This window comes from Bradyrhizobium sp. 26S5 (assembly GCF_036923295.1).
GTDB classification, from domain to species: Bacteria; Pseudomonadota; Alphaproteobacteria; order Rhizobiales; family Xanthobacteraceae; genus Bradyrhizobium; species Bradyrhizobium septentrionale.
In genome coordinates, this window is the sequence record NZ_CP145948.1 from 9,142,252 (window position 1) to 9,199,922 (window position 57,671).

The window sequence follows — 57,671 nt, forward strand, 5'->3', positions numbered from 1 at the left end:
TTCGGGGCGTTTGATCGCGTTGCGCGTGGCACGGAAGACCGCGAGCGTGTAGGCCTCGATATCCAGGGAAGTATTGGGCATGCCAAGCCATGTCCGGCGCGGATCAGGCGTTCCGCCCGCTCCGTAGGTGACGCCGGCGTGGCATGCCGCGCAACCGAGATTGGCCACGCGGATTTTTGTCCCAGCGAGCGGAGCCAGATCGCCGTAGGAAAATCCAAGCGGCAATTCACTGGAGCTTTTCGAAACGCCGAGGGGGCGATTGGCGACCTCGGCGCCAGGAAGAAAGCCAAAGCCAGCCAGTGTCGCATCCAGTGTCGATCGAGCCAACGGCACGCTTCTATCGCGCGCCTGGGCGTCGAGCACCAGAGCGGCAGCGACGAGCCGCCAGGGCAACGCATGGGTTTGCAGCGCGTCCAGGCTTATTCCACCGAAGCCTGCGCCCTCAAATGCCGCAGCGCCTCTTGCCTCCGCGGTAGCGTCGGCCGAAACCGAAGGGCGGGAAAGCGATTCGGTCGTCGTACGCGCCGTCGCCCAAAGCAATGAAGCACCTGCCAGCGCGACGGCGATAGCTGCAAGCACAAATGAGCGCCGTCTCATGGCCGCATGGCTCCCGTCATGAGGTGCCGAGATTAACGAACGCGTCCGGCTGCTCCCATTGCGGATAATGGCCGCAGCGATCACTCAGCTCAAGCTTGGCCCAGTGGCATCATGACCCGTTCGCGATGAAGCGTGGAAAGAACGATCCTGCTTGTCCAAGCAGGTCTGTAGAAAGCGCCCATTTTGGAGGACATCCAGCCGGCTGGCGGAGAGAGTGTCAGTCAACCCCCGTTGAAAGATAAGCATTTTCGACTTTCTGGGCCAAAAATTCACCGTTTGAACTACGGCCGAAAATGGGTTTTCGCCTCCGGCAAAAGCTTACGCCTAGCTATCCACGCAGTCACCATGTTCACAACGAGGTCGGCGAGGGTGGCTCCTGAAGGGCGGCAACATCGGCACCTGGTGCAACAAAGCTTAGATCGTGTTCTTTTGTCCGCCCTTTCAGGGGCACGGTTCCGCTTCGTGAGTTGCGGCCTCATGCGATCTGTCTGCGCAAGCCGAGAAAGTATCTCCGCCGCGCGCTCTTCGATTTTTGCCGGGTTCGCTTGTGCTCAGCCAACGCTCTCCGCCGCGTCGATACCCAGCCGCGCGAGCACACGCGCGTACATTTCCGCCGGCCGCGTGACATCGAACCACTCAGCTTGCATACCGGCGGCGAGTGCACCAGCGATATTGCGCGGCTGGTCATCGACCATCAGGCAGCGTTCAATTGGCGCACCGAGCGCATCCGCCGCAGCCTGATATGCGCGCCGGTCAGGCTTCAGGATGCCGGTATACGTAGCATCTACGATTGAGTGCATAAGCTTCAAGATAAATAGTTTGGCGCCGAAGCCGGGACCGTTGAACAGGTCAAGCTCGTTCGACAATACGCCGACTTTCCGCCCGGCGTCACGGACGGCGCGCACCGTGGCGAGCGCCTCTGGCCGCGTCGTGGCGTCGATCGGATCGTTCGGCGCAGGGGCCATCATCATGCGCGGGCTGGTCCACTCCTCGCCGACCAGGCGACCGACTTCAGCGGCGCGCCGGTGCCAATATTCCCGCTCGCTAATCCGGTCGGCGAGCATGTCGCGCCATAGCTCGTCATTGTCGGGATCAAACGGACCGCGCCAGCGCAAGGTGCCGGGTGCGAGGCCGAGCTTGCGCTCGATTTGAGGCTGACGTTCGAAGGTGGTTCGGCAGATGACGCCACCGTAGTCCAGTACAAGCGCGATCGGTACTTCAGGCGAAGTCATTGACACAATCCTGGGCGAGCACGGTTACTGAGCAAGCTCGAATGCTGCTGGCGCGGGTTTCTGCTCGTCTGGGCGCGCCTCCTCATCGAGCAGCTGCTGGATCAGCCGCCGCGCCAGCACCAATGCCTGGTCATGCGCGATGTTCATCGGCTGGAAGGGCCGGCCGCTCTGCAGCGCCTTCTGCTGCACTTCGATGATGTCCTTGTCCTCCTTGAAGGCGCGGCTCACGCCGTCGAACACGACGTCGATCGCTTCCGAGGTTTCCGTCTTGAAGTTCGCCGCATGCGTGAACCAGTAATGGGTGCTGGTCGACGTTTCCGGTGTCTGGACCGAGCAGTGCCGGTACTGCATGGCCTCGGGTACCAGCCGCCCCTCATGTGCGCCGGTGCCGGCGGGCGCAGAGCCGGTGTACAAGCGCACAAACGACGGCGCGAACCATTCGTAGATTTGCCAACGATCGGCCGGCCCCTGGAACGTGGCGATGCTGCTTCGGTTTGCCTGGATCTGGTCGTTGTAATAACGGCGCGTGATCTTGAGGCCGCCTTCGATCGGCTCGACCTGCGCACGCGTCGACGCCGTGCTGGGCGTTCCGATCGTCGTGCTGTGGACATAGGTCAGGTGCGAGAAGTCGAGCAAATTGTCGACGATGAGCGTATACGGGGCTTGATAGTGCAAGTAGGAGCGCTTCTTGCGCCATGCCTGATCGGTGTGCCACTCAAAGCGGATGATTCTGCCGGGGTCGGCCTTCGCCGGTTCGCCCATCCAAATCCAGATCAATTCGTCACGCTCGATCACTTGAAAGCTGCGCACGCAAGCGCGCTGCGGAATCATTTCCTGTCCCGGGATTTCGGTACATTGGCCCTCCGCGTTGAAGAGCATACCGTGATAAGGGCAGCGCAGGCTGTCACCCTCTCGTCGACCTGCGTGCAACGGCGCGCCACGGTGACAACAGCGATTCTCAAGCGCAACGATCCGGCCATCCGCTGCGCGATAGAAAACGATCGACTCGCCGAGCAACGTTCGCTCAAGGACATTGTCGGCTGAAATCTCGTCTGCCCAACCGGCAACATACCAGCAATTGCGGACGAAGCGGTCGACGTGAGTCTCGATCTGCATCATGGAAGAATCCTCCTTATTAGATGAATTGCTTGCCACCGTCGACGACAAGCGTTTGCCCGGTGACGAACGCGGCCAGGGGCGAAGCGAGGTACAGTGCTGCGCCGACCACGTCGCCGGGCATGGCCGCACGCCGGATCGCGCCACGCTGCGCGCCGTAGTTCGCCGCATCCGGGATCAAGCCAAGACTGGCATCCGTGAGCGTAATTCCCGGCGCGATCGCGTTGACGGTGATGCCGTGGGGGCCGAGCTCGGTGGCGAGTACGCGCGTCAAGGCGATCACGCCGCCCTTACTGGCGACGTAATGTGCCCACAGTTGCGTGCCGCTAAAGACCGTGGCCGACGCGAGGTTGACGATATGCCCGCCTGACTTGAGCATCCATGGCCGCACCGCGCGAGCCATTAGAAAAGGCCCCTTCAGGTTCACCGTCATCACGCGATCCCATTCCGTCGGGTCGAGTTCGTGGAAGCCGGCACGGGTTAACCCGGCGTAAATCGCCGCGTTGTTGACGAGCACGTCGATACGCTCGCGGCCGGACACCGCATGCGCGGCCTCCTGGGCAAATCGCTTGGTGCTTTCCTCCTGCGTCACGTCGAGCGGCAAGCCGACGATGCGCTGCCCGCGATAGCGGTTCGCTAGGCCGTCAGCGACACCCTCCATCGCATCCGCGGCGATATCCCCGAGCACAAGGTCCGCGCCCGCCGCTGCAAATGCTTCCGCGAACGCCAGCCCAAGCCCACCCGCAGCGCCGGTGATCAGGATCGTACGGCCGTGAAAATCAAGCGCTGGGACGGCGGCATTCATCACGGTTCTCTACTCAGTTCGCCAGCACTTCGACCGTGCCGGCGGTGCCATCGACTCGCAGTCTTTGGCCGGTTTTGATCACCGCGCTCGCCGAGCCGGTCGCAGTAACGGCGGGAAGTCCATATTCGCGGCACACGATGGCCGCATGCGACATCATCCCGCCGATGTCGGTTACGGTGGCGCTGATCTTGCTGAAAACCGGGGCCCAACTGGGCGCCGTGACTGGTGCGACGAGAATCTCGCCGTCCTGGATCTGATCGAGTTCGTCAGGCGAGCGAATAACGCGCGCCAGACCTTCAACGACCCCAGGCGACGCCCCCATTCCCTCGAGCCGCGAGCTATTGGTCGGACCTTTCAACCAGACGGAAATGCGGTCGGTGGTGATGCCCCACAGCATGATTGTGAAAGGCTCGGTCACGACCTCAGGCGGCTGGTTGAGAGCCGGTTCGGGCCGATGTTGGGCCAGGGCATCCATGGTCTTTCTCCGCTGCGCAATCCGCTGCGGCCAAAAATGGGGCCCAGTCGGGGCGCCTCCCACCGCCCAGGCGGAGCAGTAGTCCCACAGCGCGTCCCTGACTTCGTTGCGGCTTAGAAAGAACATCCCTTCCGGGTCCGACCAAAAGCCGGCCGTGATGAAGAGCCGGTTCAGTTCCCGCATCTTTCGCCAGAATACGCCAAGCGACCAATGCTCTATGTAGAAGTTGTGATTTTCGACGTAAGGGAAAACCGTGCGTGCAAGTCCGAGCTTTTGTTCGAAAACCGGCCGCACCTCATTGTTCAAAAGCTCCGCATATTCCTTCGTAATACGCTCGCGCTCGGCGGCCACTTGCGCCGTCGGTCGCTCGATCGTGACGCCTTTCCTGAGTTGAACGATGTAGTTCCGTAAGTACCCGAGCGGAATATCAAGGTGCTCGATCCAATATTTGTCGGATGAGTAGAAGCCGTTCCCCGAGGTGAAGTTGAACCACGGATTCTGCGCAGCAGTCCAGGCTTCAAACCACTGTTTGCCCTTGGGGAGTGCGGCGACCGCACCAAGAGCCTGTTCAACAGAGCCGCTCATCAGCGCAGTGTCAACGCCGGTTTCGATAGCCAAATGGGCAAGCTTCTTCAGTTCGTCGTCGGGCCGAAACAGATCGACGTCGATGCCCTGAACCATCCGGGCGATGGCTTGATCCGGAATACTGGGGAATTGCTCTTTGCAGAAACCAAAGAAATCGAGATAAGCCGCGTAACCCAGATTGAGAAACTCGAAATGATACTGCCAGGCCTTGTAACAAAGCTGCAACGCGGATTCGTAATTTTCCATCAAGTAGTACGTGTTGTCGAGGCCACGCCCTTCAAACACCCATTCTTTCGGGACCATGTCCGGCAATTGTTCGTATCGGAGCGCTTCCAACGCATCGATGACCCCGCGCACCTTGACGTGCCAGTTATCCAGCAGCTTGTTCCAGTTCTGAAAATAGAAGCCAGCGCGTTCCAGAAAATGCGGTACGCGTTCGGGAATCTTCTCGGGCGCGACCGCGATCGGGCTCAAATAGAGATAACCATTGTGTATCCGGTAGTCGACGCCATTGGCCGGAGGCACAAGGAGGTGACGCGTGTTGTATTGACCCAGGCACTTGACCGCATAGTCCGCCATGATGGTGTCGAACGGCCGGAATGGTGTCGGCCAGTGCTGGGCGTCGCAGAACCAAAACTGCTTTTCGTCGCCGTCCTTCCGTTCCTCCTGAAACAACGCGTAATACGGATAGAGATCACGCCAACCCTCGGCGCCTTTTGGCGCCTTGAGCTCGTAAGGACTTGGGAATTTTGCCTGCGCGTTCATGTTGTCTCCCCCGTTTTTTATGATCATTGTCGCCGCGATGCCAAAGGCGCCATCAAGGTGCTCAGCACGCCCTCAATTCCGGGCGCGTAGCTTTTGGACAGAACCGGGCTACATGCTTTTCGGCTCCACACCGTCTCCGGTCGGCACTGAAGCAGGACGACGCCCTCATCTTCGGTCCTTTGCGGATCGATTGCCCATTCGACATCCTGCGGCGCACCGAAGGACCGATCGAGCGCTTTGACGATACGTGCGACGGCACGGATTTGCGCTTCGGTGAGGCTCGCCACGTTCCGCCGGGCTTCCTCCACCTCACGTAAGACGGTCGTTTGATTGGCGATATCGGCCACGAGTTCAGTGGGCTTGCTGGCAACGACCCGCTTGACGGGCTCCAGCAAGACCTTGTCCACGACGAAGTAATCCGGCGTCGTTAAGCCGGAGACCAGTGGCTCGCCCAATCCCCAGACGGATTCGATGACAATCTTGGACCGGTCGCCATTCGAGGGATCGAGACTCATGGCGACGCCGGCAGCGCGGGCGTCGACCATTTGCTGAACCCCAACGGCCATGGCCTGATCGAGATGGAGGAGATTATGTTTACCGCGATACGCCATCGCGCGCGCAGTGAACAAGCTCGCCCAACAGTCCCGAATCCGATCGACGACGGCGTTTGCACCAACCGTCCATAAATACGTGTCGCCCTGGCCCGCGAAACTGGCGTCAGGCATGTCTTCGGAGGTGCCGGAAGAGCGCACAGCCACCGGCAAATCGCCGCCGCCCCGGGCGCAGAGCTTGTCATAGCCAAATCGAATTGCGTCGGCGATGCGGCCGGGAATTGCTTCCGACCTGATCAGTTCCCGGATTTCGCTCGCGATCTTGGCTTGCGCTCCGACATCGTTCGAGGGGACCGCTTCGACACGCGTTTGAATCTCGTACCCGAGCTTACGCGCGGCCAGCGTTTCAAGGTAAGCCCGAGTTGTCACTGCAAAACCAGGCGGTACTGTCGCGCCAGCTACTATAAGTGAAGCAAGCCCGGCGCACTTTCCACCGATGAGCGAAACGTCGCGGTTTGACGCCTGCTCGAATGCGATCACGTATTGGTCGCTGTCTTGGACACCCATCTTGATGCGCTTCCAGCCGTTTTTGTCTCGTTAGAGCGACTCTTACACCTTTCAGAACGTTTGTTTGGTTGACTCTACCTCTGTTTCACCAGGTGAAATCGTGTTATCAGGGGTAAAGGGTTCCGGTCCAAACACGGGCTTTGCGGCGGGTAGCGCGCGGCGGCAACCAGCGCGGTCCCCACCAGGAGATTCGGCTTTTACTGGGGCAAACATCTCGGCCTACCGCAGGAGCACAAAAACAATACGCGCCTTGGATCGAGGGTTAGACGTCCTGCGGATTATTCAAGAGTCGAAGGCTGTAAGCCTGAATGATCTGCATCTGGCTACGAGGCTGCCAAAGGCGACATTGCTGCGAATTCTCAAAACTCTGGTCGGGAGTGAACTGATTTGGCAGCGGATCGCTGATGGCGCTTATGTCCCGAGCTATACATTTTCAAAGCGAGCAAGAGTATTTGACGAGGAAACCCATCTTGCAGAAGTCGCGGCACCGATTTTGGCGGACCTCTGCAAGCGTGTTCGCTGGCCATCAGCTTTGCTGAGTCCGCGGCTCGATCATATGGTGACTATTGAATCCAACCGACCTATGTCCGATTTTGATTATATTATCTCTCCAAACCCGGTTGGCTCGTTCAACGTGAACATGCTGCGCTCAGCCTCGGGGCGATGCTACCTCGCGTTTTGTTCGCCAAAGGAAAGAGCGGCAATTCTTGCGCGTTTGCGGAAAAGTGGCCGTCCGGGTGATGCGCTCGCGCACAACACGGCCAAGCTTGACAAGGTGCTCGCCGACGTACGTGCTCGCGGATACGGCGCTCGCGATCGGGATTTTGGCGGTCACTATGACCTTCCAAGAAGTCAGGCAAACGACGGCCGGAATTCCATCGCTGTTCCAGTCTATGCCGGCGACGAAGTCGTTGGATGCATCAATCTCACGTGGATCGCCAGGGTCGCCACTGTGCCCGTCATTATCGAACGCTTTCTCCCACAGTTGAATGAAGCCGCTGGGTCTATCAGCAAGCGAATGACAGCGTGATTCTATTCGCTTGAAAACACTCCCGGCCCTGAGCCCTCGCTGAACTCTGTTCAGAGTGATCAGCGAACCTGAAACGCGACGTCTGCTTATGGGGCTCGCAGAAACATGGGGATTGACTGCTGTTCGTAGATTGTCCGATTTGCTCGACCCAATATCCAATCCTGGAAAATTACAATCGACCCAATTGCGCGCGCTCTGCGTCGGTCATCTCTGGACACTGCTGAGATCCTGGGCTCGACACCTCGCCACGTGAGCAGGATTGGGCTCGATCTAGAGACCAACTCGTTCAAGTCTTTCCGTATTCTGCGTGGGTCTGTTCGACGAGCCCGGCAATGGTCCCGGCTTGACGAACGCATTCACAACGTTGCTCAGAAGCTGCGAGACATTGTTCTCGAATCCGTTTATCGGAAGGGCACTCCCGAATGCGATGGATCCGGTTGCAAACACCGCACCGTTGTTCGGCGCCTCGAAATACACCATATCGGCCCGCAGGATGTAGTTGTGCGTCCCGCTGAAACCCTGATGCGCGTGCGCCCCCTCCTCGTCGTGGGCGATGTAGTTGTCGGGGTGACCGCCTGAGGATGCGATGATTTTGGTGTTGGGCGGTGTGCCGAATCCCAGTTTGTAGCAGTCGATCTCGATGCCCGCCGCCCCGCCGTTGCCCAGGCCGAAATCGCCGATGATCTCGCCCTCAATCCCCTCGGTGATCCAGGCCAGCGTGGGATCATAGCTATCCGGCATCCGCCGGTAGGGCTGGCTATGAGCGAAGCCCTCGCCGGCAAACGTGTTGCCGACCAGCTTCTGCCCCCAGCGCTGGAAGCCCGTCCAGATTCCGCCCATCTGCCCCGTCGTGGCGAGGTAATATTCGCCCGGCCGTGCCGCCCAGGCTATCCAGTGTCCTCCGGTCTTGCGACACTCCATGATCCACGGTTCGTCATCGCGAAACGCCACATTGCAGCAGAAGCTGTTCGCACCCATGCAGATGAATCGTCCGCCACCGGCGATATAGTCCTCGTGCGCATCGAGCATACGCTCGGAATGATATTCCGGATGCGTGGAATTGAGGATGCATGCATAGGGGGCCATTGCGGCGACACCCTCCAGATGAACATCTTCATCGGTCAAAACGTCGTAGTCGTATCCCTTGTGCTCAAGCCACGCCAGGATCGAGAGATCAGCAGGAAAATTCCAGGGCAGGTCGAACGCGGAGATTCGGTATTTCGGTCGCATGTTGACCATCGGGCGATGGTAGCTCGAGTAGCAGATGCCGGCGCCATCTGCATGCGAGTCGTAGCAGCCGCCGCCGAATTCCGGATTTTCGTAGATTTCGATGTCGACCTCGGAGATCGTCGGCGGCTGACCGGCCATCGGCTGCACGATGTGGCCGTCGGTCGCGAAGCGCTCGTTGGCATAGGCGATATAGGTTGCCGTGGAGAACAGCAGAGCGATGCGACCGGTCGGCACGCGCGGCCGGACGAAGAAGACGATGTATTCCTCGGCCAGGCCCTTGCCATCGCCGCCGCGTACCCTCATCGCGTAGGCGCCGCTGCGTAGCGTTTCGGGCAGCTCGAGCGTCTTTGTGACTTTCCAGTTGCTGTCGATCATCGCGTCGGCATGGAATTCGATGCCGCCGTATTCATGCGGGGCGAGACGGAAGCAGTCGTTGCGGCCGTTCCAGTTGTAGCCGGTCTGTGCGCGCACCGGCCTGTTGTAGCCGTTCGCATCGAGGCGGTGTGGTCCGATGTCGACCACGACGTCGCCGATGCCGTGATCGGTGTAACCCTTTGTGGTGTCCCAATATGCCACCATGCCGTATGATGGAGGCTGCCCGCTCGAGCGGATCGCGTCGAGCTCCTCGCGACCCAACGGGCGATCGAAAACACCGCAGCGATCGATTTTCCCGCAGTAGAGCTGCGACACGAAATGGCCGCGGAGCGCGTGCCAGTCGCGCGAGCCGGCTACGAGGAACGGCGTACCGGCCAGGTTGTTCTGCCGGAACCGAAACACCTCCGACACATGCGAGCGATATTCGACCGGCGCGACCTTGCTGAGCAGGCTGTTGTAACGGTTCACGATCCCCTCCTGGTAGAGGGTGGCACGACCGCTTCGGGCATCGAATGTGGCCGCAACGAAATACCAGGCCTGTTTCTGCAGCGGCAGCTCCGCCTGCAGATAGTCGACCTCGTTCCCGCTCCCGACCCAGAACTCCAGCCTGCCGCTCGGATTGATCCCGAGGCCGTAGCCGTGATTCTTGTCATTGTCCCAGCGACCGAGCAGACATTGACGGTGCCCGACATCCGGCCACGTCGGCCAGATGAATGCACAAAGCGTGATGCTGCCATCCAGCGCGAGCTTGCGGTCGGGGTCCGCGACCTCGAGGAAGGATCCGACCTGCGTGAACTGCTTTTCGACCCGCCAGGTGCCGTTGGCGACGCAGTCGATTTCCTCCTCGATGAATCCGGGACCATGCGGATGCTCGTCGCCATGGATCAAGCGCACGAGATGGGCTTCAGCGGTGGACGCGCCGTCGGCACTGACATGAAACTGTATGGTGTCGCCGGGCTTCACCGAGATCTTGTCTGCATAGCCGAATATCTTGATCTGCGCCATGATGCGGAGTTTCCAATCGAGAAGCTGAACGAGGCTCGTGCCCCACCCAGCGTGTTGCAGCTATCTCTAGGTTTCGAGAAGGTCGCGAATGCAGTGCAGGAACAGACCATGCCAAGCGTCGTTCGCTGACGCGTAGATGGCCTCGTCAACCACGCGCGGGGAAGTCCCCCGATGCCCCGACAGCCTGACCACCTGATACTTGCGGAACGGCTCTACGGCCTTGACCGCATATCTTTCGTCTAGCGGCCGTTGACGGAAATAGATCAACAGACGCTCGAGCCGTTCGCTGTGCTGGCCCAGCGGCGACCGGCGGTGTTCTTCGATCACCTCGGGCGTCACGAGCGTCCGCAGAAACTCGCGGCGGAAGCCGTCGAACCGGTCCCGGACGATGATGTCGCGGTCCTGGGACCTTTCGTAATCGAGAGGCAGCATCCTCAGCTCTCCGGAATCTGCAAATGTCCGACGTGAACCGTGCCGGCTGGACGTACCGGCGCGGCATTCCGTGACGGATGTTTCAAGCCCACTGCTTTTCCTCGTTGACCCAAGCGAACCCGGGCAACCTGCCCGTCCCGACGAACGCCTCGACGACGTTGGCCAGCACACGGGATGAGCTGTTCCTGAAATTGTTGACCGGCAGCGATTGCACGAACGCGACCGAGCCGCATGCGAACACGGCTCCCCCATGGGGCGCCGTGAAGTAGGTCATGTCCGCATGAACGCGCCAGTCATACGACCCATAGAGGCCGAGGTAGGAATAGAGAACGAGTTGCTGGTTCACGACATAGCTATCGGTGTGCCCCCCCGACGATGCAATGATCCTGGTGTGCGGCGGTGTGCCCAGGGCACGATCGTAATAGTCGAGGGCCAGCCCCGCGGCGCCGTTGTTGGCAAGGCCGAAGTCGCCGATAATCTCGCCATCGATGTCTTTGGTGATCCAGGACACGGTGCGGTGATAGCTGTCCGGCATCCGCCGGTATGGCTCGCTTCGTCCTCCGCCCGAGCTGCTCAAGCCGATCCCGACCAGCTTCTGCGTTGCCCGCCCGAGCACCTTCCAGGGGCCGCCGCGCATCCCGTCTGTGGCCATGTAGTGCTCGCCGTAGCGCGATATCCACGGCTTGTATCCGTCATCGCGGCGCCGGCACTCTACGATCCATGGTTCGCCGTCGCGAACGCCTGCCGTAGCGTTGAATCCGTTGCCGCCCGCATAGATGTAGCGGCCACCGTCGGCGATATAGTCCTCGGTCGCGTCCAGCATGCGCTCGGTGTAGTATTCAGGTCGCGCGCCGCTGATAACGCAGGCATACGGCGACAATGCCGCCTGTCCGTCGCGGTGCAGATCCTCGTCGGTCAGGACCTCGTAGTCGAAGCCGCTGTGGTCGAGCCATGCGATGATCGAGAGATCGGCAGCCAATCCCGACGCCAGGTCCAGGCTCGGCATCCTGTATCTCGGCCGCATGTTCATGATCGGACGGTGATAAGAGCTGTAGCACACGCCACTGCCGTCGGCGTGCATGTCGTAGGTCGACAGCCCGAAATCGGCTCGCGTGTACATCTCGACATCGATGTCGGACAACACGGCCGGTTGGCCCGTCAAGGCCTCGCGCTCCGGATGATCGAAGCTCAAGCGCTCATTCGCAAGGGCAAGGTAGGTCAACGTCGGAAACAGGAAGGCAATGCGCGCCTGCGGTTTTTCCGGCCGCACGAAGAACACGACGTGCTCCTCGCTCAAGCTCTTTCCCCTGCCAGAGCGCAGCCGCATGGCATAGCAGCCGCTTTTGAGACCACGTGGCAGGGTGACGACCCTGGTTGCCTTCCAATTGCAGTCGGTCAGCGCGTCGGCATGAAACTCGATGCCTCCGAACTCGTGCGGAGCCAAGCGGAAGCAATCGGTGAAGCCGTCCCAGTTCCAACCGGTCTGGCCGCGAACCGGGCGGTTGTATCCTCCGGCATTCAGCTTGTGCCGCCCGACGTCGACCACGAGATCGCCGATGCCGCGGTCGGTGTATCCCGCGGTCGTGTCCCAGTACGCGACCAGGCTTTCCATCGCGGGGACGAGGCCGCTTCTGATCGTGTCGAGCTCGCCGGGCTGCAGCGCCTGATCAAACGCGCCGCACCGGTCGATCTTGCCCCAATAAAACTCCGATACACATGCACGCTGCTGCGCGTCGCGCCCGCGCGAACCTGCCATCAGGAACGGCGTTGTGCCGAGGTTGCCGGGTCCGGTCCGGAATATCGCGGACGCATGAGAATCGTAATCGACCAGTGCGACCTTGCCCAACAGGCCGTTGTACCTGTTGCCGACACCGACCTGATACAAAGTCGCACGCCGGGTTTTGGCATCGAAAGTCGCGGCCACGAAATACCACATCTGAACCTGTAGCGGCGTGTCGGCAGCCAGGCAGTCGACGGCATCTTCGCCGCGTCCGATCCAAAACCTCAGACAGCCCTTCTCGTCGAGCCCGATCCCATAGCCCTGCTTCCGATCACCGTCCCACCGGCCGATGACGCTTTGGCGTTTCCCGGACGCCGGCCAGGTCGGGTGAATGAAGGCGAACAGGGTGAAACTGCCTTCGAACGCTAACCGGCCTGCGGGATCATCGACCCCGAGGAACGATCCCACCTGGGTGAACTGTCGTTCGACTCGCCATGTGCCGTTGGCGGCGCATGCCACCTCCTCCTCGACGAAGCCAGGTCCGGCCGGATTTTCATCGCCGTGGATCAAGCGCACCAGTTGCGCCTCAGCCGTGTCCGTCCCCTCGGAGCTGACATGAAACTGGATGGCCTCGCCCGGCTTGACCGAGATCCTGTCCGTGTAGCCAAATAGCCTGACCGGTGTCACCACCAACTCCCTCTTTTGCGATCGTCCCGATGTCCGCCGCGCGGGTCGGACAAAGCTTCATTCGTAAGTTCGATCAGGACTCCAGCAGGTCCTGAACGCGTCGCATGAAGACGCCGTGGCAGGCCTCATCCGGTGTCGAGTAAATCCTGTCCTCGACCACGCGCGGCGCGACGCCCCGATGTCCGGACAGCGCCACGATGCGGTAACCCTCGAAGCGTTCCACGGCCATGATGGCGTACTTCTCCACCTGAGGACGCGTGCGGAAATAGATCAGCAGCCGTTCGAGCGCCTCGCTGTGCTGTCCATTGAGGGACTGGCGATGCTCCTCGATGACTTCCGGCGACACCAGCGTCTTAAGATGATTGCGGGTCATCTTGTCGTAGCGACGTTGATAGATGACGCTCTTGTCGTCGGTCTCCGTCGCCTCCTCAGGCAGCATCTCGCCGCCCTTCTCCGCCCGCGTCGACCTCCGCTCACTCTTCTTCTTGTCGCGCCAGGCACGGAACTGCGCCTTGATCCCAAATAGCCCGTTGCGCAGGTAGAGAACGACCAGCAGCATGATGAGGCCGATGATCATGAAGCGCGCGGGCCCCCATGTGTTCAGCACCTGGTCAAAGAACACGACGATGAGGGTACCGACCACCGCGCCTTCCGCACGTCCGACGCCGCCGATCACCAGCATGGCGAGGCCGAGCAGGACGGTGTCGAAGTTGAAGATCGAGAACGCCACGCCGCCGAAGTTCGAGGTGTAGAATCCGCCGATGAAGCCCAGCGCAGTCGACGAGATGAGGAACACCCAGACACGCGCCTGACGAAAGTTCACCCCGGTCGCCTCAGCGAAGGCTTCGCGCTTCTCGGGCGCCATGCGAAGGATTCGTCCAAGCCTGCGGCCGTTGACGAACCGGTAGAGCAGCAATGCGAGCAGCATCAGGCCGAAGCAGGCGTAATACGCCAGGAGCAGCTGACCCAACTGCGACCAATCTTCCGGCACGTAGGTCGTTGCGCCATACAGGCCGCCGTTGGCGGACCCGAATTCCTTCGAGGTGATGAAGTAGACCCGGCAGAGCTCGTTGAGCCCGAGAGTGAGAAGCGCGTAGTAGAAGCCATCCAGCCGCGTGGCCGGCAGCGCGATGATCCCGCCGAAGACCAGACCCACCAGCGCGCCGATCGGCGGCAACAGCCACCAGGGCAGCGCGAGCTTGACCGCAAGCAGCGCCGCAACGAACGCGGCCGTCCCGACCACTGCATAGGTAGCGAGCGAGAAGACGCCCGCCGTGCCCATGATGAGCATCCAGCACAGGCTGATGGCGGAATAGATGCCGAACGTGGCTCCGGCCGTCAGCAGCGTGTTCTGCAGGTCACCGGGCGTGAACAGGGGAGCGATCGCCAGCGCGAGTAGCCCCAGCACCCACCAGATCGGCCGCTTGTCGACAATCGTCTTCTCCGCGCGCAACGTCTTGGGATTGTATTCCCCGCGCAGGCGCAGCACCCGGCGGCGCGTCGGCCAGTAGCGAAGACGATTCCACATCGTCCTGCCGTGGCCTGGCCACTTGTGATAGTAGCGTAGGCGGCCGACCGGGTTCAGCTTCGTCTTCGATTGACGAGTCCCTTCCCAAACCTCCTGATGGCTTCGAAACGGAATGGTTGGAAGTTCTTCGACGTCGCGTTTGCCACCCCAGACGAAGAGCGGGTTGCGCCATTTGGTGCCGCTATCAAGAGACATTGCTCAGGCCTCCCTCGCCTTGTCGAGCAGCCCGGCAATGCCGCGCGGACGGACCAAGAGAATGGCGATAATCACGACGAACTGGGTGATGAGAACGTAGCGACCGCCGATCGACATGCCTGTCAGCGCCTCGTTCAAGCCGAGCACGATCGCGGCGATGACAGCGCCGCGCACGCTGCCGAGTCCGCCGCAAAGCGCAATGCTGACGCCCTTGATCATCGGCATCAGTCCGCCGAACGGCGAGATGTAATAGGTTTGGGAGAGCAGGACGGCCGCGAGACCCGCCAATCCGCCCGTGATGCCCATGACGTAAAAGGAGGTGCGCCGCACACCGATGCCGACGATGGAGGCCGCATGAGGATTCATCATCATGGCGCGGATTTCGAGGCCACGGCGGCTCGACTGCATCCACCTGAGAACGACCGCCAGTATCACGATGGACGTCACCACGTTGCCGACCTTGTCGGCCGTGAAGACCGCGCCGCCCGGCAAGGATAGCGACCAGTTGCCGAAGATATCCGGCAGATTCTTCGAACGCGGACCGAACCACCAGAGCAGGAATTGCGTGCCGATCAAATTGATCGCGAGCGTCGCAATCAAACCGCGGATGGTGAAATTCGGTTTGTCGTGGATCGGTATGAATCCGATCGCACAGATGATTACACCGCCGAGCGCGCCGGCGAGGATACCCGCGGCCAGCACTGCAGGTCCCCATGCGGAGACGTTCTGGGCGAACAGCCAGGCGCCATACCCTGCGAATGCGAAAATGAATCCGTAAGACAGGTTGAGCAGGCCAAGACTCGACCACGTGATCGAAATTCCGATCGCGAGCGTGCCGTAAATGCACGCAAGGACGATGGTGTTGCTGACGATAAACCAGATATCCACGTTTTACGCCTTTCGATAAACGTTCAACGCGAGGGCCGCCGAGGCCTCACCCTTGAGCTTGCCGACATGCATGCCGATGACGCGATCGACCCGTCCCTCAAGCAATGCGACGTTCTGCTCCGCGATGATCATGGCGGCATCTCCGAGCTTGACGGCCATCAGCGCGTTGATCACGCTCTTGCCGATCTTGGGCGCCAGCCCGAGCGATGGCTCGTCGACGAGGAAGAGCGACGCATCGGTCATCAGGCCGCGGCCGATCGACACCATGCGCCGCTCGCCCCCCGACAGGCGCCCCACGGGTACATCCATCAGCTTCCGCAATGGTGAAAAGATCTCCAGGATGCGGAGCTTGCGTGCGGCGCGATCGCGCCATGCCGCCGCGGTGTAGGCCCCGGAATCGAGATGCTCCTCGACGGTCAGGCCATGGAAGATCTCGTCGCCCTGGGGAATCAGCGCCAAACCCGCGCGTACGATTTCATGGGTGTAGCGCCCCGGTCCCTGGCTTCGCGTGCGACCCACCTCCCTGCCGTTGAGTTTGATCGAGCCGCGCTGCCAGCCGGTGAGCCCGGCGATTGCATAGAACAGCGTCGACTTGCCGTGACCGTTCAGGCCGACGATCCCGATCCGCTCCCCGGACTGCACGACGAGATCTAGATCGTGGATGACGCGGACCGGACCGTAGCCGGCGGACAATCCTTGGACGTTCAAGACCTCGCGCGGGGGCTGACGCGCCGGACCGCCCGGCAAATGATTGCTCACGGAGATGTTCATGCGTCGGCCTCTTCGCTGAAGTCCTCGAAATAGGCCGCGTGAACCTTAGGATCCGCCATGACGTCGTCCATCAAGCCCTCGGAGATGACCTCTCCGGCATCCATCACCAGAATGCGGTCGGCGATCATGCCGAGGAGCTCGATGCGGTGCTCAACAATCAGGATCGCGACATCCATCTCCTTGGCGAGCATGCGCAGGAGCTTGTCGATCTCGTCGACCTCCGAATTGATCAGGCCCGCCGCCGGCTCGTCCAGCAGCAGCAACGACGGCCGGCGCATCAGCAGGCAGGCCAGCAACAATTTGCGCCGGTTGAAGGTATCGAGCTGCGTCGCCGGTGTGTCCTCACTGATCTTCAGACCGACAAGGTCGGCGCCATATTCCGCGTCGAACTTGGTGAGGAAAGGTCGATAGGCCTGACGCGCCGCCTTGAATGTCTCACCGACCGTCAACTCGTCGGGGACGACCGGCGTCTGAAAGGTGCGGCCAATTCCCAGACGCGAACGGGAATGCAACGGCAAGCCCGTGACATTCTCCCCTTTGAACCACACCATGCCGCTCTTCGGAGGCATCCGTCCGGAGAGGATTTCAAACAAGCTGGTCTTGCCCGCGCCGTTGGGGCCGATGATGCCAAGCACTTCCCCGGCCTGGACGTGCAGGTTGATATCGCGGAGAATCTCACGCCCGCCGAGATCGAGCGAAATTCCGCTGCAGGAGAACAGGGTGGCTGTTCCGTCCTGTTCAACCCCGCTGCTCGGAGACAGTGGTCTGAGCATCAGCTCCACCACGGCGCAGCGATCAGTTTCGTTTCCGAGACCGGACCGGGATAGGTGATCTTGTGCTCGCCTCCTTGGATCTGCACGTAGAGCTGCGCGACACCGGCCTCGAGCTTTTGCGCCTGCAGCTCGTCTCCTCCATTGTCGGGGAAATGCCGCGCCTCTTGGTAGGGATTACCCATGTCGACGTGACCGCAAACGCCACGCTGGGGATTGGCGCGGATCCAGTCGCAGACCTCGCTGAACTTCCGGGGATCGCCAACAGCCTCCCAGGCCTTCTTGAGGTAGTAGGTCTGATCGTACGCAATGCCGGTGTAGGCGAGCCCCGCGATGCCGGGGAAACGTTTTTTGTACTTTTGCCTGTAGGCGAGACCTCTCTCGTCGCCATAAATGCCCATGGTCGTGCCCCAGACGAAGCCGTTCGCAGCCGATCCGGCAAGCTCGAGGAATTCCGGCTGGGACGGGCCGTACTGGAGATAGACGAGCGAGTCGCGCACCGGGCTTGCAACGAACTGCTTGCAAAACGCGGCGTACTCAGCGGCAACCCAATGGTCCACCATGATCGCGGCGGCATCGACTTCCTTCATCTCGCGAATGACCGGCGCCCAGTCCTGCACGGGATACTGGATATCCGTAATGCGGGCGACTTCGAACTTGCCGCGCCGCTTGATCGCCTCCTGCGCGGCACGCGAAATGGTCTGGCAGTAACCAATCTGCTCCTGAATGATATGAACCTTGCGGTTCTTCGGCTTCCAGATGCCCCGCTGCTCCTCGTCCTCCAGCCAGGAAGCATAGCTCCATCCGTAGTTCACCTCCGACGGGCAAAACTGGAAGATGTGGTTGTACTTATCCGGATGCGCCTTGACGGCAGAGGTACCGGCGCGTTGAGCGTTGCCGTTGATGTACGGACATTTGTACTTCACGGTCGCGTCCATCGCCGGCAGCGGGACAAGCGTGAAAGCAAAGGAGATGGCGTCGACCTTGGCGTCCACGCAGGCTGCAAGCGCCTGCTTGGAGGATTCTGGCGACAGAACATTCATGTCCGTCGTGAACAGCTTCAGCGGCCTGCCAAGGATGCCGCCCGCGGCATTGATCTCCTCCATCGCGAGTGTCGTGCCGTTCAGAAAGTCCTGATGATCCGCAACCCCCGCGGCCGCCGTCTGGCAGTAGGGAATGCCGAGAATGATCGGCTGTGCTGCAAACGCCGACCGTCCAACAAATGGCGCCGCGACAGCCGCGCCGATGCCCGCGGTCACTGAACGTCTGGTGAGTCTCAAAACCATCTGAGCGACCTCCTGCAATCGCGCGCACAAGTTCTCGGCATCGCGACCGAGACCGGGCGGGATTTCGTGTTGGGTGACGACGGCGCATCCACGCGACGTCGGGTGATTGCGGCCCTCGACCTGCACCGCAGGATCGAAGCTTCGGTTTCCCGCCGATTTTCAGCAATACGTCAGCTGACCGATTTTAGCGGACGCGTTGGAGCAACCGGGGAAGTCTCCCGAGCACCGCGGGCACGAACAGCGACCGGGGTGACAATTAGCTCAGCAAGCCCAGCCCGGATTTTCATCAACCGACGACACTGCCGGCACGCCCACGTCAGAAACGCTGACTTTGAACCGCATGAATTGTGACGTTCCTTTGACTCACCACGCGCGCAGCCCTAAGGTACTCGTGTAGCTTTCAGGCGGTGCTGATTTCGATCCGGGACCATCGGGGTCAGCAGAGCGAAGGGCCACAGTAATGACGTGGCACCTTGCGTTGGTTGGAACGGTTGTTGCCCTGAGATTGCGTAAAGCACCTCGATCCGGCCGAACCAGAAAACCGACCGTCAGCGACCAAGAAGAAGATTCGATCACGAACCGTCGACAAGATCTTTCACGAGCTGGAGGCTCACCGTGAAATCGGCAGCGATCGACCATACAATGTCAGCCACGGTCCGGCTCGATACACCGGCGGCGGTCCTGAATGATCAGATCATTGATCAGGCGACGCAGGTCACCCGTCTGTTACGCGAGTTCGTGAGGAGCGAGGCGATCGCCCTGGTCGCAATAGATCCGATATCCCGAATTCACCGCTCTCTGGCCGTCGAAGGGTATACGGACAGAACGATGTCCTACGTGCTCGACGGATTCCCTAACGCCTGCCCGGCTTACGCCATCGCGCGCGAGAAGGACACGCACTCGCTGCGCTGGCGAGACTACAAGCGTGACTGGAATCTCCATTTGCCGGATACATTCACCGCTCAGGAATACCTGATGCCGGATGGATTCAGGGAAGGCTCGACAATGTGCCTGCGCGTCGCGGATGGCCGTTACATCGGGGCCATCCACATGAGCTGGTCCAAGGAGGCGCACGCCAAGGACGAGCACCGCGAGATGACGGAGCGCTTCCGCCCGATCCTGCTGAACATCTGCGATCAGCTCAGGACACCACAGCTTCTGGCCGATGAGCTGGCGCCCGGCTCCTACGCGCTCGCCGTCTCGCCGAATGGTTTTGCATTTCACCTGCCCAACCGTAGTCCGGGGCCGCATCTCGGCGAAGGCGGAGAGCTTCGCCGGCTCATGCTGGAGAAGGCGAAGTCTTCGAAACCGCAACGCTTCGTCTGGCCGGACGAGGCCGGCCGCTGCCACCAGGTCACGATCACGCCCTGCCGCGGAAACATCCTCCTGATCACTGAAGAATGCATTCGCTGGCCGTACAATCTCTCGCTCCGCGAGATTCAGATCCTGCACCTCGTGACCAGCGGCGCGTCGAATCCCAACATCGCCGAGCAGCTCTTCGTGTCGCCTCGCACAGTGTCAACACACATCGAGCACATCCTCGCAAAGATGGGCTGTGATTCGCGCACACGGCTCGCAGCACTTGCGGTATCCGAAGGACTGCTGCTGGCGGAGAACCCTTCCCGACGGTCCCGGAAGCTTGCCGGCCATTGACCGACTTCGCGATCGTGTCAACGGAATGGCTCTTCACTTGATGGCGAATCCTTAAGCAGCACCGCAAGCCCCGCGGCCACCAGGCAAATCAGGCCAACGCTCGCGAACCCGATCGCATAGCCTCCGAGGCCAAGAGCCACGACGCCGGCGGAAGCGATGGTGGCTCCTGCCACGTGCGCCGCCATCATCCAGCCCATTGCCGCACCGATGCCGTGGCTGCCGAGATTTGCGGACATCAGTATCACCAGCGCTGGAAACGTCAGCGCCGCATCGAGGCCATAGAGCGCGCCGAACCGGGCAAGCTCGACAACGCTAAGGCCTGTGAACGGCAGCCAAAGCAGGATGAGCGCGCGGGCGACAAAGTAGCCCGCCAGCAGCATTCGTGCTGGATAACGATCCGCGAGATACCCGCTCACCACACTTCCGATCGCGCCGCCAAGCAGGACGATGGCCATCACGTCGGCGCTCGACGGGAGGCCGAGACCCGCGCCCATGCAGAGGATACCGAGCTGGCTGTCGATCAAGCCGGATGTCGATGCGCCGCAGATACAGAAGATCGCAGCCAGCGCCCAGAACCGCCACCCCCTCCCCTCCGGATACGACGGCGCGTGCCGGCTGGATGCCGACTGCTGCGGCGTAACTTCGCGTCCAGATGCCGGGACAAGGAGGACGACCACGAAGGCCGTGGCCAGTACGACGATTGCAGCGGCATGGAACGCGATGCGCCAACCGAGCGCCTCGACCACGCGCGATGTAAGCAGCAGTCCTGCCGCCGATCCGAGGAACTGCATCGACGTCAGGAGGCCAAAGCGTGGGCCGCAATGCGCCGCGCTGCCACGACTGCCGACCATCGCGCCCAGGATGGATGCACTCAAGGATCCACTGCAGCCAAGTCCGAGGCCCCAGGCCAGAACGAGGTGCCCGGGGGACGTCGCGAACGTCGTCGATGCAAGCGATACCGCGAGGAGAACCAGGCTGACGACGAGCGGCGATCGAACGCCCCATCGTTCGAGACCACGCCCAGCGAGCGGCGATGCAGATGCAGACACGGCGATGCCGAGCGTGATCGGCCACGCGACGTCGGAGATTTGCCAGCCCAGGTCCTGCTGGATCGGGACGGCCAGCAGCGCGGGAAGGACGCGCGCAGCGGAGCTCACAAAGATCGCAACGGCGACGGCCGCAGAGGCCCCCGGCCTCGCCCACGCTGCCCCTCCGACGGACGGAAGCCGACCGGACGACGCTGCCGGCCGGACGGGCTGCGATGCGACAAATGTGGCGGTGAACCGTGCCCTATTCGGCGGCCTGCGCATGACAGCTTGCCGCGTTGCTGTCCGGCGCGAGGTCGATGCCGGGATTGCGATCGAAAAAGCCGCTCGGCATCAGCTTGAAGCCGGTGAAGATGCAGGGCTGAACCGGAAAGTCCTCAGGACGAACCTGATGGTGAAGACCGAAGACGTGCCAGAGCACAATGTCGGTGTTCTCGATGTTCCGGTTGTTCCTGACGAAATCGGAAACACCTCCCGTTCCATCCGAGTGGTTCATGTGTTCGCCGGCCGGATAGCGCTCTTCGGGATCGAAGGCGGTGACCCAGAGCTGGTTCTTGATAAAGGTCGACCGCCTGCCCGACGGCGACTCGGGATGGATGAACGGCGTCACCGGATGACTTGCCTCGAGCTTGTAACCCGTCGGCGTGCCGACCCAGTTCTTGCGGCCGGCATTGATGACCTTCCAGGCCCGATGCGTCGCCGGGTTAGCCTGGCGGCAACCGCCCAACTCGGTCTTCAGAACCGTTTCCTCTTCGTAGAAGCCGTTGCCATAGACATTGTCGGGTCCCCAGGGATCGGCCTGGGTGTTGAGCTCGACGACGCTGTTGTCGTCGCCATCGACGTTCATGTCCAGCCGCGCGCAGAAGATATGCTGGTGAATGTGGCCCACGACGCCGGGCGCGACTTCCTTGCCGTATTTGCCGGGCTGGCCCGGATGGCACGCGGCGGTGTTGATGATGCCGGTAGCCTTGAGCTCGAACTGGATCGAGCCGTCCGTGTGGAAGTACCAGAACAGGCCATATTCGTAGTTGGCGACCGTCGCGATGCAGGAGATGACCAGCCTGCGGGCACGCCGCGACTCGACATTGTTGGAGCGGAAGTCCCAATGCTTCCACAGCAGGCCGGCATCCTCCTCATGGATGCAGATGGCGTTTTCGATGGTGACCACGTTGCCGTCCATCGTCGCGAGATGTGCGTCGAGATAGGCGATGGCACCGAGGCAGTCGCAGCCGAGCTTCAGCGAATTGGCGAGCTTGCCGATGCCGTACTCACCGATGTCGAAGACATTCTTCCGGAAATGCCCCTTGTCTGTGGTTCCGTACGGCACGACCATTTCCACCAGCGACGCGCGGTGCGCGATCGGCCGCCCGTCGTAGCTGATGTCATGCAGGGTCAGACCTTCGCGCGAATTGAAGCCGACGAGCACAGACCAGCGATCCCACTCCAGGCGGCGGCCATCGAGCCTGAACGAGACACCGTCAGGCTGAACGATGTCGAGGGGCTTGTAGGGCGCGCGTGGATCCTTGATGAACTCCGCCTCGTAGTTCACCTCTGCCTGGGGAATCGGGATGATCTCATGGTCGTCGACGCGGATGATCTCGTAGGTCTTGATGTCGACCACGGCGTTCAGGCCGCCGATCGGGTGCGCATAGAGGTTGTCGTTCTCCCGCAGACGCAGCCAGGCGAAGACGTGCGCTAGGTAGCGGCCGTCCTCGCCGGGAATGCCGAAGTTGCCCGCCGACCACGGATCGATGCAGACAAGCGACATGTCCTCGATGCCGCGCTTCTTGCAGGCCGCAATGAATTCGGGAGCTGCGCGAACGGCGTCTTCGATGGCCGTAAACTGCTCGAGCTGGATCATCGGCTTGGCGGTTCGCACATATTTCGACGTGAGAACTTTCCCTTCCGCAAGAGAAACCGTCAGGCGCCAGATGCCATCCTCCCTGACCTTGAACAGATTGACCCGCGCCGCCCTTCTTATGGGATCTCCCGGCTTGTACAGACGTACGACTGATTTCTCAGGCTCGAGAAGCTCGATCGTCTCGAAGAGAAAGTCGGCGCCGTACTGTAGATCATTACGGACGATCCGGATCACCGCGCCGATTTCGGCGGCCGTCAAGGGATCGAGAGGATGCTTCACGGCATCCGCGTTAGGTGTGCCCGGGACGCACGTGCAGGACGACGAGACCGTAACTGTGTCCATAGGTTAGCTCCTTGCATAGACGACTGGGCGCGGACGAGCGGAGCGACGGAATGAGCCCGCACGCATGCATCCGTATTGAGCAATACCGCTGCGGCACCGGCCACACACGACGGCAACCGGGCATTCCGAAGGCAGATCACATCTCGACGAATCGCTTCTCATCGGACGAACGTCCGGCCCAGTTGGCTCGTAGACAGATGGCCGGAATTTCTTCCGCGCATCGCTATTCGACAATACGTCAGTTGACCGATTCTGCGGGTGCGGGCGCGATGCTAAGACGGCGCCCGGTTGGCCCGCGACCGGACGTTCTGAACGCCAGCCCAATGACCGGGCAACGGGAGGAGACATGCGGAACCCCTACAACATTGGCCTGGACAAGAACCCGGCCAATTTTCAACCGCTGACGCCGCTGATGCTCGTGGCTCGCACGGCCGCCGTGTATCCGCATCTCACCAGCGCTCTGTACGAAGGCCGCAGCTTCACGTGAGCCGAGACCTATGATCGGTGCAGGAGGCTGGCATGCTGGCTCGTGGCACTTGCTTCTTCAGCCGGTCCTCACCTCATTTCGAACGAGGACTTTACGGCCTTAACGGCAGACGTGACGAAGCCATGCACCTCGCGCACCCGACGGGTGTCGTGGGTGTCCGGATGGGACGTGATCCAGTAGCTGCGGACGAACCGCACGTCAGGGAGCAAACGCCGGAGATCGGGATAACGCCGGGCAGCATAGTCGTGCAGGATTCCCACGCCGTGGCCGGCGCGCACGGCCTCCATCTGCGCAACCACGCTGCCGCATTCATAGCGACGCGACATCAGTTGCCCAAGCACAGAGGCGTAGTCGAGCGCCCGGCTGTAGACGAAGTCTTCGACATGGGTCACGAACAGACGGCCGGCGAGATCCGTCTGGCGATCGATCGCGCCTTCCCGCGCGAGATAGCTCTCGGCCGCGTAGACGCTGAGCGTGTAGTCCGTCAGTTTCGAGACGATCAGTTTGCCCTGCTTCGGCCGATCGAGCGTGATCACAATATCCGCCTCGCGGCGCGACAGTGAAAACGTTCGAGGCAACGGCACCAGTTGAATGACGAGTCCCGGGTGCTTTGCCGCCAGCGCGCCAAGATGTTCGGCAAGAAAGTAGTTGCCGAGTCCATCCGGCGCACCGACCCGCACGGTGCCGGTGATGGCCTCGGGCGCGCCGCCGATGCTGGTGCCGACCTTGAGAAATTCGCTTTCGGCGCGTTCCGCCGCCGCCACCAGCGCTTCCCCTGCCGCGGTGAGCGTGCAGCCGGATGTATGCCGCTCCAGGAGCTGCGTCTTCAGACTTTGTTCCAATGCTGTAAGTTGCCTCGCCACCGTCGCGTGGTTCAGCCGCAAATGCCGCGACGCCTTCAGGATCTGGCCCGCACGCGCGACTTCCAGAAAAATTCTCACGCGTTCCCAATCCATGGAATCTAGCCCGCCCGTCTCATCTAGTGACGATTTCTGACTTTATTTTCTGCACAACGGAGCCGCGCTTTATGCCGTTGATGCGCAATTTTACCTGCCTCATACCCTTCCGATCAAGCATTCCTGGAGGCAAGCTGATGACTGCGACCATTCACAATTTCATCGATGGACGGCTGACGCCGGGCCGAGGCAACCGAACATCAGCTGTCTTCAATCCGGCGACCGGCGAGCAATCCGGGACGCTGGGACTGGCATCGGCCGACGACGTTAAGGCAGCCGTGGCGGCGGCGAGCAAAGCCTTCCCGGCGTGGGCCAACACGCCTCCCCTGCGCCGCGCGCGCATTCTCAACCGCTTCCTGCGCATTCTCGAGGAGCGTATCGACGAACTCGCCGCGGTGATCACCGCTGAGCACGGCAAGGTTCTCTCGGATGCAAAGGGTGAAATTCAGCGCGGCATGGAGGTCGTGGAGTTTGCGGTCGGCGCACCGCAACTGCTCAAGGGCGAGATCACCGAGAACGTCGGCACCCGCGTCGACAGCCATTCGCTGCGGCAGCCGCTCGGCGTTGTCGCCGGCATCACGCCATTCAACTTTCCGGCAATGGTGCCGATGTGGATGTTTCCGGTCGCGCTCGCCTGCGGCAACACCTTCATCCTCAAACCGTCCGAGCGCGATCCGTCCGCCTCGCTTATTCTCGCACAGTGGCTCAAGGAAGCCGGCCTGCCCGACGGGGTCTTTAACGTTGTCCAGGGCGACAAGGAAGCAGTCGATGCGATCTTGACCGATCCCGACGTGGTCGCCGTGAGCTTCGTCGGCTCGACGCCGATCGCGCGCTATATCTACGAAACCGCAACCAGCCACGGCAAGCGCTGCCAGGCGCTGGGCGGCGCGAAGAACCACATGATCGTGATGCCCGATGCGGACATGGACCAGGCGGTCGACGCACTGATGGGCGCCGCCTACGGCTCTGCCGGCGAGCGCTGCATGGCGATCTCGGTGGCCGTGCCGATCGGCGACGCCACCGCCGACAAGCTAATCGAGAGGCTAGCGCCCAAGGTGCGCGCCTTGAACATTGGCCCGGGCACCGACCCGGATGCCGAGATGGGCCCGCTGGTGACGAAGCAACACCTCGACAAAGTGCGCGGTTACATCGATGCCGGCGTCGACGAAGGCGCGAACTTGATCGTCGACGGACGTGACTTCCGGCGTCAGGGTTACGAGAAGGGATACTTTATCGGAGGAACACTTTTTGACCGCGTGACGACCGACATGAAGATCTACCGCGAAGAAATCTTTGGTCCCGTACTCGCCGTTGCCCGTGCCAAGTCCTATGACGACGCCGCGGACATGATCAACAAGCACGAGTTCGGCAACGGCACCGCTATCTTCACCAGGGATGGGGATGCGGCCCGGGAGTTCGCGCATCAGATCCATGTCGGCATGGTGGGCATTAACGTGCCGATCCCGGTCCCGATGGCGTTCCATTCGTTCGGCGGTTGGAAGGCGTCGCTGTTCGGCGACCACCACATGCACGGCCCCGAGGGCGTCCGGTTCTACACCCGGCTGAAGACCATCACGACGCGATGGCCCACCGGCATTCGCGCTGGCGCGGAATTTGTTATGCCCACCATGTCCTGATCACCCGCGCCGCACAACGGTGAACGGCTCCAGCTCTCTTGGGGTCGTTCACCATCAAGAAGCAAGCGACCGACGCCTTACGTCACAGTCCACCCGAAGGGCCCATTGCAATGCCTGAGATCGGCAGAAGGGATCAATTGCACAACGCAATCCGATCGATGGGTTCAAATCGCGGTCAGCATTTGGACCTGCCGTAAGGTCAGCGAAGTCTGCTGGAGAAAAGCGAAGCCCTACGGCGGTGGAGCAAAGCGCTCACAAAGCTCGGCGTTCGCCACCATTGAGGGTGCGAAATCGCAGGATATCGCAGTTTGGCGTGGAAAATCGTGCAAATGGCGGAGAGAGTGTCAGTCAATCCTTATTGAAAACAAAGCGCTTTTGGAATCCCTAAGGTCAGAACCTACCAGATGAGCTACGCCGAAAATGGCTTTCTCCAACAAGGGTCCGTTCAGACAACGGCCCGTCATCGAACGCGGCATCGCGCTTCCTGGAAAAGCGAGCCAGGAAGCGCGATGCGGAGGTTAGCGCCGAATGAAGGAGGCAACCACGGCACTCGAGCCGGCACACGCGGCAACCACCAGGAAGACCAGCGAGGTCTGGTTGTGCGTGTCCATGAAGTGACCGATCATCGGCTCACCAAGGCCCGCGAACAGGTAGGCGAAGAAGTTCATGACGCCTGTCGCCGTCCCCGCCCGCTTATGACCGACCAGATCGGGGCACAAGGCCCAGAACGAGGATTGCGGCCCATACGTGAAGAAGCCGCACAGGAACAGCACGGCCATGCCGAGATAAATCTCCGAGGTCGGAATGGTGTACATGTAGAGCGAGGTGACCGCCGCCAGAACCATATACAGGACGATGGCGAGATAGCGGCGCGAGCCGAACACCTTGTCCGAAATCCAGCCGTTGCTGAACGCGCCCACCGCCATACCGACCGGCAGCGCAATGCTGATCCAGCGCGGATCGATCGCGGATGCAGCGCCTGACTTGGCCCAGTTGCTGCCGAGGAAATGCACCGGCACCCACACCAGCAGGCCGTAGCGGGCGGCGTTCTGGAAGCCGATCGCAACACCGGCCACCAGCAGCCGCCACGTCGACAACACCGCCTTGTAGCGTGAAAGCGAGCTTTCATCGTCGCTGACTGCGTTTTCGGACGCCTGCACCTCGTCGACTTCATCATGAGGCGACGTGAATCCCAGATCTTCCGGACGTTCACGCGCGATCAGGTAGAAAGCGATGCCACCGACAAGAAGGAGCGCGACGGGAATGCGGAAGATCCAGCGCCAATCGAGTTGGAAATAGCCGACGACCACGAGCGAAGTTACGAACGACAGCACCGATGCCAGGCCGGCGGCGAACGTATAGAGGCCGTAAACCGTTCCGCGCTCGTGACGCCCCCACCAGTTCGACAGCAGCCGGCTGCCCGGCGCCCAGCCCATCGACTGGAAGTATCCGTTGATACCCCAGAACACCGACAACGTGACGATTCCCGTCGAAAGGCTGGTCGCCCAGTTCATGATAAACGAAAGGATAGCCCCGGCACTCATCACACGGCGGCCTCCGAACTTGTCGCCGAGATTGCCGTTGATCGCCTGCCCAACCGCGTAGCACCAGAGCAGTGCTGCGCTGGCCCAGCCCAGCGCCTCCTTGGTGACGCCGAACTCGGCCTGGATACCCGGGATCGCAAAGCCGAAGGTCTGCCGGCCGGTGTAGAAGAACAGGTAGCAGAACATCGCCGCAAGCAGCATCCGCCACTGCGCACGGCGGAACGAGGTCGCGATTTCCGGGTTTTGTACCCCGGCCGAGCTGACGCTCGCAGGACTGAACGTAATCGACATCGATGAACCTCCCTTTGGTGCTGATCGCCTTGGTGCATCGCGGCCGCCGCTGTTCTGATTATTCGGCGCCGCTGACTTTCGATGGGCCGCCCCCGCTAGGCAGACCAGGGAAGCGAGTAGGTCTTGACGTTGGTGAAGCTTTTCATCGCCTCCTGAACGCCTTCCTTGTAACCGAGGCCGGAATCCTTGATGCCGCCGAACGGAGACATCTCGATGCGATAGCCAGGCACTTCCCAGACGTTCACCGTGCCGACGTCGAGCTCGTTGACGAAGCGCGTGATGTAATCGAGCCGGTTGGTGCAAACGCCGGACGATAATCCGAACGCAGTCGAATTGGAGATCCTGATGACGCTCTCGATATCGTTCGGGACGCGGATGATCGGGATCACCGGACCGAACGTCTCCTGCATCACGAGTTCGCTGGTATAGGGAATGCGGTCGACGACCGTCGGCGGATAGAGCGCACCCTTGCGGTCGTTGCCATGGAGCAGTTCGGCACCGTCCTGCACCGCGGCGTTCACGCGGCGTTCGAACTCTCGGGCGGCACCTTCGTGGATGACGGTGCCGACATCGACGGCCGGGTCCATCGGATCTCCGCACTTCAGGGTGCGGGCCTTCTTGAGCACCAGCGCCGCGAAGTCGTCGGCGACGGCTTCGACGCAGAGGATGCGCTTGACGGCGGTGCAGCGCTGGCCGGAGTTCTTCGTGGCGCCCATGACGGCCAGCTCAGCGGCCTTCTCGAGATCGGCGTCTTCCATGACGATGAGCGGGTCGTTGCCGCCAAGCTCGAGCACGATCCGCTTGTAGCCGGCCGTTGCCGCAATGTGCTTGCCGACCCGTACCGAGCCTGTGAAGGTGACGAGATCGGCATCCGGGTCGGCGATCATCGCATCGCCCATCGAATGGGGATTGCCCGTGACCACTGAGAGCATCGCGGGTGGCAGTCCGGCTTCGTAGAGCACGTCGGCCAGAGCCAGCGCTGTCAGGGGCGTGAGCTCCGTCGGCTTCAGCACGACACGATTGTTGGTCGCGATCGCCGGCGCAATCTTGTGGCTCACCATGTTGAGCGGATGATTGAACGGCGTGATGGCCGAGATCGCGCCGAGCAGCGGGGTGCGCGTCGTGAATATCTTGCGCGCTTTGCCCTGCGGACTGATGTCGCAGGAGAATGTTTCGCCGTCGTCCTTGATCGTGAGCTGGCCGGCAAAGGAATAGACGTCGTAGGCCCGGCCGGCCTCATAGAGCGAGTCCTTCCAGCACAAGCCGGATTCGGCGGTGATCAGGCGGGCAAAATCCTCCTTGCGTCGCGACAGGATGTCGGCGGTCTTGAGCAGGATCTGCTGACGCTCGTAGCGCGACAGTTTCGGCTTGAACGCGCTGGCTTTCGCAAACGCCTGGCGAACATGCTCGGGCCGCGCCGCCGGAACGGTACCGACGACCTTGTTGGTGTATGGATTGAACACCTCGACCCGCTCGTCGACATCGACGAGCGAACCTGCGATGCGCATTTGTTCATGTCGTACGGCTTGCGATTGGATGTTCACGGCTTTGTCCTCCCGCCTCACTGGATGCGGTTGAGCGCGACGTCGAAGGCGTCGAAATTGCGCAACAGATGTCCGGGCGGCAGCGCGATCTTGCGGTTGGCAATCAATGGAACACGCTCCTCGGTCAGCCCGCCGTGCGACCGCAGGGGCTCTGTCAGGCCGGAAAGATCATGGCGATCGCGGCTGGTGCCGAGCACCTTGTGCCGCGACGAGATCACGACGACGTCGCCGATCCGGTCCGCGGGAAGCTCGAAGCGCGTGCAGGCTTCCTTGCGGGTCAGGGCGAGCTCGACGCCGTTGACATCGCGCAACTTCAGCAACAGGTCGTCGACCGCCGTCTCGGCGGCGTAGATCGTCGCGAACGAGCCGAGCGCGCCGTGGTGAGCGACGTAGGGATCGGTGATCGGCAGGATGACCCGCGCATTGCCCTTGCCGACCCAGAGATCCATCAGATCCTGTAGATAGATGACATCCGGCTCGCCATTGGCGAGGTGCTTGTCGTTCATCCCGTGATCGGCGGTCGCCACGATGTTGCAGCCGAGCGCATCGAGCTGTGCCAGATAGCCGTCGATCATCGCGTAGAAATCGTTCGAGACCTTCGTCCCCGGCGATGTCTTGTGCTGGATATAATCCGTCGTCGACAGGTACATCAGGTCGGGCCGGTGCGCTTCCACCAGCTTGACGCCGGCGGCGAACACGAACCGCGACAAGTCTGCAGAGTAGACCTCCGGCAGCGGCAGGCCGACGAATTCGAGGACGTTGCCGATCCCGTTGTCTTTGACCGTGGCCTTGTCGGCTTTTTCCGAGGAGAACGCGAACGCGCGGCCCGAGGCGTAATCCAGCCCGTTCGCGAGCAGCGTACGCAGCTTGTCCTTTGCGGTGATCGCGGCGACCTTGTAACCTGCGTCGTGAACGCCGGCGAGAATGGTCGGCGCACGCAGAAAACGCGGGTCGTTCATCATCACTTCGGCACCGCTGGCTGGGTCGTAGAAATAATTGCCCGCGATACCGTGCACCGCCGGCGGCCGTCCGGTGATGATCGAGAGATTGTTCGGGTTGGTGAAGCTTGGAATGACGCTGCTGGCGTGGACGTGCGCTCCCTCCTTCATGAACCGCGCAAACGTCGGCGCGACGTCCGCCTCGATCGCCTTCTCGATGTAGCCCGGCTCCGATCCATCCAGGCAGATCACGACTGTGGACCGCTCGGGTGCCTTGTAGGCGCGACCGTTCACCGAGATCATCTTTCCATTGGATGTCATTTTCATTCTCCCTTTCGCGCCGATGCCGCGCGGATGCTTTGCTCAGGCGATCTTTGCTTTCGGTATGCGCACGACCTGCGACGCCTCGATCAGTCGCTCCCTCGAACCCAGGAAATTCCGGCCGCGTTCGCCTTCGAGCGAATCCGCGATCAATGCGCGCCATTCCTGCCGATCGATCTCGTAGGCCGCCGGATTGCAGGAGATTCCGAGCAGGCCGAGGAAGTCCTCGAGGTCGTCGGCGCCCTTTGCGAGATCATCGCCGAAGACCTGCTTCAGACTGTCCTCGCAGAGCCCGCCGGCGCCACGCACGCTGCGCAGCACCATCGGCAGCGAAAACGAGCAGGCGATGCCGTGCTGTACGCCATGGTGCAGCGTGATCGGATAGGACAGCGAGTGGGCAATCGCGGTCTTGGTATTGGAAAACGCCAGGCCGGCAAACAGCGCTGCCGTCGCCATCCGGCTGCGCAGTTCCAGATTACCGAGATCGCGGACCAGGCGCGGCAGCACGTCGAGAATGCTGCGGGCGGCGGCAACGGCGTGGTTCGCCGACACCGGATTGTTGTTCACGTTCCAAAGGCTTTCCAGCGCATGCGACAGCGCGTCGAGACCGGTGCTGATGGTGAGAAGCTGCGGCTTGCCGAGCATCAGGCGCGGATCGATCACCGCGTGAGTCGGATAGAGAGAAGGACGGGCCAGCGAGTATTTCTTGCCGTTCGCCTCATCCCAAACGGTACCCCAACAGGTGACTTCGCTGCCGGTGCCCGCCGTCGTCGGCACGGCGATGATCGGAATGGCCGCGAGACGCTCGGCCCCCTGTTGCGTTTCGAGATAGGTTTTCACGCGGGCAAAGTCGCCGCCGGCGGCGGCAAACACCTTGGCCGAATCGATCACGGACCCGCCGCCGACCGCAACGATGACGTCGGGCTGCTTCTGCAGTTCGGCAAAGCGCGCGGTCTGCTTGGCGAGCAACCGGTAGTCGGGGTTCGGAGCGACGTCGCGAATGGCGAGAACCGGAACGCCCGCCGCCCCGGCCAGCCTGCGCTCGAGCTGCTGGAAAACCGGCTCGCCGTAAGTAACGAGCGCGTAGGCTCTCGTTCCGATCAGCGCCGCAAGCCTGTCGAAGCCGTCGACGCCAAATTCGATCTGGACCGGGTTCGTGTACTTCCAAGCCATCGCGCTTCCTCCGTTTGGCGCGACAGTACGGGCTGGCTAACTATTGACAAATTCATTGTTCAGATGTGTTCTATTGATTATGTCAATAGTATTTAGCCAGCTTCGGGCTTTCCACGCGGTCGCCCAACATGGTGGCTTCACCGCTGCCGCGCGCGTTCTTCACGTCGGTCAGCCGACCCTCACGATCCAAGTCAAGGAGCTTGAGGAAACGCATGGAGTCGAACTGCTGATCCGGAAGTCGCGCCGGACCGAATTGACCGAAGCCGGCGCTGCGCTGTTCGAGATCACGCGGGGCATCATGAAGTTCTGCGACGAGGCGCACGATCTACTGGGTGCCCACGGCAAGGCGACCAAGGGTCATCTACGGATTGCGACCGTCGGCCCCTTCCACGCGACCGAAATCATTGCGGCCTTCCGCCGCGCACATCCCGACGTCCAAATCTCGACGCTGCTAGCGAACTCAGAGCGCACGCAACGTCACATCGTTGATTTCGAAGCCGACGTCGCCATTCTCGCCGCGGTCCCGGACGATCCGCGCGTCAAAAAGCTGCCCTATCGAACGCATCGCGTGATCGTCTTCGTCAATCGAGATCATCCCTGGTTCAATCGAAGATCGGTGAAGCTCCGCGAACTCATGGATCAGCCGTTCGTGATGCGTGAGCGCGGCTCCACCACTCGCCGCGCCTTCGAGGAAAGCCTTATGGCGAAAGGACTGGCCATAAAACCCGTCTTTGAGATCGAAAGCCGCGAGGGTGTATGGAAGTCGGTTGAACAAGGACTTGGAATCAGTGTCGTGGCCGACTTCGAGTTTGTTCCGCATCCAAATTTGCGAGCTCTCGAAATCAGCGATCACACGGTAGAGACGAAATATAGCATTGCGCATCACGTAGATCGCGGCCATTCGCCGCTCATTAAAGCATTCCTCAAGACAGTTATCAGCATGAGGAGTCGTGACCACCACGCACATGGCGTAGAGCGATCGTAAGAGAGGCAAGGATTCGCTTGCTAGATCCGCCCGTCGGCGATCATGTTCGTTATCAAAACAAAATTTCAAGCGGACTGCCCGATCCAAATAGGACCCAGGCCAAAGGACTACGACTATAGAACTGCGCGAGCGGCATCGCAGTGGAGCACGCAAGCGTTTAAAATCGTAGGTTAGCGCACAAAATCGTACAAATGGCGGAGAGAGTGTCAGTCAACCCCCTCTGAAAAATAAGGCATAATCGTCCTTTTGGGACGCAAACCTACCAATTTAGCCACCCACTTCTGACCCATCCGACTTGGAAAACAAGTCGCGCGGCGTCGAAGGACAGCGTACGACAGAGTAAGCGGACAGGGCGCGCTCGCCGGGCCTCAACCACCCGTGCTCGCCAATGACTAACTGCTTACTAGAAATTTGCGGCGAGAGCGTTGCCTCCAACTGCAACGTTGTCAGGTTGATTTCCGAGCTACCTTTTCTAGGTCAGCGGCCGCGCTTGATGACCATCCGTTCCGTTGAGCCCACCGGCGGACTGCAACAGGATCGAATGAATAGCTCTCCTGACGAAGCCGCGCGAATGTACGCTGTGCATGTTTCTTATCTGAGGGATGATTGAGACCCGTACTCAAGGTGATGGCTCGAGTTAGGCTCTGCAGCGCCTCCTCCACGGCCTCCGGCAAACTAACGGTCGGTGTCGGCGCAGCGTTGACTCCTACAATCTGGGCTCCCCAGGTCGCTTGCCAACCCTTGCCCTCGGTGTCGTTCCAGGGAAGATAAACGATCGCTTGCGCTCCGATCGCATCGTCTAGCTTACTCATGTCCTTGTCCGAGATGTGGGCGCCGATCAGAAGCTCATCTGACCAACTTCCCCGAAAGGTTTGAGCACTCTCCAATTTCATCTGGACGCCCTGCGCGACCAAGACCGGTTGCCCCTTGACGAGCGCCTTTACGATGTTTGGTCCGAGGAATTCGGCCACAATGGTTCGATCGAAGCCTCCCTTTTGCGGGACCACCAACGTTACGCTGGTGATATTGTTCGCCTTGCAAATTTCGGTGACGCTTTGGAATGCGAGCCGGACTTGGTCCGGCGATCGCTCAACGACATATCGTGCGACGGATGCCACCTAGTTTCCCTTCATTGAGTTAGAGCTGTGACCAGATCAGAGGCAGGCGCTCTGCGAGCTGCCGCGCCAAGCCTGGTCGCGTTATGTGCACGCCGATCTCACCAAGGGGCCCATCCGGGGGCGACGTCCACGAACACCAGTTGATGCTGGTGACGACGACATCATCGTCGCCCCACAGAAGAAACTTCGCATGGAAGCCTTCGGAAATTCGAAGCAGACGAACACCGCGTTCGCGCACGTCGAACGTCATTCCAGCGGCGATCGGACCATTTACCAGTCCAGCCGTGCTTCCATAGATGACAACCGGCTCCGTGCGAGCGGTGGCCGCAGCAACTTCGGCCGGGATGATCGCATTGGCGAAGGCCGAGTTTCCGAATTTGTCGCTCGCGATCAGGAACCGGCTCGGACGGCTGCCGCTGGCTTCACGCAGTATCGCTTCATGTGCTTGTCCTGCAATCACCCTAGCGCGATGATACCCGGTACTCTCAGGCCGCCGTCGCAGCGATCGCGCCAGAATATAGAGTTCGGTCCCGATTTCAGGCTTGAACCCTGGCCTAGCCACCATCGCGCCGAAGGCCTCGGCGACTTCCGCGAGGAGCCGCGGGTCTCTGAATTCACACGACAGCTCAAACCGATCGAACGACGTGTATAGCCAATTGCAGGATCCGACGACCGCGACATATCCCTCGTCGCCATCGTCAGCAATAATCAGCTTGGAATGGGAGCCGGTCGACCGGAGGTGGATGCGGACCCGATCTCGAAGGAGTTCGTCGGCGGCGATGAGTTTCGATATCTCCGCTGCCTGAAGGAACGCCTTCTCATTCGGATTGTCTGGCGCCCCTGCCCCCCAGAACAGATCGATCTTGGCTCCCCGCCGGACCGCGTCGCGGATTTCGTCGAGCCATCTGGTGAAGCCTCCAAGCCGCAAGAATGTCGAGTGGAGGAATATCCGCCGCCTCGCTCTTCCCAGAATTCGCTTGAGCCGTTCACGATGCGCGTCACCGCCGAAAATGAGGTCATCCGCTTCAAATGCGACGGTGATTGGATCGGGCAGAACCTTTTCGGGTTCGTCCTGGATATGGGAAGCAACGACAACCGGCCTCGCACCGTCCGCCGATGCCGCAACCCGGGCGATTTCCTGCTTGAGAGAATCAGGCGCACGGTCCGGCAGGTTCCGCATCGATGCTCCGTCCACGACGATGAGCATGAATTCGTTCTGTCGTTCGACGAACGTGTCGCCGTCAAAGAACAACAGCTTCTCGTCTTCACGAAGAACCTTCTGGATACGGGCAAAATTTTCCTGAGGGGTTGTTTTGGGAAGCGCGCCACGGACTTCGATATCGCGAACATCGATCCCCTTTTGCCGCAGCGAAAGAATGACGCCGGCGCGTTTGCCCGCAACGTCCCGTCGCGAAAACACGGTGTCTGTGATCGTATCGTAAACGAACGAGACGTTTCGTGTGACCCGTTGCTTGTCCGTTGGAATCTCCGATCCGCCCGCGACCACGGCAGCACCAAACGCCGTCGTCTGAAATGCCGGAAAGCCGTCGATCAAGACCGCTTCAAGCAGCCGAAACCTCATCATCCGGACGATGATCTCCAGGATGACGCGCCGCGGGATATCAAGATCATCGGCCAAACGGGTCGCCGACATGGCTTCGCGTGACAAAGACCACAACACGAACTCGTCAAGGGCGCTCCAGCCACGGCCTTTTTCAATCACCGCTCGCGTCGAAACCCGGCGGATCGGTATCGCCACAACGACGCTCATCGGGCCCTCCGAAGCAATTCCGCGGGAGTGATGATCGTCGCGGCCGGCCCGCCACGTTGGGCCTTCTGCTTGCGCAACGCCTCGATCGTTTCAAGGAACGTCACGACAAACGACAGTTCGTCTTTCGGATCCTTCGTTGCATGCCGGGAACTTTCTCGCAGGAACTCCAGCGATCCGACGAGAACCAATTGCTGGCGGCCTCGGCTCAGCAAGACGTTCATACGGCGTCGATCGCGCAGAAAGCCGAGCGCCGGCACTCCTGTTCGAGGATTGTTTCGAACCAACGACACGAGGACCAAGTGTCATTCGGCCTGCAATATTGACCCCCTAAGCCGGGGGATCGGCGTCCAAAATTGACCCCCTACAGATTGGTCTGTTGCGCTGCCTGCTTTGGAACGAAGCAGGTGGTGGGGGATGCTGATCGTGGAGACGATTGCCCGGATCCGGCGCGAGCACTTCATCAAGGGCAAGACAATCAAGGAGATCGCCCGTGACCTGAAGGTGTCGCGGAACACGGTCCGGAAGGTGCTGAGGTCGGGAGAGACCTCCTTCGAGTACGAGCGGCAGGTGCAGCCGCGGCCAAAGCTGGGACGATGGGCAGTAGAGCTTGACGGATTGCTGGCGGCGAACGCGGCCAAATCGGCTCGTGAACAGCTGACGTTGATCCGGATCTTCGAAGAGCTGCGCGGCCGCGGCTATGACGGCGGTTACGATGCGGTGCGGCGTTACGCCAGGCGGTGGAGCAAAGAACGCGGGCAATCGACCGCGGCCGCTTATGTCCCGCTGAGCTTTGCCCCAGGCGAAGCCTATCAGTTCGACTGGAGCCACGAGGTGGTCTTGCTGAGCGGCACCACGGTAATGGTGAAGGCCGCCCATGTCCGGCTCTGCCACAGCCGCATGCTGTTCGTGCGGGCCTATCCGCGGGAGACGCAGGAGATGGTGTTCGACGCCCACGACCGGGCGTTCGCCCTGTTCAAAGGTACCTGCACCCGCGGCATCTACGACAACATGAAGACTGCCGTAGAGACGATCTTCGTCGGTAAAGGGCGTCTCTACAATCGCCGCTTCCTGCAGATGTGCAGCCACTATCTGGTCGATCCGGTCGCCTGCACGCCAGCGTCGGGCTGGGAGAAGGGGCAGGTCGAGAACCAGGTCGGGCTGGTCAGGGAACGCTTCTTCACGCCGCGGCTGCGGTTCAAAAACCTCGACGAGTTAAACGCCTGGCTGCTCGACAAATGCATCGCCTACGCCAAGGCTCATCGCCATCCGGAGCTGGTCGATCAGACGATCTGGGAAGTGTTCGAAGCCGAACGCCCCAAACTCGTTCCCTATGCCGGCCGCTTCGACGGCTTCCATGCGGTGACGGCATCGGTCTCGAAGACCTGCCTGGTGCGCTTCGACAACAACAAGTACTCGGTCGCAGCCAGCGCAGTCGGACGACCGGTCGAGGTTCAAGCCTATGCCGATCGCATCGTGATCCGTCAGGATGGATGCATCGTTGCCGAGCACCCGCGATCCTTTGGCCGCGGCGATACCGTCTACGACCCCTGGCATTATGTGCCGGTGCTCGCCCGCAAACCCGGCGCCTTGCGCAACGGTGCTCCCTTCAAAGACTGGGTGCTGCCGGCCGCGATCGAGCGGATCCGGCGCAAGCTTGCCAGCACCGACGATGGCAATCGGCAGATGGTCGACATCCTCAACGCGGTGCTGACTGACGGTCTGCCCGCGGTGGAAGCGGCCTGTGCCGAAGCGCTCGGTCATGGCGTCCATTCCGCCGATGTCGTGCTCAATATCCTGGCCCGTCAACGTGAACCCGCCCCACCGGCCAACATCATGACGCCGGCCGCACTGACGCTCCGTCATGCACCGATCGCCGATTGTGCCCGCTACGACAACCTCCGGAGGACCATCTGATGGAACGAACCCAAATCTTCGACCTCATGGGCGAACTTAAGCTCTACGGCATGAAGGCCGCCTTCGACGAGATCATGGCAACCGCCGTCAAGCGCCAGCACGAGCCTCAACGCATTGTCGGCGACCTGCTCAACGCCGAGATCAACGAGAAGCAAGCAAGGTCGATCAAATACCAGCTCACCATTGCCAAGCTGCCGCTTGCCAAGGACATCGCCGACTTCCAGTTCGACGGCACGCCGATCAATCAGACGCTCGTCAATGATCTCGCTGGCGGCGGCTTCATCGCCCAACAACGCAACGTCGTGCTGGTTGGCGGAACCGGCACAGGCAAGACCCACCTGGCCATTGCCATCGCCAGAAGTTGCATCCGCGATGGCGCCAGAGGACGCTTCTACAACGTAGTCGACCTCGTCAACCGGCTCGAGACCGAGACCCGCAACGGTCGGCAGGGACGGCTCGCCGAGCATCTGACCCGGATGGACTTCATCGTGCTGGATGAACTCGGCTATTTGCCCTTCGCCCAGTCCGGTGGACAGCTTCTCTTCCACCTCGTCAGCCGGCTCTATGAGCGGGCCTCCATCATCGTGACCACCAATCTCGCCTTCGGCGAATGGCCGAGCGTGTTCGGCGACGCCAAAATGACCACCGCGCTGCTCGACCGATTGACCCATCACTGCGACATCGTCGAGACCGGCAACGACAGCTGGCGATTCAAGAGCCGAGACGACGATCACGCCACCCGCGCTCGTCTCGCCTCCGCTATCCCGGCCAGCTCCGACGAGACGAGCGCTACCAGCAAACCCCGCCGCACGAAGGGGTCAAAATTGGACGCCGATGAGGGGTCAAATTTGCAGGCCGATTGACAGTCATACACCACAGCGTGAATGATAATGGAAGCCTGAAGTTCCTGATTTGGCCTATGGAAAACGTACAGGGCGCGCCGCCTACTGATGTGGTGATCGGCTATCCTCAGTTTCAAACCGAGGCGCCTAGCATGGTCAATCGGCTTAGCTTTGATCTTCCTATCATAGGCGAGAAGGTTTGGAGCGTTGGCTACTGCGAATTCAAATATCCCGAACACGGTATACCGCTGGCTGCGGTACGCAGTGGCGCCTTCGACTGGGAGCACGATTATAGCCACAAGTTAGTGGTAGTTGAGGGCTTCGTTCAGCGTATCTTCACACAACGTTTCGCAAATGGATTCGTCGAAGGACCATGCTTCACGATTGATGCGGAGATTGCCCATGCGCAAAGCGGCGGGCCGGTTCTAACCTCCGATGGAGTAATCAGGGGAATCAACTCTGCTGGGGCAACGACATTCCTGAATCAGCCCGGAAGCATAATTTCCCTGTTTTATCCACTACTCTTCATGCAACTGAGGTTCGGAGCGCAGATGGGTATTGTGCGATTGAACGCCACTCGACCTTTGATCGACCTCATAGGTCAAGGAACGATACCAACAGATGGGAGCGAAACGCGCGTTGCTGTTGGCCACGACGCCACCACAGGCCGATTTTATGTCAATCCCCGTGTTGAAAAGAGCGTGGCTACTTACGTGCACGATGATTTTGCTGGCTATCAAGCTGGGAAGTTAGCCACTCAAGAAAGTAGACCGTTCTACCGTTTGAGACCAACTGATCCCCTGGAAAGCAACTGAGCACCCATAGAGATAATTAGGTCGGAACCGCTTCGGGTGGCCACGGTCGCCCAGACATAACATCCGGATGCCGAGTATCATCGGCTGCGATGCCATGTTCATCCCGAAGCTCATCAATAGCCTCTAGGCATTTCTTCGCAAGAGCCGACTCTGCGGTTGAGCCGCTGAACAAATCGAAAAGCGCTTTTCGTAAGTCCCTCACTGAGGCCGGATAGATGTGAAAAAGATTCGATCCTTCTGCATCAGGCACCTTGTCAAGGGCCACAGCCTCTATAACTGACGCCATCTGACCATCATAAGCTTGACCGTTCGCCGCATATTTCCTCACCATGGCGATGAGATCATCTTGGCTTGCCGCTTCTCCAAAGAAGTGTTCGAGCATTTTACGGCCCGGACCGTTGCCAACTGTCTCGTACCGCTTCTTCAGTTCGGGTTTCAGCGTAGGGAATCGCTCCACATATCCCGCGAGCTGACGACCGAGATGCCACGCATCGACACCGTGGGGTTCAGTCCCCAAAACTCGCTGGATGTACAGATCGACGTACAAAAGCGCGGATTCAATGTTGCCTCGATTCAGGATCGCCTGCATCCACGTGTGGTCATGAGCTATGTCCTTGTGCGTACGCGCTAGGCTCTCCAACAACGTGTCTCCTTGCGTGCCTAGCACAGCAGCGACCGCACTGAGTACGCGCTCCCATCGCTTCGCCCAACCTCTTCCGTAGAACGCCTTCACCTTAGTCAAGCCCTCCAGCACGGATTCCGGCCTCGTCGAGAACGGCAACAGTTCCAACCAAGGCTCAATTTCCCAGGTGTTCTGCCGCTTGTGCCACGCTTTTTGTGGGTCATTTGCGTCTGCCAACCATTCATCGATCGCGCCCATTATAAGATCGGCATCGACGATTTGGCCATCAAGCACCACGGCGGCAAACAGCGTCTGCTTTGCTGCCAACGGCTGCGGCAAGTTCATGACGCGAGCGATAAGGCCATCTTGATCGGCGTGCGGCATGCTGAGCGCGATGCGCGCCAAGGCGATCGCAAGCATCTGGCTATCCTTATCCGCATCTGGCTTTGCTAACCGCTCAATGGCGGTGAATATTGGCACCGCGCGCTTATTCAATGGCTCGGGTCGCGGTGACGCTGCGCGATTGTTGCGTGCAGCTGCGACTTCATCGAACCACGGCCACTGGCGGAAGAGGTCGGGCGCGGGCAAATTCAGCTCTTTATCAGATACAGACTTCAGTATAAGCGAAGCAGAAACACCAAAATCGCTATCTTCTAGATACTGCGCGGCAACTACCGCCACGTCGCCACCACCGATCCGCATGAAAGCTTCTCGGTACTGATTGTCGTAACGCATGCGAGCATCCGACGTCGCCTCTATGTCGCCGCGTTTTTGCGCATCCATGAACCCTTCGCGCACCCTCTTAAGACGCGAGAGGTCTTCATCAAGAAGTCGCTTTAGTTCCGGTATGAGTTCTCGAAACCCCAGACGGCCTATAGCGTTCGAAACTTCATTGATGTCATATCGTCTTCCGGCAGGTGCCACGATCACTGCCTCAGTCCAGCGGCGCAGGAGATCGATCCAAGCAGGCTTTGTCGCAGGATCGATCGCGAGAGGCCGTTTGCGGTCCTCATCCTCGGTCCCGTGCTGGGATACAAGGGATGCTAGGGATCCTATGACGCGGGGATCGTCTGAGTTTGCTCGCCGCGCTATTGCCGCCGCGAAAATGGCAGGGCGAGTGCCACGAATTCGATCCTTGAGACGATGGTATTCATCGCCTAGCGAGCGATCATTCCGTGCAGCCTGCAAGGCTTGGGCACACATAAGAAACTTGTCGATGAGTGCATCGACCGTCTTCGGGCCTGCCATGATCGCTGCATCGTTGATATCTCGATTGTCATGATTGACATCGAGAATGGCCTCTACAATTGGCCCCTCATCGATCACTTCTTGCTTCGCAAGAAGCTCTCTTACGCGGAAGGGCAGTTCGAGACGCGCTTCGAGACGCAGCCGCAGTCCGTGTGACACTGCGTTCGGCGCGTGCTGCTGGGCAAAATAGAGCGTACCGCCTTGCTGATCCCTTATCGGAAACCGAGGGTCGGCAATCGACGCGGCGATTGCTGCATCCCGTCCGAGATAGTCCGCCGGCTGCTCAAGAAGGAGGCGAAGTCGTTGAGCCGGCTCAGTTGTTTGCTCCAACGCCTTTAGCTGCAAGGCGCGCAGCTTCGACGCGACAGCCAAATCCCGGATTTCATCTGCATAGCCGCGCGCTGCGATCAACTCCCACGTCTGCTCGTGCGCGTGCGAAAGAAGATCGGCAACATGACGATCGGCCCGCCGAAACTGTAGGCTCTGAACAACTTCGGACTGGACCTTCGGGCTCGGATCAGTCTTGGCGAGCACTACCGCCAAATCCATACCATCCACGCCACTTTCGCCAGCGATCAATGAAAGTAAGTGCTCCCGCGTGTTCTCAGGAAGCTTTGCTACCTTTGCCGGGAGACCGTGACCGAGAACCCGCGGGCGAAAACGCGGCGCGATGCGCAGGGTCGGTATTTGTATCTGCGTGTTACTGCTAGATGCCAGTGGCCAAATTTGCTCCGCAAATTCTGGGCGGCCCGTGATAATCATGAAACGTACCGCGCGGTCCACGAACCCCGGCCTGTGCCAGCGCTCTACGAATGCGGCAATGTCAACTTTTACAATTTCCCAAACCACAGGCGCAGCGCGATAAATGATCTCAGCGGCCAGCATAGGATCAATTGGCAAAGCGAGTTCGATCGCATGCGCAACGAGTGGGGCTCCGTCGCTGTCGCGTGAAAGTCGTTCCGTTGCGAACAAGACCGACTCTTCCCACATGGGTTTGTCGAAGATGGCAGCACGCAACTGCACACGAGCGCTCGTGTTGCCTCCGGCGCTCAACTGTATCAATTCGGAGACTTTGTGACTGCCGTACCATTCTTGGAATTGCTGATGCTGGAACGCGACACCGCCCCCAGAGCGAATCAAGGTATGATGGCTAGTTAACGCTTCCAGGACGCTGATCGGCTCCAGCGGCCTGGCAATTTGTCCCTGCTCGCGTAGTGCCTCGGCTGTCGTCGTCACGATCCGGCGCGCATCGGCCTCGGTCATTGTAGTCGAACCAAGCGCGTTCAAATGGCTCGCTAACTCGGTCAAGATTTTCGCGTGGCATCCGAGCAGAACCGATTGCAGGACTTCGACATGTTCAGATGCCCGTTCATGCTGCTCGACGAACAAGCGGAGCACAGCTTCCTTCGTGTCGGGAACTAAGCCTTGTGACCCGCCCGCGAGCAGGGCCGAAAGGTACAATGGCGTGGCAATCAGCGCTCGAACGCTGGGTGTCCGCCAAGCATCGTCAACTATTTTCTTGCCCGGCGCACCATATAGCTCATCCGCAATCGCCATCTGCTGATCTTCGGAGAGCGGTTCGATATGGACGCGCGGTCCCGATATCGGTACGTCGAGCGCTTGCCGCCGTGTTGTAGCAACGATGCGAACGTCGGGCCAATCACGGCGGATTTGTCCGATTTCGACGCGTAAACGCTTGTGTGCATCGGAAGTTAGTTCATTCCAACCATCAAGCAAAAGCAGTAACCGTCCGCGCTCGGCAAGCGCGCTTATCTCGCCAGCGCTAATCGCCTTGAAGGCCGAACGCTGATATAGGCTTGCGAGAAGGCCTGCTGACCCTGCAGACCAATCACCCAGTTTAAAATACAATGGTAGGATCGAATTTGAAGTTAGCGCGTGGCTTGCCAGCTGCAGAAGTGTGGTCGTCTTGCCAGTTCCTGGCGGCGCTACAATTGTCACTTCGGGCGCAACTTCGACAGCCAAGGGCAATTTGCCGATACTGAACGGAGGCGAATTTTTGTCGCCGTCTATTCTGAGCGTGAGCTCTATTGAATCGCCGGACCACATCGGTCCGCGCGTGTACGTTCCAAGATCCGCTTTAGCAGCCGCGTGGACCCTCTGGAAAACGGCGTCAAATTCAGTATCGACAGGTCGATCATCTGCGGCGATTGACGCTTCGACGCGCGCAGGCTCTTCGGCGAGTGCTGGGCCGAACGCGACAAGGTCACGAAAAGCGCGTGTTTGCGCCTCGCGCTTCCATCTCGTCAGTTGCTCAACCGTAAACTTGTTTGGGTCGGCATCGACCAGCCGTCCGCAATTTTGGCAAAGCCATAGGCCGTTTTCCTTGCTACGTCGCGCCTCTGGAGTTTGGGCAGCGTTGTAACGAGGGCCACCCGGAGATGCTGCGCAAATATGGGCCGCCACCCCGATGATGATCGTCCCGTCCTGCGCTGCGTTGGCACCGACGGTCGGCCGACGGCATTCAGGATTCGAGCAACGGTAGCCAACGCCCTTGGCGATCTCTGTAACGGTTCGTTTGGTGAAATCGTCGCGCACGTGCTATCCGACAACTAGGAGCCGCCGCGGGTATCCCGGCGCCAAGAAAACGCGAATCCTGCATAAAGCCAATAGCATAGAGCCTCGCTCTCTGCACGGTCCGCAAGATTTATCATTGTTCATTCGCCCCATGCCCGGTCAATTTGGCAATCGCCCCGGATTGTAAGATGCCCAAAGTCCTTCCAAGCCAAGTAGTTTCTGCAATCGACAGTATGTTCGGGTCGAATCGAAACGAGCTTGATAACCGCGCAGTCGCGCACAGCTACCGCGCTGAAGTTCATGCGCTGTTGGGTCTGCTCGAAGAGGTTCCAAGCGAATTGGTCGACTTGTCATCAGCGGACTATCTTGAATTTTCGCGTTGCCGTGCGGTCCTGGCTACTTCGCTCGCACTTTGGAATGTCGGTGATACCCGGCCCGCACGCGACGTCGGTGGCAGAGATGCGGTAGAACGCATCCGACGCCTGATGAAGCAATGCCATGACGAGCTTCCTCCCCCCGAGCCGGAATTGCCTTTCATTGCCGATGGCGACGTACGCTTTGGTATAGAAGATCGCATTCGGGCTGCGTGGACGGACTTCAATGCCCAAGAATGGATGGGCGCTACAGTATTCGCGGGTGCGGCATTGGAAGCCCTCCTGCTATGGGCGCTGAAGCAGTTGCCTCTCACTGACACTCCCAAACGTCCGCTAGACCAGCTTCATCTGGCCGATTTGATCAACCTTGCGGCGCTGAACGGGGTGATCGACGCCGGAACGGAGCAGCAAGCCGGCCTCGCAAAAGACGCGCGCAACCTCATTCATCCTGGCAGAGCTTTGCGCTCGGGCGAAGCATGTAACAAGGCCACGGCGCTCGCTGCACTCGCTGCGGTCTACCGCTTGATCGAGCAGTTGAGAAAGCTGGTCGTGTAGGCTGGGTAGCGGCGAATTGGTAATTTGGGAAACTGCCGAGACGAGGTCGCTCTTACCCAGACCTTCGAGCGGGTATCTTCACCAGTTTCTCACCAGAATAGCCGCCTGATTGAAACGCAGCAAAATCAATGAAGCCGATCGATATTCTAGCGCTCATAACGGTCTGGTTGCAGGTTTGAGCCGCGGCCCCTTTTTCCTCTACCGACCCGATTGATTATCTCCATCGGGGGCGGCGCGGCCGCGCCGAACTGCTTCCGCTGCCAGCCGACGCTCGATGTAGTCGCTTATCGATTTGACCAGGATGCGTCGCGATTTGCCTTCGGTGTAGCTCTCCAGTTCGCCGGTGTTGATGAGTGTCATTCGGCCTGCAATATTGACCCCCTAAGCCGGGGGATCGGCGTCCAAAATTGACCCCCTACAGATTGGTCTGTTGCGCTGCCTGCTTTGGAACGAAGCAGGTGGTGGGGGATGCTGATCGTGGAGACGATTGCCCGGATCCGGCGCGAGCACTTCATCAAGGGCAAGACAATCAAGGAGATCGCCCGTGACCTGAAGGTGTCGCGGAACACGGTCCGGAAGGTGCTGAGGTCGGGAGAGACCTCCTTCGAGTACGAGCGGCAGGTGCAGCCGCGGCCAAAGCTGGGACGATGGGCAGTAGAGCTTGACGGATTGCTGGCGGCGAACGCGGCCAAATCGGCTCGTGAACAGCTGACGTTGATCCGGATCTTCGAAGAGCTGCGCGGCCGCGGCTATGACGGCGGTTACGATGCGGTGCGGCGTTACGCCAGGCGGTGGAGCAAAGAACGCGGGCAATCGACCGCGGCCGCTTATGTCCCGCTGAGCTTTGCCCCAGGCGAAGCCTATCAGTTCGACTGGAGCCACGAGGTGGTCTTGCTGAGCGGCACCACGGTAATGGTGAAGGCCGCCCATGTCCGGCTCTGCCACAGCCGCATGCTGTTCGTGCGGGCCTATCCGCGGGAGACGCAGGAGATGGTGTTCGACGCCCACGACCGGGCGTTCGCCCTGTTCAAAGGTACCTGCACCCGCGGCATCTACGACAACATGAAGACTGCCGTAGAGACGATCTTCGTCGGTAAAGGGCGTCTCTACAATCGCCGCTTCCTGCAGATGTGCAGCCACTATCTGGTCGATCCGGTCGCCTGCACGCCAGCGTCGGGCTGGGAGAAGGGGCAGGTCGAGAACCAGGTCGGGCTGGTCAGGGAACGCTTCTTCACGCCGCGGCTGCGGTTCAAAAACCTCGACGAGTTAAACGCCTGGCTGCTCGACAAATGCATCGCCTACGCCAAGGCTCATCGCCATCCGGAGCTGGTCGATCAGACGATCTGGGAAGTGTTCGAAGCCGAACGCCCCAAACTCGTTCCCTATGCCGGCCGCTTCGACGGCTTCCATGCGGTGACGGCATCGGTCTCGAAGACCTGCCTGGTGCGCTTCGACAACAACAAGTACTCGGTCGCAGCCAGCGCAGTCGGACGACCGGTCGAGGTTCAAGCCTATGCCGATCGCATCGTGATCCGTCAGGATGGATGCATCGTTGCCGAGCACCCGCGATCCTTTGGCCGCGGCGATACCGTCTACGACCCCTGGCATTATGTGCCGGTGCTCGCCCGCAAACCCGGCGCCTTGCGCAACGGTGCTCCCTTCAAAGACTGGGTGCTGCCGGCCGCGATCGAGCGGATCCGGCGCAAGCTTGCCAGCACCGACGATGGCAATCGGCAGATGGTCGACATCCTCAACGCGGTGCTGACTGACGGTCTGCCCGCGGTGGAAGCGGCCTGTGCCGAAGCGCTCGGTCATGGCGTCCATTCCGCCGATGTCGTGCTCAATATCCTGGCCCGTCAACGTGAACCCGCCCCACCGGCCAACATCATGACGCCGGCCGCACTGACGCTCCGTCATGCACCGATCGCCGATTGTGCCCGCTACGACAACCTCCGGAGGACCATCTGATGGAACGAACCCAAATCTTCGACCTCATGGGCGAACTGAAGCTCTACGGCATGAAGGCCGCCTTCGACGAGATCATGGCAACCGCCGTCAAGCGCCAGCACGAACCTCAGCGCATTGTCGGCGACCTGCTCAACGCCGAGATCAACGAGAAGCAAGCAAGGTCGATCAAATACCAGCTCACCATTGCCAAGCTGCCGCTTGCCAAGGACATCGCCGACTTCCAGTTCGACGGCACGCCGATCAATCAGACGCTCGTCAATGATCTCGCTGGCGGCGGCTTCATCGCCCAACAACGCAACGTCGTGCTGGTTGGCGGAACCGGCACAGGCAAGACCCACCTGGCCATTGCCATCGCCAGAAGCTGCATCCGATCCGGTGCCCGCGGCCGCTTCTTCAACGTAGTCGACCTCGTCAATCGCCTCGAGACCGAGACCCGCAACGGACGGCAAGGACGGCTCGCCGAGCATCTGACCCGGATGGACTTCATCGTGCTGGATGAACTCGGCTATTTGCCCTTCGCCCAGTCCGGTGGACAGCTTCTCTTCCACCTCGTCAGCCGGCTCTATGAGCGGGCCTCCATCATCGTGACCACCAATCTCGCCTTCGGCGAATGGCCGAGCGTGTTCGGCGACGCCAAAATGACCACCGCGCTGCTCGACCGATTGACCCATCACTGCGACATCGTCGAGACCGGCAACGACAGCTGGCGATTCAAGAGCCGAGACGACGATCACGCCACCCGCGCTCGTCTCGCCTCCGCTATCCCGGCCAGCTCCGACGAGACGAGCGCTACCAGCAAACCCCGCCGCACGAAGGGGTCAAAATTGGACGCCGATGAGGGGTCAAATTTGCAGGCCGATTGACAGCTTTTGGCAGCTCCGCGTTCTGGTCTCCATTTCAGAGGAATGGGCATTGCAGCGAGCGCGGCCGTGCTGCCGATTCCGCATCTGGTCAATTCTCCGATCTGCGACTTGCTGATACCGGCGACCAGCGACAAGTGGTCGTCCCGCCGCCTTCGATCGTCGCAATCACGGCGCCACCGGCAAACGTCGCAATGTTCGATCGGTTCGGGATAGGCGGCGCCGGCGCCATCGGTGATCGCTCGTTCGAGGCTGGATCTCACATGCCGGTAGTAGGCTGAGTAGTCGGCGATACGGTAGGTTTCCGGCTCAAAATTCGTGCCCGGCGTTACGACGTGGGCCGCAGTCGGCTCGACACCCTGCATCGCGGAAAGCATGTCCGAATACAGTGATATCTGCAGTACCGTGTTCCCCTTCGTTTCGCGCGCGAGCTTCGTATCGGTAACTTCGTACGACCAGGTACCGAACCGGCTCGGCGTTTCCACGCGGAGAAGCACGTCAGCCCGGCCGTTCCAACTCGCCGATTGTAACGCGCCTTGAACGATCACCGCATCGCCGCGAGACATGGCCTCCAGTGTCGCCGAAGTGGATTTGGGATCGAGTCCAACTCCCCCGACCACCGTCGCCGCCATGCCGCGCGACTTCAAGTGATCGACGAAGGCCTGTTCGTGCGCGGAACCTCGCTCGGCAAGGGTCTCAAGCACCGGATCCCAGATCTTCGGCCTTTGGAGTTCACCCTTGGCCACCTTAAGATCGAGTTCCGTCAAATACCTGCAATTCAGGTGTCCGACCAGGTCGGTCGAACTCAGGTACAAATTCCCACCGACGTTCTGCATTTCCCACCACGATGCCGTTCGCCGGCGACCCGGCTCGGTCGTCCAGCGTGCGGGCCATTATGCCATTTTCCTAGGCGATTGGGCTCGAAAGAGGCGAGTAATCTACTATAGTCGCGCAAAGAGTGTGGACGGGGGTCAATTCGGTGGGGGCAGGTACGGTCGAGAAGGCGAGATGGCTGCGCGATTTGCTCCGGTTTCTGCCCTTGCGAAGCCAATTCGTCCTGTCGGGCAATACCAGAGACCTCCAGATCCATGAGGCCGCACCCGGCCAGGTCACATCGGTATCCCTCGCCCGAGCATTGCCGGACGCCCTGAAGGACGCCGGCTATAGCCGGATCGCGAGCTTCGATCTTTTGAACGGCTTTAGAGCCCTCGAACCCGCCGACGATAGCTTTCTGACGCATCTTGGGCTTTCGCTTGCGAACGGGGTCGCCGCCGGCGGCATCGATCTATTGGCCTCGGCTCTCGAAAGGCATGTTCCGTCTGACGGCCCACCCTCGGCTCTCATCATCGACTTCGCGTCGCGCTTGATCACTCGCAGCGAGGCCCTCTCTCCTGCCGAACATCAGCTATTTTCGCGCGCATTGATCCTCTCCCATTCTGCGCGCGCGCGCCCGGCAGGCGATCGTCGTCAGCCATTTTTCAACACGGTGATTTGGATCGTGGACAAGGAAGGAGACCTTCCCGACTGGTTCCTGGTCGGCAATCCACGAATTCGGCACATACCGATCGGTCGGCCCGATCACCTGGCCAGGCGGACCATGATCAGTTCGTTGATGCGGGGACTGCCCGGCGCTCAAAATGCCGCGCCGGCCGACTTGGAGAAGTCGACGAATGGATTCGTCGACGAAACCGAAGGACTCCTGCTTCTCGACCTCAGCGCGATCGCACAGCTCTCCCGAAGCGAAAACGTCCCGTTCGATCGCATCTCCGATGCGGTTCGGCGGTTCAAGGTCGGCGTCACCGAAGACCCGTGGCGCAAAATAAGCCACGACAAGATCAGCTCGGCGGACGAGTTCGTGAGGCGCCGCGTGAAGGGGCAGGCGCACGCCGTCACTCACATGCTCGACATCGTGAAACGCGCCGTCACCGGCATCGGGCAATCGCCGAGGGGAGGCCGACCGAGGGGCGTCGCCTTCCTCGCCGGCCCCACCGGAGTCGGCAAGACGGAACTCGCGAAGACAATCACGAGCCTGCTCTTCGGCGACGACAGCGCATACATCCGCTTCGACATGTCCGAGTTCAGCGCCGAGCATTCCGATCAGCGCTTGATCGGAGCCCCGCCCGGTTACGTTGGCTACGACGTCGGCGGCGAGCTCACGAACGCGATCCGGGAAAAGCCATTCAGCGTCGTCCTTTTCGACGAGATCGAGAAGGCACACCCGCGAATCCTCGATAAATTCCTTCAGATCCTGGACGACGGCGTTCTCACCTCGGGACGAGGGGATCGCGTCTACTTCTCCGAAGCGTTCATCGTCTTCACGTCCAATCTCGGTATCTACACTCCCGGCCCCACGGGCGAGCGGATCGCGAACGTGACGCCCGAGGAGACGTTCGATGCGGTCAAGCGCAAGGTCCGCAACGAGATCGAAAAGCACTTCAAGCAAGTGCTCAACCGTCCGGAAATCCTGAATCGCATCGGCGAGAACGTGATCGTCTTCGATTTCATTCGCGGAGATGTCGCCAACGAAATCTTCGATCAGATGGTGGACAACCTGCTAAACGACGTCAAATCGCTAGGCTACGATGTCACACTGTCGGAGCAGGCCCGCGCGACGCTGCGTGCTTTGTGTCTGGCGGATCTTTCGAACGGCGGTCGCGGCATACGTAATCAGGTCGAAGCCCACCTCATCAACCCGCTTTCGCGCGGTCTGTTCGATAGCGGCGCAGAAGCAGGAAGCCGATTTCGGGTTTTGGAAGTTCAAACCAGTGCATCATCGACGCTTCGGCTCGAAAGCGAGCCTTAGAGATGACGGCTCGCATCTCCGTATCGCGTATCCATTTTCCCGTGACGACTTTAGGACCCGGACGAAGGCTCGGCATTTGGTTTCAAGGTTGCTCCATCCGTTGTCCGGGCTGCATTTCCATGGATACGTGGGCCGAAGGACGGGGAAGCACGACGGTCGAAGAAGTCGTGAATTCCATCATTCCATGGATCTCGAATGCCGACGGCATCACCATCTCCGGAGGCGAGCCTTTCGATCAACCCGACGCGCTGTTGGAACTAACGGCACGAATCAGGTCGAAGACCGAGACTGACATACTCGTGTTCACCGGATACCCGTGGGCATACATCCGAGACACGGTTGGCACGTGCCCTGGCACGATCGATGCCCTCGTTACAGGGCCTTTCGACTTCGAGGAAAAGCAGACACTTGCTCTGCGAGGAAGCGACAATCAAGAACTTCACTTCATCACGGAAAAAGGCCGCGCCCGGTTCGCCAGCTTCGAGCGCCTGGCCGACGAGCGGGATCTGTCCGTTGACGTCATGTTCGACGAAAACGGCGACGTCTGGTTTGCCGGTATACCCGCGCGCAATGATTTTCGCAGACTGCAGGAATTACTCGAAAGCCATGGATCGACACTCGACACCTCCGAGGACAAGCGCATTCCTTCCATGCGGGCTCGCCCGGCATGATTAGACTTTGCCCAAACTGCCAAACCGAACGTCCCGTCACTGAGTACTTCTGCGAAGGCACTGTCGATGGTCACAATTGCGGATGGGATCTGTCGTCGGTCGATGTGACGCCACCTGGCCTTCCGCAACCTGAGCCTGTCCCTCCCGCGCCCACGCCATCCAATCCGACTTGTCGCAACGGGCACGCCAATTCGCCGGGCGATCTCATCTGCAGCACCTGCGGAGAAATTCTCGACGAACCGGCCCCGCCCGCTCCACAACCCGAGCCAGATACCGAACCATCGCCGACCGAGACAATCATCGACGGCTGGCGTCTTCTCGATAGGATCGAGTCGTCGAGTACGGTCCGTGAACGCTATACGGCGGTGCAGGACTCCAGCGGACGTCGCGGAGCGCTTACGCTATATGCGACCGCGTCGGAACCGGACGGAGCGATCTACGATCTGCTGCGAAAACTTCCGCGCGCTCACGTCGCGGAAATAATCGCGACCGGTCGATGGTGCGAGCGCGCTTATGAGGTCGTAGAAGAATTCCCGGGCGGCACTATCGCGGATCTGTCGCTGGATGTCGGCGATCGGACGGCGCTTGAGAGGTTCATCAGCGAACTTGCCCGAGCCGTACATTCGCTTACCGAGGCAGGCCTGCGCCACAGAGACCTCCGTCCTTCCACCATTTTCGTCCGCTCCCGGGATCCGCTCGACCTCGCTATCGGCAGCTTTGGCTCCGCACGACTCTCGGAATTCGATCTCGACATCGCCTCTCCGCTTGAAACGACCCGCTACATGGCGCCTGAAGCGATTGCGGGCGGCGTAGCGGCGGCTTCGGACTGGTGGAGCCTGGGGATGATCCTGCTGGAGCGGATCACCGCAGGAGCCTGCTTCGAAGGCATCAACGAGCATGCCTTCCTGATCCACGTGCTGACCAACGGCGTGCCGTTGCCGGAGAATCTGGATCCTTCCATGGACCTGCTTCTTCGAGGCCTTCTCGCAAGTGATCGCCGTCAGCGGTGGCAATGGAAGGAAGTTCAGGCCTGGCTGGCGGGCGAAGCAGTGTCGGCGCCTGCAGGACAAAAAGCCGGCGAAGCAGAGGGTCGGGCATCCATCACGCTCGGCGGCAAGCAGTACAGGTCGGCCGGCTCGTTCGCTCTTGCCGCTGCCGAAGCATCCAACTGGGATGAGGCAAGAGGCCTTCTACTGCGAGGAGCGGTGGCAACCTGGGCTACGGAGGCGGGCTTCGATGCCAAAGTGCCCGCGGCGCTGCGACAGTTCGCACGGGTCGAGGAACTGAACGAAGATCTGAAGTTATCGATCTCGTTGAAGACACTGAACCCGTCCATGCCTTTGATTGTCCGGGGAAACATTGTTACCCCAGGCTGGCTGCTCGACCATCCCGGCGACGGCTTCAGCCTCATCACTGGCCCGGCTCCAGATCTTCTTCGAAAGGTCGATGCGGACGATTTGCTTTGGCGCCTGAAACTGCGCGCCGAGACTGTCCGGAAGCGCCTGGAACAACTCGATATCGAAGTCGAGGAGGACCTGCTTCGCGTGCACCTCCTCTCGACGTCGATGGCCCGTTTGTCGGCTCTGTGGGGGGAGAAGCGGAGGCTGCTTCCCGACACCGACCACGCGGGCATCGTTTCGCTCGTGGAGCGGCGACAGTCGGCCGAAGAGGATCTGATAATTCTCCTCAGCGCATCGCCGAGCCAATTCCGCTCGGTGGAGGAGGTGATCGAGGAGGCAGCCAAGCAGGCTTCATCGGCAGGCTTGAGCGCCTTTTCGAAGGAGGAGGCTGCGGCGCGACTCGCGCGGCCTCGTCGTGAAATCTACCAGGCCGTCGACGAGCGTATACAAAATTTCGCCAGGTGCGGAATTTCGACGATCGATGAGTGGGCCGACGAATTTCGTCTTGACCGACGCATGCCGATCGGTCGAGCGCTCGCACTTCTCTCGATTCCCAAAGACACGTGGAAACCACTTCCGAAACAAGGATACGTTTCGACCATTCTAGATTTTTTCGCAAAAAGAATATCAGGCGGCGTACTGCGCGGGCCGCTGACGCGGATGCTCATCGGCAAAACCGCGAGAATAGATCTGACCGAGCTGAATACGCCGCGACTGCCGGGATCGGAAATCCTTAGTCTTCTTTTGGCCAGAGCGGGTCGAGCAGTGAACGTCGATCCTGCCGCGTTTTCCGAGAACGAGGGACTGGAACGCAGACTGCGGTCTCTCCATTCGCATGCGCTGCTCTACAAGCGAGATACCGGGATCGACGGTCTATACATGGGGTTTCCGTTCCTCCTCATGCGAGACGGGAAGCCGAACACGAAGCCGAGGATCGCGCCCGTCCTGCTCTGGCCAGTCAGCGTGTCGCCCGAAGTTGGAAACCGCGGTCATGTTACGATCGGGTACGGACGCGAAAAGAACGCCGAGACGGAAGCCGAACACGTCGTCGTCAACCCAGCCCTCGAAGGCATGGTGGGAATTCCCGAAGCAAGACGATGGCAGGAAGCGGCGGACGAGCTGCTCACCCGCGGCAGCCTTACGGCTCAGGATGTGATGGACGCGTTCAGCCAGCTCGCCACGCCGATGGGAAGCGAGTTGACACCCCTTCCCGGGAAGGACGTGAAGGTCGGCTCGCACGAACGACAAGTCGTGCCGGCAGCCGTGCTGTTCCATCTCGCCTTTATGGGGCAGGCGGTCATGAAGGATCTCCAGCTCTTGAGAGGAATGCCGCCCACGGCGACCGCGCTCGAGGCAGCACTCCGTCTCACGGATCAAAAGTCGGCGCCGCCAGCCCCGGTACGGGAGATCGATCGCTACTTCACGGCCGACAGCGATCCCTCCCAGGAGGCGGCGGTGATCGAAGCTCGACAGGCACCAGGCCTCGTTATTGAGGGGCCACCGGGGACGGGCAAAAGCCAAACCATCGTCAATATGGTGGCGGACGCGATCGGCAGGGGCAAATCGCTGCTTGTGATTTGCCAGAAGCAACCGGCAATCGACGTCGTCAGGAAGCGCCTCGAAAGAGAGCGGCTTGGTGACCGCTTCGTCATGATCACGGATGCGACGCGAGATCGCGAGGCTATCGTCAGCTCGATCCGTTCCCAGGTCGAAGCCCTGCATGGTCGTCCCGCGGGCGGCTCGCCCGCCTGGAAGCGCGATCGCGAACGATTGGCGGCTCGCATCGACGTGCTCGAAGCGGAACTCGATCGTCAACAGGCCGCCTTGCACGAAGTCGAAAATCGGACGGGATTGAGCTATCGGTCATTGCTCGGCGAACTCCTGGCCATCGAGGAAAACGAGCCGAAGCCAATCGATGCGCCGGCGCTTCGCTCGCTACTATCGGATTTGCATCCGTCAGACATCGCAACGGTCGAGGAGAATTGCGGACCGCTTGCGAGATATTGGCTTCCGGCCAAATTCGAGGGCAATCCCCTATCCTCTCTCAAGGTCTTCAACCCGGATCGCGGAACGGCGGAGGAGTTCCGTACATCCCTTCGTGCCTTCTCGGACTTAGAGGCAGGACGCGAGAACGCGGAAGCGGAGACCGCGGACTCGTTGAAGATTTCAGATTTTGACGCCTTCAGACAATGGCTTCGGACGGCCGAAAGGCTTCGGTCGATCAGCGAGGGCCTCTGCGCCAATCTCGGACGCTGGCTTCCTATTTTTAGGAGTCCCGAGGGCGGCGGGTCCAAGGGCACGAATATGCTCGCCGGCCTCGTTTGGCTTGAGGAACGCCTCGCTTCGCTTGATCCATCGGCCCACCTGCCGGAGCAGATTCGGAAACTGGTGGGAGTCCACGACGATGAGCTAAGATCCACTTCGGAAATGGCGGCAGCAGTACTCCAGCCAGCGAAGGGATTGGCAATGATCAATCCCATGCGTTGGTTTCGAAAACGTCGTCTTCGCGCTCTGCTGACGACCATGAGTTTTGCCAACGACGACCGAGCCATCTCGTTTTTCCATCGCGGGGCCGAACTGGAGTTGGCGCTCAGGCCGCTGAGAACGCAGTTGGCCGGATATCTCACCGCGCTTTTCGGCAAGGCTCCCGATCACGACGTTGCTCCCGGCCAACTCGCCGAATTTTCCAGGAACCTGCATTCGATACTTGCGGTCGTCCACAACCTCGTGACCGTCATCGACGACTGCCCCAACCGGGCTGAGCTCGACCGGGCAGCCATGACCGGAAAGGTCGAAGGGATCGACTGGTTCTTCGGGCGGGCGGATCGTGCCCTCAAAAGACAGGATGTCCGGCAGCAAAGCCATGCGGCGCTGGATGATCTTGCCCGATATATTGACGCGGGTTGGATCGAATCGCGACGCGTGACGATCGACGGCGGCCGGTCAAACGAGGCCGCCCTCGCCGAAATACTCCAAGCGTTACCGATGCTGGTGCCCTACCAGGAATTTCGGCTCCGCTCCGTTCGTCTCGGCGACAAGGAACGCGCTATCTTCCGCACTCTTCGCTCGAAGGAAGCTGAACTCTCGCCGATCGGTACCGGCGATCTTGATTCTTGCATCCGTGCAACCATCGGGCGGGAGGCGCGGCTGGCCTGGAAGAGCGCGATGGAAGCCGCCAATCCGGAGGTCCTCCTCGATAGCGGAGCGGTCGAAGCGAAGGTGACGTCGCTTGCCGAAGCCGACGCGCAGATCAGGGATTGCAACAGGGAGCTTCTGATCCACGGCATCGACGTCAGCCGCGTCCACCCAACGCGAGAGTGGGAACCGATCACTCGACTTCGCGGACCGAGGGCGTTGCGACTTCGAGAGTTCATCGAGAAAGCCGCTCCGCTTGGCCTTTTCGCGCTGCGACCGGTTTGGCTGATGACTCCCGACATCGCGAGCCGCGTGCTGCAGGCGCGTCCCGGCACGTTCGATACCGTTATTTTCGACGAAGCCTCCCAGATGCCGGTGGAATATGCGCTGCCATCGCTATTCCGGAGCAAGATCGTGATCGTGAGCGGCGACGAGAAGCAGATGCCGCCCACGACATTCTTCGCGAGCAAGGTTGAGAACGACGAAGCGGCAATCTTCGATGGCGAGGAGCCGGAGGAAGAAGCGACCGAAGAGGAACGCGAAGCCTTCGCGGAAACGTGGAATCGGCGGGAGATCAAAGATTGTCCCGACCTACTCCAGCTTGCGCGCTCTGCCCTCCAAAGTCGAACCCTGCAGGTCCACTATCGTTCGAAATACCGCGAGCTCATCTCGTTTTCGAACGCTTCGTTCTACGCGAACGGTCTCAGTGTGCCGGTTCGCCACCCCGACGAAACGATCCGGAGGATCAAGCCTATCGAGGTTCTCCGCTCGGACGGCATCTACAAGAACCAGACCAATCCCAAGGAAGCCTCCGATGTGGTCGAGTATCTCCGCAGCCTCTGGGAGGACGCTTCGCCGCCATCAGTCGGTGTCGTGACATTCAATCGCAAGCAGGCGGACGCAATCGAGGATGCGCTGGAAGAGCGTGCCGAAAACGACGAAGCGTTTCGCGATGCCTTGATGCGGGAGCGTGAGCGCGTCGAAGGCGGCGAGGATATGGGCTTCTTCGTCAAGAACGTGGAGAACGTTCAGGGCGACGAACGCGACATCATCGTATTCTCGACCACTTTCGGACGCAATGAGCATGGCGTGTTCCGCAAGAGCTTCGGAGCACTCGGTCAGGCCGGCGGCGAGCGGCGCTTGAACGTGGCCGTGACCAGGGCAAGAGAAAAGGTCGTAATCGTCACGTCCATGCCGGTATCCGAGATTTCCGACCTCCTGACCCGACGCAGCGGACCGCGTGTACCTCGGGACTATCTTCAGGGTTACCTGGAATACGCACGTACCGTTTCGGAGGGATCGGCAGACTCCGGCAGGACCTTGCTCGAACGCCTCGTGACGGAAAAGGGCGCGGATCGCGAATATGAAAGCCGCGTGGACGATGGCTTCACGAAATCCGTCGAGAAATTCCTGGAGACCAACGGATGGAAGCCGGCCAAAGCGCGCGACGCCGGCGCATTCAGCCTTGATTTCGCGATCACCGATCCTCGCACGGGTCTATATGCGCTAGGTGTGGAGTGCGACGCTCCGCGGCATTTGTTACTCCAAAGAGCGCGAGCGCGCGAGGTCTGGCGTCCAAAAGTTCTGAATGGAGCCGTCCCGTTCATTCACCGCGTCTCGTCCTACGCCTGGACCCATGCCGGAGACGAAGA

General features: G+C 60.5%; 38 protein-coding genes and 3 pseudogenes (2 of these 41 only partly in view). 14 read left to right on the plus strand and 27 right to left on the minus strand.

Annotated elements, in window-relative coordinates; translation table 11 throughout:
• From V5279_RS43170 to V5279_RS43195, 6 genes are all read right to left on the minus strand, one after another.
• Positions 1-597: the start of a cytochrome c gene (locus tag V5279_RS43170; RefSeq protein WP_338693146.1), read on the minus strand. The gene continues 1,044 nt to the left of window position 1, outside the view; only the first 597 of its 1,641 coding nucleotides appear in the window; the start codon lies at positions 595-597; its stop codon lies beyond the left edge, outside the window.
• Between the two features lie 551 nt (positions 598-1,148).
• Complete coding sequence (locus tag V5279_RS43175) at positions 1,149-1,829, minus strand: HAD-IA family hydrolase (protein ID WP_338693148.1); 681 nt, start codon at positions 1,827-1,829, stop codon at positions 1,149-1,151.
• Positions 1,830-1,853: 24 nt separating this feature from the next.
• Entirely contained in the window at positions 1,854-2,948 is a 1,095-nt protein-coding gene (locus tag V5279_RS43180; protein WP_338693150.1) for an aromatic ring-hydroxylating dioxygenase subunit alpha, read from the minus strand.
• A 16-nt stretch (positions 2,949-2,964) separates the two neighbouring features.
• Entirely contained in the window at positions 2,965-3,750 is a 786-nt protein-coding gene (locus tag V5279_RS43185) for an SDR family NAD(P)-dependent oxidoreductase (protein ID WP_338693152.1), read from the minus strand.
• A 13-nt stretch (positions 3,751-3,763) separates the two neighbouring features.
• On the minus strand, positions 3,764-5,575 hold the full coding sequence (locus tag V5279_RS43190) for a PEP-utilizing enzyme (RefSeq protein WP_029080533.1): 1,812 nt from the start codon (positions 5,573-5,575) through the stop codon (positions 3,764-3,766).
• Positions 5,576-5,598: 23 nt separating this feature from the next.
• Positions 5,599-6,693 (minus strand): PEP/pyruvate-binding domain-containing protein, encoded by a 1,095-nt coding sequence (locus tag V5279_RS43195; protein WP_029080534.1) that lies wholly within the window; start codon positions 6,691-6,693, stop codon positions 5,599-5,601.
• A 250-nt stretch (positions 6,694-6,943) separates the two neighbouring features.
• Here V5279_RS43195 and V5279_RS43200 point away from each other — a divergent pair, with 250 nt between their 5' ends.
• A complete protein-coding gene (locus tag V5279_RS43200; RefSeq protein ID WP_338693156.1) occupies positions 6,944-7,723 on the plus strand; it encodes an IclR family transcriptional regulator domain-containing protein in 780 nt (259 codons plus the stop codon).
• A gap of 270 nt (positions 7,724-7,993) precedes the next feature.
• Here V5279_RS43200 and V5279_RS43205 read toward each other — a convergent pair whose 3' ends face one another.
• The 8 genes from V5279_RS43205 to V5279_RS43240 all read right to left on the minus strand — a co-directional run bounded on the left by V5279_RS43205 (position 7,994) and on the right by V5279_RS43240 (position 18,610).
• Positions 7,994-10,333 carry a N,N-dimethylformamidase beta subunit family domain-containing protein gene (locus tag V5279_RS43205; protein WP_338693158.1) on the minus strand — a complete coding sequence of 780 codons (2,340 nt, stop codon included), beginning with the start codon at positions 10,331-10,333 and terminating at the stop codon, positions 7,994-7,996.
• Between the two features lie 66 nt (positions 10,334-10,399).
• Entirely contained in the window at positions 10,400-10,765 is a 366-nt protein-coding gene (locus V5279_RS43210; RefSeq protein ID WP_166213396.1) for a hypothetical protein, read from the minus strand.
• Between the two features lie 82 nt (positions 10,766-10,847).
• Positions 10,848-13,175 (minus strand): N,N-dimethylformamidase beta subunit family domain-containing protein, encoded by a 2,328-nt coding sequence (locus V5279_RS43215; RefSeq protein WP_338693161.1) that lies wholly within the window; start codon positions 13,173-13,175, stop codon positions 10,848-10,850.
• Between the two features lie 70 nt (positions 13,176-13,245).
• A complete protein-coding gene (locus V5279_RS43220; protein WP_338693163.1) occupies positions 13,246-14,895 on the minus strand; it encodes a branched-chain amino acid ABC transporter permease in 1,650 nt (549 codons plus the stop codon).
• A 3-nt stretch (positions 14,896-14,898) separates the two neighbouring features.
• Positions 14,899-15,783, minus strand: coding sequence for a branched-chain amino acid ABC transporter permease (locus tag V5279_RS43225; protein ID WP_029080537.1), 885 nt, complete (start codon positions 15,781-15,783; stop codon positions 14,899-14,901).
• A 3-nt stretch (positions 15,784-15,786) separates the two neighbouring features.
• Complete coding sequence (locus V5279_RS43230) at positions 15,787-16,554, minus strand: ABC transporter ATP-binding protein (RefSeq protein WP_338693166.1); 768 nt, start codon at positions 16,552-16,554, stop codon at positions 15,787-15,789.
• Positions 16,551-17,327, minus strand: coding sequence for an ABC transporter ATP-binding protein (locus V5279_RS43235; protein WP_338693168.1), 777 nt, complete (start codon positions 17,325-17,327; stop codon positions 16,551-16,553). The genes V5279_RS43230 and V5279_RS43235 overlap by 4 nt, the downstream gene beginning before the upstream one ends.
• Positions 17,327-18,610: an ABC transporter substrate-binding protein gene (locus V5279_RS43240; protein ID WP_029080540.1), complete on the minus strand. Its 1,284-nt coding sequence runs from the start codon at positions 18,608-18,610 to the stop codon at positions 17,327-17,329. Before V5279_RS43240 ends, V5279_RS43235 begins: the two co-directional genes overlap by 1 nt.
• Positions 18,611-19,225: 615 nt before the next feature.
• Between V5279_RS43240 and V5279_RS43245 the strand changes: the two genes are divergently transcribed.
• Positions 19,226-20,263, plus strand: coding sequence for a response regulator transcription factor (locus tag V5279_RS43245; protein ID WP_338693171.1), 1,038 nt, complete (start codon positions 19,226-19,228; stop codon positions 20,261-20,263).
• Positions 20,264-20,280: 17 nt separating this feature from the next.
• On the opposite strand, the gene V5279_RS43250 is transcribed toward V5279_RS43245, so the two are convergent.
• Positions 20,281-21,420, minus strand: a complete 1,140-nt coding sequence (locus tag V5279_RS43250) for an MFS transporter (RefSeq protein WP_338693173.1) — start codon at positions 21,418-21,420, stop codon at positions 20,281-20,283.
• A gap of 133 nt (positions 21,421-21,553) precedes the next feature.
• Positions 21,554-23,512 carry a primary-amine oxidase gene (locus tag V5279_RS43255; protein WP_338693175.1) on the minus strand — a complete coding sequence of 653 codons (1,959 nt, stop codon included), beginning with the start codon at positions 23,510-23,512 and terminating at the stop codon, positions 21,554-21,556.
• A 346-nt stretch (positions 23,513-23,858) separates the two neighbouring features.
• On the opposite strand from V5279_RS43255, the gene V5279_RS43260 reads away from it, so the two are divergent.
• The gene (locus V5279_RS43260) at positions 23,859-23,999 is read left to right on the plus strand and encodes a hypothetical protein (protein WP_338701901.1); all 141 of its coding nucleotides are present in this window, start codon (positions 23,859-23,861) and stop codon (positions 23,997-23,999) included.
• Positions 24,000-24,067: 68 nt separating this feature from the next.
• Here the strand turns inward: V5279_RS43260 and V5279_RS43265 are convergent, their stop codons facing one another.
• Positions 24,068-24,955: a LysR family transcriptional regulator gene (locus V5279_RS43265; protein WP_338693177.1), complete on the minus strand. Its 888-nt coding sequence runs from the start codon at positions 24,953-24,955 to the stop codon at positions 24,068-24,070.
• Positions 24,956-25,092: 137 nt separating this feature from the next.
• Between V5279_RS43265 and V5279_RS43270 the strand changes: the two genes are divergently transcribed.
• Positions 25,093-26,592, plus strand: a complete 1,500-nt coding sequence (locus V5279_RS43270; protein WP_338693179.1) for a CoA-acylating methylmalonate-semialdehyde dehydrogenase — start codon at positions 25,093-25,095, stop codon at positions 26,590-26,592.
• 518 nt (positions 26,593-27,110) lie between these two features.
• Here V5279_RS43270 and V5279_RS43275 read toward each other — a convergent pair.
• The 4 genes from V5279_RS43275 to psrA form a co-directional block, all read right to left on the minus strand.
• The gene (locus V5279_RS43275; RefSeq protein ID WP_338693181.1) at positions 27,111-28,427 is read right to left on the minus strand and encodes an MFS transporter; all 1,317 of its coding nucleotides are present in this window, start codon (positions 28,425-28,427) and stop codon (positions 27,111-27,113) included.
• Between the two features lie 95 nt (positions 28,428-28,522).
• Complete coding sequence (gene phnY, locus V5279_RS43280) at positions 28,523-29,935, minus strand: phosphonoacetaldehyde dehydrogenase (RefSeq protein ID WP_338693183.1); 1,413 nt, start codon at positions 29,933-29,935, stop codon at positions 28,523-28,525.
• Positions 29,936-29,988: 53 nt separating this feature from the next.
• Positions 29,989-31,230, minus strand: coding sequence for a phosphonoacetate hydrolase (gene phnA, locus V5279_RS43285; protein ID WP_338693185.1), 1,242 nt, complete (start codon positions 31,228-31,230; stop codon positions 29,989-29,991).
• Positions 31,231-31,272: 42 nt separating this feature from the next.
• Positions 31,273-32,403, minus strand: a complete 1,131-nt coding sequence (psrA, locus tag V5279_RS43290) for an iron-containing alcohol dehydrogenase PsrA (protein ID WP_338693187.1) — start codon at positions 32,401-32,403, stop codon at positions 31,273-31,275.
• Positions 32,404-32,482: 79 nt separating this feature from the next.
• Here psrA and V5279_RS43295 point away from each other — a divergent pair, with 79 nt between their 5' ends.
• The gene (locus V5279_RS43295; protein ID WP_338693189.1) at positions 32,483-33,388 is read left to right on the plus strand and encodes a LysR substrate-binding domain-containing protein; all 906 of its coding nucleotides are present in this window, start codon (positions 32,483-32,485) and stop codon (positions 33,386-33,388) included.
• A gap of 446 nt (positions 33,389-33,834) precedes the next feature.
• Here the strand turns inward: V5279_RS43295 and V5279_RS43300 are convergent, their stop codons facing one another.
• Genes V5279_RS43300 through V5279_RS43310 form a run of 3 tightly spaced genes read right to left on the minus strand, consistent with a single transcriptional unit; the run spans position 33,835 to position 36,534 of the window.
• A complete protein-coding gene (locus tag V5279_RS43300; RefSeq protein ID WP_338693191.1) occupies positions 33,835-34,506 on the minus strand; it encodes a hypothetical protein in 672 nt (223 codons plus the stop codon).
• Between the two features lie 19 nt (positions 34,507-34,525).
• Positions 34,526-36,277 (minus strand): phospholipase D-like domain-containing protein, encoded by a 1,752-nt coding sequence (locus V5279_RS43305; protein WP_338693193.1) that lies wholly within the window; start codon positions 36,275-36,277, stop codon positions 34,526-34,528.
• On the minus strand, positions 36,274-36,534 hold the full coding sequence (locus tag V5279_RS43310; RefSeq protein ID WP_338693195.1) for an AAA domain-containing protein: 261 nt from the start codon (positions 36,532-36,534) through the stop codon (positions 36,274-36,276). The genes V5279_RS43305 and V5279_RS43310 overlap by 4 nt, the downstream gene beginning before the upstream one ends.
• Before the next feature lie 157 nt (positions 36,535-36,691).
• Between V5279_RS43310 and istA (V5279_RS43315) the strand changes: the two are divergent.
• The 3 genes and pseudogenes from istA (V5279_RS43315) (at position 36,692) to V5279_RS43325 (ending at position 39,848) form a co-directional block, all read left to right on the plus strand.
• Positions 36,692-38,231, plus strand: a pseudogene (gene istA, locus V5279_RS43315) (IS21 family transposase).
• Positions 38,191-39,054: an IS21-like element helper ATPase IstB gene (gene istB, locus V5279_RS43320; RefSeq protein ID WP_338693196.1), complete on the plus strand. Its 864-nt coding sequence runs from the start codon at positions 38,191-38,193 to the stop codon at positions 39,052-39,054. The pseudogene istA (V5279_RS43315) and the gene istB (V5279_RS43320) overlap by 41 nt, the downstream one beginning before the upstream one ends.
• A 56-nt stretch (positions 39,055-39,110) precedes the next feature.
• Positions 39,111-39,848 (plus strand): hypothetical protein, encoded by a 738-nt coding sequence (locus V5279_RS43325; protein ID WP_338693198.1) that lies wholly within the window; start codon positions 39,111-39,113, stop codon positions 39,846-39,848.
• 16 nt (positions 39,849-39,864) lie between these two features.
• On the opposite strand, the gene V5279_RS43330 is transcribed toward V5279_RS43325, so the two are convergent.
• Positions 39,865-44,274 carry a hypothetical protein gene (locus V5279_RS43330; protein ID WP_338693200.1) on the minus strand — a complete coding sequence of 1,470 codons (4,410 nt, stop codon included), beginning with the start codon at positions 44,272-44,274 and terminating at the stop codon, positions 39,865-39,867.
• 167 nt (positions 44,275-44,441) lie between these two features.
• Between V5279_RS43330 and V5279_RS43335 the strand changes: the two genes are divergently transcribed.
• Positions 44,442-45,182: a hypothetical protein gene (locus tag V5279_RS43335; protein ID WP_338693202.1), complete on the plus strand. Its 741-nt coding sequence runs from the start codon at positions 44,442-44,444 to the stop codon at positions 45,180-45,182.
• A 198-nt stretch (positions 45,183-45,380) separates the two neighbouring features.
• Here V5279_RS43335 and V5279_RS43340 read toward each other — a convergent pair whose 3' ends face one another.
• On the minus strand, positions 45,381-45,542 hold the full coding sequence (locus V5279_RS43340; RefSeq protein ID WP_338693204.1) for a hypothetical protein: 162 nt from the start codon (positions 45,540-45,542) through the stop codon (positions 45,381-45,383).
• Between the two features lie 108 nt (positions 45,543-45,650).
• On the opposite strand from V5279_RS43340, the pseudogene istA (V5279_RS43345) reads away from it, so the two are divergent.
• Positions 45,651-47,141, plus strand: a pseudogene (gene istA, locus V5279_RS43345) (IS21 family transposase); the annotation flags it as partial.
• An 8-nt stretch (positions 47,142-47,149) separates the two neighbouring features.
• Entirely contained in the window at positions 47,150-48,013 is an 864-nt protein-coding gene (gene istB / locus V5279_RS43350) for an IS21-like element helper ATPase IstB (protein WP_338687724.1), read from the plus strand.
• Between the two features lie 107 nt (positions 48,014-48,120).
• Here istB (V5279_RS43350) and V5279_RS43355 read toward each other — a convergent pair.
• A pseudogene (locus V5279_RS43355) lies at positions 48,121-48,846 on the minus strand (TM0106 family RecB-like putative nuclease); the annotation flags it as partial.
• A 143-nt stretch (positions 48,847-48,989) separates the two neighbouring features.
• Here V5279_RS43355 and V5279_RS43360 point away from each other — a divergent pair.
• The 3 genes in view from V5279_RS43360 to V5279_RS43370 are tightly spaced (at most 2 nt apart) and all read left to right on the plus strand, a layout consistent with a single transcriptional unit that may run on beyond the window.
• The gene (locus V5279_RS43360; protein ID WP_338693206.1) at positions 48,990-50,813 is read left to right on the plus strand and encodes an AAA family ATPase; all 1,824 of its coding nucleotides are present in this window, start codon (positions 48,990-48,992) and stop codon (positions 50,811-50,813) included.
• Between the two features lie 2 nt (positions 50,814-50,815).
• Positions 50,816-51,484, plus strand: a complete 669-nt coding sequence (locus tag V5279_RS43365; protein WP_338693208.1) for a 4Fe-4S single cluster domain-containing protein — start codon at positions 50,816-50,818, stop codon at positions 51,482-51,484.
• Positions 51,481-57,671 carry the 5' portion of an AAA domain-containing protein gene (locus tag V5279_RS43370; protein ID WP_338693210.1) on the plus strand. 61 nt of this gene lie beyond the right edge of the window, so the window shows 6,191 of its 6,252 coding nt (coding positions 1-6,191); the start codon lies at positions 51,481-51,483; the stop codon falls past the right edge of the window. The genes V5279_RS43365 and V5279_RS43370 overlap by 4 nt, the downstream gene beginning before the upstream one ends.

What these genes read in the sequence shown, in the direction of transcription:
- V5279_RS43220 (WP_338693163.1), bottom strand. Translation starts at nt 14,895, where the DNA reads ATGTCTCTTGATAGCGGCACCAAATGGCGCAACCCGCTCTTCGTCTGG.
- V5279_RS43210 (WP_166213396.1), bottom strand. Translation starts at nt 10,765, where the DNA reads ATGCTGCCTCTCGATTACGAAAGGTCCCAGGACCGCGACATCATCGTC.
- V5279_RS43335 (WP_338693202.1), top strand. Translation starts at nt 44,442, where the DNA reads ATGCCCAAAGTCCTTCCAAGCCAAGTAGTTTCTGCAATCGACAGTATG.
- istB (WP_338687724.1), top strand. Translation starts at nt 47,150, where the DNA reads ATGGAACGAACCCAAATCTTCGACCTCATGGGCGAACTGAAGCTCTAC.
- V5279_RS43175 (WP_338693148.1), bottom strand. Translation starts at nt 1,829, where the DNA reads ATGACTTCGCCTGAAGTACCGATCGCGCTTGTACTGGACTACGGTGGC.
- V5279_RS43205 (WP_338693158.1), bottom strand. Translation starts at nt 10,333, where the DNA reads ATGGCGCAGATCAAGATATTCGGCTATGCAGACAAGATCTCGGTGAAG.
- V5279_RS43255 (WP_338693175.1), bottom strand. Translation starts at nt 23,512, where the DNA reads ATGGACACAGTTACGGTCTCGTCGTCCTGCACGTGCGTCCCGGGCACA.
- V5279_RS43340 (WP_338693204.1), bottom strand. Translation starts at nt 45,542, where the DNA reads ATGACACTCATCAACACCGGCGAACTGGAGAGCTACACCGAAGGCAAA.
- V5279_RS43240 (WP_029080540.1), bottom strand. Translation starts at nt 18,610, where the DNA reads ATGGTTTTGAGACTCACCAGACGTTCAGTGACCGCGGGCATCGGCGCG.
- istB (WP_338693196.1), top strand. Translation starts at nt 38,191, where the DNA reads ATGGAACGAACCCAAATCTTCGACCTCATGGGCGAACTTAAGCTCTAC.
- V5279_RS43190 (WP_029080533.1), bottom strand. Translation starts at nt 5,575, where the DNA reads ATGAACGCGCAGGCAAAATTCCCAAGTCCTTACGAGCTCAAGGCGCCA.
- V5279_RS43325 (WP_338693198.1), top strand. Translation starts at nt 39,111, where the DNA reads ATGGAAAACGTACAGGGCGCGCCGCCTACTGATGTGGTGATCGGCTAT.
- psrA (WP_338693187.1), bottom strand. Translation starts at nt 32,403, where the DNA reads ATGGCTTGGAAGTACACGAACCCGGTCCAGATCGAATTTGGCGTCGAC.
- V5279_RS43235 (WP_338693168.1), bottom strand. Translation starts at nt 17,327, where the DNA reads ATGCTCAGACCACTGTCTCCGAGCAGCGGGGTTGAACAGGACGGAACA.
- phnY (WP_338693183.1), bottom strand. Translation starts at nt 29,935, where the DNA reads ATGCGCATCGCAGGTTCGCTCGTCGATGTCGACGAGCGGGTCGAGGTG.
- V5279_RS43365 (WP_338693208.1), top strand. Translation starts at nt 50,816, where the DNA reads ATGACGGCTCGCATCTCCGTATCGCGTATCCATTTTCCCGTGACGACT.
- V5279_RS43265 (WP_338693177.1), bottom strand. Translation starts at nt 24,955, where the DNA reads ATGGATTGGGAACGCGTGAGAATTTTTCTGGAAGTCGCGCGTGCGGGC.
- V5279_RS43180 (WP_338693150.1), bottom strand. Translation starts at nt 2,948, where the DNA reads ATGATGCAGATCGAGACTCACGTCGACCGCTTCGTCCGCAATTGCTGG.
- V5279_RS43230 (WP_338693166.1), bottom strand. Translation starts at nt 16,554, where the DNA reads ATGAACATCTCCGTGAGCAATCATTTGCCGGGCGGTCCGGCGCGTCAG.
- V5279_RS43195 (WP_029080534.1), bottom strand. Translation starts at nt 6,693, where the DNA reads ATGGGTGTCCAAGACAGCGACCAATACGTGATCGCATTCGAGCAGGCG.
- phnA (WP_338693185.1), bottom strand. Translation starts at nt 31,230, where the DNA reads ATGACATCCAATGGAAAGATGATCTCGGTGAACGGTCGCGCCTACAAG.
- V5279_RS43275 (WP_338693181.1), bottom strand. Translation starts at nt 28,427, where the DNA reads ATGTCGATTACGTTCAGTCCTGCGAGCGTCAGCTCGGCCGGGGTACAA.
- V5279_RS43260 (WP_338701901.1), top strand. Translation starts at nt 23,859, where the DNA reads ATGCGGAACCCCTACAACATTGGCCTGGACAAGAACCCGGCCAATTTT.
- V5279_RS43185 (WP_338693152.1), bottom strand. Translation starts at nt 3,750, where the DNA reads ATGAATGCCGCCGTCCCAGCGCTTGATTTTCACGGCCGTACGATCCTG.
- V5279_RS43295 (WP_338693189.1), top strand. Translation starts at nt 32,483, where the DNA reads ATGTCAATAGTATTTAGCCAGCTTCGGGCTTTCCACGCGGTCGCCCAA.
- V5279_RS43270 (WP_338693179.1), top strand. Translation starts at nt 25,093, where the DNA reads ATGACTGCGACCATTCACAATTTCATCGATGGACGGCTGACGCCGGGC.
- V5279_RS43305 (WP_338693193.1), bottom strand. Translation starts at nt 36,277, where the DNA reads ATGAGCGTCGTTGTGGCGATACCGATCCGCCGGGTTTCGACGCGAGCG.